Annotated in this window: 57 protein-coding genes, 1 pseudogene and 1 other annotated feature (1 of these 59 only partly in view); of the genes and pseudogenes, 12 read left to right on the forward strand and 46 right to left on the reverse strand. The window is 39.1% G+C overall.

Annotated elements, in window-relative coordinates; all coding sequences use genetic code 11:
* Positions 1 to 341 precede the first annotated feature (341 nt).
* Both rplL and rplJ read right to left on the reverse strand, forming a co-directional pair.
* A complete protein-coding gene (gene rplL, locus QM460_RS06045; RefSeq protein ID WP_001196968.1) occupies positions 342 to 707 on the reverse strand; it encodes a 50S ribosomal protein L7/L12 in 366 nt (121 codons plus the stop codon).
* 73 nt (positions 708 to 780) lie between these two features.
* Entirely contained in the window at positions 781 to 1,281 is a 501-nt protein-coding gene (rplJ, locus tag QM460_RS06050) for a 50S ribosomal protein L10 (protein ID WP_001287269.1), read from the reverse strand.
* 38 nt (positions 1,282 to 1,319) lie between these two features.
* Positions 1,320 to 1,455: a sequence feature (ribosomal protein L10 leader region), on the reverse strand.
* A 176-nt stretch (positions 1,456 to 1,631) separates the two neighbouring features.
* Here rplJ and QM460_RS06055 point away from each other — a divergent pair.
* Entirely contained in the window at positions 1,632 to 2,159 is a 528-nt protein-coding gene (locus QM460_RS06055; protein WP_153224740.1) for an ECF transporter S component, read from the forward strand.
* 18 nt (positions 2,160 to 2,177) lie between these two features.
* Positions 2,178 to 2,693 (forward strand): transcription repressor NadR, encoded by a 516-nt coding sequence (locus tag QM460_RS06060; protein ID WP_315639265.1) that lies wholly within the window; start codon positions 2,178 to 2,180, stop codon positions 2,691 to 2,693.
* Here the strand turns inward: QM460_RS06060 and QM460_RS06065 are convergent.
* The 4 genes from QM460_RS06065 to uvrB form a co-directional block, all read right to left on the reverse strand.
* Positions 2,690 to 3,157 (reverse strand): 8-oxo-dGTP diphosphatase, encoded by a 468-nt coding sequence (locus QM460_RS06065; RefSeq protein ID WP_045763320.1) that lies wholly within the window; start codon positions 3,155 to 3,157, stop codon positions 2,690 to 2,692. The genes QM460_RS06060 and QM460_RS06065 overlap by 4 nt on opposite strands.
* Before the next feature lie 22 nt (positions 3,158 to 3,179).
* On the reverse strand, positions 3,180 to 3,614 hold the full coding sequence (locus QM460_RS06070) for a hypothetical protein (RefSeq protein ID WP_414289539.1): 435 nt from the start codon (positions 3,612 to 3,614) through the stop codon (positions 3,180 to 3,182).
* Positions 3,615 to 4,165: 551 nt separating this feature from the next.
* Positions 4,166 to 5,980: a DUF2971 domain-containing protein gene (locus QM460_RS06075; protein WP_414289540.1), complete on the reverse strand. Its 1,815-nt coding sequence runs from the start codon at positions 5,978 to 5,980 to the stop codon at positions 4,166 to 4,168.
* An 18-nt stretch (positions 5,981 to 5,998) separates the two neighbouring features.
* A complete protein-coding gene (gene uvrB, locus QM460_RS06080; protein WP_414289541.1) occupies positions 5,999 to 7,987 on the reverse strand; it encodes an excinuclease ABC subunit UvrB in 1,989 nt (662 codons plus the stop codon).
* 180 nt (positions 7,988 to 8,167) lie between these two features.
* On the opposite strand from uvrB, the gene QM460_RS06085 reads away from it, so the two are divergent.
* The 3 genes from QM460_RS06085 to zwf all read left to right on the forward strand — a co-directional run bounded on the left by QM460_RS06085 (position 8,168) and on the right by zwf (position 13,021).
* Positions 8,168 to 10,342, forward strand: a complete 2,175-nt coding sequence (locus QM460_RS06085) for an ABC transporter substrate-binding protein/permease (RefSeq protein WP_414289542.1) — start codon at positions 8,168 to 8,170, stop codon at positions 10,340 to 10,342.
* On the forward strand, positions 10,342 to 11,082 hold the full coding sequence (locus QM460_RS06090) for an amino acid ABC transporter ATP-binding protein (RefSeq protein WP_049503260.1): 741 nt from the start codon (positions 10,342 to 10,344) through the stop codon (positions 11,080 to 11,082). The genes QM460_RS06085 and QM460_RS06090 overlap by 1 nt, the downstream gene beginning before the upstream one ends.
* A gap of 451 nt (positions 11,083 to 11,533) precedes the next feature.
* Complete coding sequence (zwf, locus tag QM460_RS06095) at positions 11,534 to 13,021, forward strand: glucose-6-phosphate dehydrogenase (RefSeq protein WP_414289543.1); 1,488 nt, start codon at positions 11,534 to 11,536, stop codon at positions 13,019 to 13,021.
* A 39-nt stretch (positions 13,022 to 13,060) separates the two neighbouring features.
* On the opposite strand, the gene ftsY is transcribed toward zwf, so the two are convergent.
* Genes ftsY through QM460_RS06110 form a run of 3 tightly spaced genes read right to left on the reverse strand, consistent with a single transcriptional unit; the run spans position 13,061 to position 16,122 of the window.
* The gene (gene ftsY, locus QM460_RS06100; RefSeq protein WP_414289544.1) at positions 13,061 to 14,509 is read right to left on the reverse strand and encodes a signal recognition particle-docking protein FtsY; all 1,449 of its coding nucleotides are present in this window, start codon (positions 14,507 to 14,509) and stop codon (positions 13,061 to 13,063) included.
* Positions 14,510 to 14,512: 3 nt separating this feature from the next.
* The gene (locus tag QM460_RS06105; RefSeq protein ID WP_414289545.1) at positions 14,513 to 15,331 is read right to left on the reverse strand and encodes a Cof-type HAD-IIB family hydrolase; all 819 of its coding nucleotides are present in this window, start codon (positions 15,329 to 15,331) and stop codon (positions 14,513 to 14,515) included.
* A complete protein-coding gene (locus tag QM460_RS06110) occupies positions 15,331 to 16,122 on the reverse strand; it encodes a Cof-type HAD-IIB family hydrolase (RefSeq protein ID WP_045763331.1) in 792 nt (263 codons plus the stop codon). Before QM460_RS06110 ends, QM460_RS06105 begins: the two co-directional genes overlap by 1 nt.
* Positions 16,123 to 16,453: 331 nt before the next feature.
* On the opposite strand from QM460_RS06110, the pseudogene QM460_RS06115 reads away from it, so the two are divergent.
* A pseudogene (locus tag QM460_RS06115) lies at positions 16,454 to 16,921 on the forward strand (8-oxo-dGTP diphosphatase).
* A gap of 322 nt (positions 16,922 to 17,243) precedes the next feature.
* On the opposite strand, the gene QM460_RS06120 reads toward QM460_RS06115, so the two are convergent.
* The 4 genes from QM460_RS06120 to rnc form a co-directional block, all read right to left on the reverse strand.
* The gene (locus tag QM460_RS06120; protein WP_414289546.1) at positions 17,244 to 17,822 is read right to left on the reverse strand and encodes an HD domain-containing protein; all 579 of its coding nucleotides are present in this window, start codon (positions 17,820 to 17,822) and stop codon (positions 17,244 to 17,246) included.
* A gap of 172 nt (positions 17,823 to 17,994) precedes the next feature.
* The gene (locus tag QM460_RS06125; protein WP_000344917.1) at positions 17,995 to 18,654 is read right to left on the reverse strand and encodes a trimeric intracellular cation channel family protein; all 660 of its coding nucleotides are present in this window, start codon (positions 18,652 to 18,654) and stop codon (positions 17,995 to 17,997) included.
* A gap of 86 nt (positions 18,655 to 18,740) precedes the next feature.
* Entirely contained in the window at positions 18,741 to 22,280 is a 3,540-nt protein-coding gene (gene smc / locus QM460_RS06130) for a chromosome segregation protein SMC (RefSeq protein WP_414289547.1), read from the reverse strand.
* Positions 22,271 to 22,969 (reverse strand): ribonuclease III, encoded by a 699-nt coding sequence (rnc, locus tag QM460_RS06135; RefSeq protein WP_373094750.1) that lies wholly within the window; start codon positions 22,967 to 22,969, stop codon positions 22,271 to 22,273. The genes smc and rnc overlap by 10 nt, the downstream gene beginning before the upstream one ends.
* A gap of 153 nt (positions 22,970 to 23,122) precedes the next feature.
* Between rnc and QM460_RS06140 the strand changes: the two genes are divergently transcribed.
* From QM460_RS06140 to ffh, 3 genes are read left to right on the forward strand one after another with little or no spacing between them, the layout of a single operon-like run.
* Positions 23,123 to 23,455, forward strand: coding sequence for a putative DNA-binding protein (locus tag QM460_RS06140; protein WP_000402065.1), 333 nt, complete (start codon positions 23,123 to 23,125; stop codon positions 23,453 to 23,455).
* Positions 23,456 to 23,457: 2 nt separating this feature from the next.
* On the forward strand, positions 23,458 to 23,673 hold the full coding sequence (locus QM460_RS06145; RefSeq protein WP_414289548.1) for a 2-oxoglutarate:acceptor oxidoreductase: 216 nt from the start codon (positions 23,458 to 23,460) through the stop codon (positions 23,671 to 23,673).
* Positions 23,674 to 23,690: 17 nt separating this feature from the next.
* Positions 23,691 to 25,256, forward strand: a complete 1,566-nt coding sequence (ffh, locus tag QM460_RS06150; RefSeq protein WP_045763336.1) for a signal recognition particle protein — start codon at positions 23,691 to 23,693, stop codon at positions 25,254 to 25,256.
* A 24-nt stretch (positions 25,257 to 25,280) separates the two neighbouring features.
* Here the strand turns inward: ffh and QM460_RS06155 are convergent, their stop codons facing one another.
* The 6 genes from QM460_RS06155 to QM460_RS06180 all read right to left on the reverse strand — a co-directional run bounded on the left by QM460_RS06155 (position 25,281) and on the right by QM460_RS06180 (position 30,465).
* Positions 25,281 to 26,171: an RluA family pseudouridine synthase gene (locus tag QM460_RS06155; RefSeq protein ID WP_371560347.1), complete on the reverse strand. Its 891-nt coding sequence runs from the start codon at positions 26,169 to 26,171 to the stop codon at positions 25,281 to 25,283.
* Positions 26,161 to 26,622 (reverse strand): signal peptidase II, encoded by a 462-nt coding sequence (lspA, locus tag QM460_RS06160; protein ID WP_414289549.1) that lies wholly within the window; start codon positions 26,620 to 26,622, stop codon positions 26,161 to 26,163. Before lspA ends, QM460_RS06155 begins: the two co-directional genes overlap by 11 nt.
* Positions 26,619 to 27,527 carry a LysR family transcriptional regulator gene (locus tag QM460_RS06165; RefSeq protein ID WP_049526940.1) on the reverse strand — a complete coding sequence of 303 codons (909 nt, stop codon included), beginning with the start codon at positions 27,525 to 27,527 and terminating at the stop codon, positions 26,619 to 26,621. Before QM460_RS06165 ends, lspA begins: the two co-directional genes overlap by 4 nt.
* 257 nt (positions 27,528 to 27,784) lie before the next feature.
* Positions 27,785 to 28,390, reverse strand: a complete 606-nt coding sequence (gene sodA / locus QM460_RS06170; RefSeq protein ID WP_126419845.1) for a superoxide dismutase SodA — start codon at positions 28,388 to 28,390, stop codon at positions 27,785 to 27,787.
* 69 nt (positions 28,391 to 28,459) lie between these two features.
* Entirely contained in the window at positions 28,460 to 29,497 is a 1,038-nt protein-coding gene (gene holA, locus QM460_RS06175) for a DNA polymerase III subunit delta (protein ID WP_414289566.1), read from the reverse strand.
* 32 nt (positions 29,498 to 29,529) lie between these two features.
* The gene (locus QM460_RS06180) at positions 29,530 to 30,465 is read right to left on the reverse strand and encodes a dihydroorotate oxidase (RefSeq protein ID WP_414289550.1); all 936 of its coding nucleotides are present in this window, start codon (positions 30,463 to 30,465) and stop codon (positions 29,530 to 29,532) included.
* A 229-nt stretch (positions 30,466 to 30,694) separates the two neighbouring features.
* On the opposite strand from QM460_RS06180, the gene gdhA reads away from it, so the two are divergent.
* Positions 30,695 to 32,041 (forward strand): NADP-specific glutamate dehydrogenase, encoded by a 1,347-nt coding sequence (gdhA, locus tag QM460_RS06185; RefSeq protein WP_375554891.1) that lies wholly within the window; start codon positions 30,695 to 30,697, stop codon positions 32,039 to 32,041.
* 100 nt (positions 32,042 to 32,141) lie between these two features.
* Here gdhA and QM460_RS06190 read toward each other — a convergent pair whose 3' ends face one another.
* The 12 genes from QM460_RS06190 to budA form a co-directional block, all read right to left on the reverse strand.
* The gene (locus QM460_RS06190; protein ID WP_049508853.1) at positions 32,142 to 32,786 is read right to left on the reverse strand and encodes a TetR/AcrR family transcriptional regulator; all 645 of its coding nucleotides are present in this window, start codon (positions 32,784 to 32,786) and stop codon (positions 32,142 to 32,144) included.
* Positions 32,787 to 32,801: 15 nt separating this feature from the next.
* On the reverse strand, positions 32,802 to 33,806 hold the full coding sequence (locus tag QM460_RS06195; protein ID WP_414289551.1) for an NADP-dependent oxidoreductase: 1,005 nt from the start codon (positions 33,804 to 33,806) through the stop codon (positions 32,802 to 32,804).
* A gap of 141 nt (positions 33,807 to 33,947) precedes the next feature.
* Complete coding sequence (gene alaS, locus QM460_RS06200; RefSeq protein WP_414289552.1) at positions 33,948 to 36,566, reverse strand: alanine--tRNA ligase; 2,619 nt, start codon at positions 36,564 to 36,566, stop codon at positions 33,948 to 33,950.
* A 16-nt stretch (positions 36,567 to 36,582) separates the two neighbouring features.
* On the reverse strand, positions 36,583 to 37,068 hold the full coding sequence (locus QM460_RS06205) for an LURP-one-related/scramblase family protein (RefSeq protein WP_045763344.1): 486 nt from the start codon (positions 37,066 to 37,068) through the stop codon (positions 36,583 to 36,585).
* Positions 37,069 to 37,341: 273 nt separating this feature from the next.
* A complete protein-coding gene (locus QM460_RS06210) occupies positions 37,342 to 37,593 on the reverse strand; it encodes a hypothetical protein (RefSeq protein WP_060955564.1) in 252 nt (83 codons plus the stop codon).
* Positions 37,594 to 37,735: 142 nt separating this feature from the next.
* Entirely contained in the window at positions 37,736 to 38,806 is a 1,071-nt protein-coding gene (locus QM460_RS06215) for an ABC transporter substrate-binding protein (protein WP_045763346.1), read from the reverse strand.
* Positions 38,803 to 39,576: an ABC transporter permease gene (locus tag QM460_RS06220; protein WP_045763347.1), complete on the reverse strand. Its 774-nt coding sequence runs from the start codon at positions 39,574 to 39,576 to the stop codon at positions 38,803 to 38,805. The genes QM460_RS06215 and QM460_RS06220 overlap by 4 nt, the downstream gene beginning before the upstream one ends.
* Entirely contained in the window at positions 39,573 to 40,379 is an 807-nt protein-coding gene (locus QM460_RS06225; protein ID WP_000754116.1) for an ABC transporter permease, read from the reverse strand. Before QM460_RS06225 ends, QM460_RS06220 begins: the two co-directional genes overlap by 4 nt.
* Entirely contained in the window at positions 40,360 to 41,517 is a 1,158-nt protein-coding gene (locus tag QM460_RS06230) for an ABC transporter ATP-binding protein (RefSeq protein WP_045763348.1), read from the reverse strand. Before QM460_RS06230 ends, QM460_RS06225 begins: the two co-directional genes overlap by 20 nt.
* 161 nt (positions 41,518 to 41,678) lie before the next feature.
* Positions 41,679 to 42,584, reverse strand: coding sequence for a UDP-N-acetylmuramate dehydrogenase (gene murB, locus QM460_RS06235; RefSeq protein ID WP_414289553.1), 906 nt, complete (start codon positions 42,582 to 42,584; stop codon positions 41,679 to 41,681).
* 117 nt (positions 42,585 to 42,701) lie between these two features.
* Positions 42,702 to 43,454, reverse strand: coding sequence for a YhfC family intramembrane metalloprotease (locus tag QM460_RS06240; protein WP_414289554.1), 753 nt, complete (start codon positions 43,452 to 43,454; stop codon positions 42,702 to 42,704).
* A 12-nt stretch (positions 43,455 to 43,466) separates the two neighbouring features.
* On the reverse strand, positions 43,467 to 44,195 hold the full coding sequence (gene budA / locus QM460_RS06245; protein ID WP_414289555.1) for an acetolactate decarboxylase: 729 nt from the start codon (positions 44,193 to 44,195) through the stop codon (positions 43,467 to 43,469).
* An 83-nt stretch (positions 44,196 to 44,278) separates the two neighbouring features.
* Here budA and QM460_RS06250 point away from each other — a divergent pair, with 83 nt between their 5' ends.
* Both QM460_RS06250 and QM460_RS06255 read left to right on the forward strand, forming a co-directional pair.
* On the forward strand, positions 44,279 to 44,629 hold the full coding sequence (locus QM460_RS06250) for a hypothetical protein (RefSeq protein WP_414289556.1): 351 nt from the start codon (positions 44,279 to 44,281) through the stop codon (positions 44,627 to 44,629).
* A 77-nt stretch (positions 44,630 to 44,706) separates the two neighbouring features.
* Positions 44,707 to 45,981, forward strand: coding sequence for a PLP-dependent aminotransferase family protein (locus tag QM460_RS06255; protein ID WP_414289557.1), 1,275 nt, complete (start codon positions 44,707 to 44,709; stop codon positions 45,979 to 45,981).
* Between the two features lie 18 nt (positions 45,982 to 45,999).
* On the opposite strand, the gene QM460_RS06260 is transcribed toward QM460_RS06255, so the two are convergent.
* From QM460_RS06260 to hemW, 15 genes are all read right to left on the reverse strand, one after another.
* A complete protein-coding gene (locus QM460_RS06260; RefSeq protein WP_049526966.1) occupies positions 46,000 to 46,815 on the reverse strand; it encodes an ABC transporter substrate-binding protein in 816 nt (271 codons plus the stop codon).
* Positions 46,816 to 46,972: 157 nt separating this feature from the next.
* Positions 46,973 to 47,626: a phosphate signaling complex protein PhoU gene (phoU, locus tag QM460_RS06265; protein ID WP_049526968.1), complete on the reverse strand. Its 654-nt coding sequence runs from the start codon at positions 47,624 to 47,626 to the stop codon at positions 46,973 to 46,975.
* A gap of 11 nt (positions 47,627 to 47,637) precedes the next feature.
* Positions 47,638 to 48,396 (reverse strand): phosphate ABC transporter ATP-binding protein PstB, encoded by a 759-nt coding sequence (gene pstB, locus QM460_RS06270; protein WP_223338828.1) that lies wholly within the window; start codon positions 48,394 to 48,396, stop codon positions 47,638 to 47,640.
* 12 nt (positions 48,397 to 48,408) lie between these two features.
* The gene (gene pstB, locus QM460_RS06275) at positions 48,409 to 49,212 is read right to left on the reverse strand and encodes a phosphate ABC transporter ATP-binding protein PstB (protein WP_000049858.1); all 804 of its coding nucleotides are present in this window, start codon (positions 49,210 to 49,212) and stop codon (positions 48,409 to 48,411) included.
* Between the two features lie 10 nt (positions 49,213 to 49,222).
* Positions 49,223 to 50,107: a phosphate ABC transporter permease PstA gene (pstA, locus tag QM460_RS06280; protein ID WP_000543058.1), complete on the reverse strand. Its 885-nt coding sequence runs from the start codon at positions 50,105 to 50,107 to the stop codon at positions 49,223 to 49,225.
* Complete coding sequence (gene pstC, locus QM460_RS06285) at positions 50,097 to 51,014, reverse strand: phosphate ABC transporter permease subunit PstC (protein WP_049509826.1); 918 nt, start codon at positions 51,012 to 51,014, stop codon at positions 50,097 to 50,099. Before pstC ends, pstA begins: the two co-directional genes overlap by 11 nt.
* A complete protein-coding gene (locus QM460_RS06290; RefSeq protein WP_414289558.1) occupies positions 51,014 to 51,892 on the reverse strand; it encodes a phosphate ABC transporter substrate-binding protein PstS in 879 nt (292 codons plus the stop codon). Before QM460_RS06290 ends, pstC begins: the two co-directional genes overlap by 1 nt.
* Positions 51,893 to 52,001: 109 nt before the next feature.
* Positions 52,002 to 53,315: an RsmF rRNA methyltransferase first C-terminal domain-containing protein gene (locus tag QM460_RS06295; protein ID WP_414289559.1), complete on the reverse strand. Its 1,314-nt coding sequence runs from the start codon at positions 53,313 to 53,315 to the stop codon at positions 52,002 to 52,004.
* Positions 53,316 to 53,321: 6 nt separating this feature from the next.
* Positions 53,322 to 54,089: an inositol monophosphatase family protein gene (locus QM460_RS06300; RefSeq protein ID WP_414289560.1), complete on the reverse strand. Its 768-nt coding sequence runs from the start codon at positions 54,087 to 54,089 to the stop codon at positions 53,322 to 53,324.
* A complete protein-coding gene (locus QM460_RS06305; protein WP_045763367.1) occupies positions 54,079 to 54,357 on the reverse strand; it encodes a UPF0223 family protein in 279 nt (92 codons plus the stop codon). The genes QM460_RS06300 and QM460_RS06305 overlap by 11 nt, the downstream gene beginning before the upstream one ends.
* Positions 54,358 to 54,759 (reverse strand): Spx/MgsR family RNA polymerase-binding regulatory protein, encoded by a 402-nt coding sequence (locus QM460_RS06310; RefSeq protein ID WP_045763368.1) that lies wholly within the window; start codon positions 54,757 to 54,759, stop codon positions 54,358 to 54,360.
* Positions 54,760 to 54,969: 210 nt separating this feature from the next.
* A complete protein-coding gene (locus QM460_RS06315) occupies positions 54,970 to 55,593 on the reverse strand; it encodes a TIGR01906 family membrane protein (protein WP_414289561.1) in 624 nt (207 codons plus the stop codon).
* The gene (locus QM460_RS06320; protein ID WP_414289562.1) at positions 55,583 to 56,356 is read right to left on the reverse strand and encodes a TIGR01457 family HAD-type hydrolase; all 774 of its coding nucleotides are present in this window, start codon (positions 56,354 to 56,356) and stop codon (positions 55,583 to 55,585) included. Before QM460_RS06320 ends, QM460_RS06315 begins: the two co-directional genes overlap by 11 nt.
* A gap of 10 nt (positions 56,357 to 56,366) precedes the next feature.
* Positions 56,367 to 57,104 (reverse strand): acyl-ACP thioesterase domain-containing protein, encoded by a 738-nt coding sequence (locus QM460_RS06325; RefSeq protein ID WP_414289563.1) that lies wholly within the window; start codon positions 57,102 to 57,104, stop codon positions 56,367 to 56,369.
* A gap of 4 nt (positions 57,105 to 57,108) precedes the next feature.
* Positions 57,109 to 57,671: the 3' end of a radical SAM family heme chaperone HemW gene (hemW, locus tag QM460_RS06330; protein ID WP_414289564.1), read on the reverse strand. Its footprint extends 568 nt past the window's final position; only the last 563 of its 1,131 coding nucleotides appear in the window; its start codon lies off the right edge, out of view; it ends in the stop codon at positions 57,109 to 57,111.

A 57,671-nucleotide genomic window follows, 5' to 3' on the forward strand; every position in this document is an offset into this window, starting at 1 on the left:
AAGTCAAGTGACCTAGGGGCGTCAGAAACGCGGTTCCACCCTAATTTATTACTTCATTATTTTTTTAAATTTACCAAAAGCGCCACACTCATCTCTCAATCACCTGACTCTCACTATCACAGGCTCGCTTGGGATTTACTGATAAGATATTCTTTCTTGTCGTCTATTATAACAAAAAGGAATGAAAAAGTAAAATTATTTTATCACTAGTTCTATATATATTTCTTAACCAAATTAATTTAACTGCCTCTTTTATGTCCCTTTTTGAACAAAAAGAAAAACCACTAATCCTAAGACTAGCGGTTTAATCATGTTTTTAAGCTACAAATGTAGTTGCTCTATTATTTAAGAGTAACTGAAGCTCCAGCTTCTTCCAATTTAGCTTTGATTTCTTCAGCTTCTGCAGCTGCAACGCCTTCTTTAATGACACCTGGTGCACCATCAACAAGTTCTTTAGCTTCTTTAAGACCAAGACCTGTGATTTCACGTACAACTTTGATAACGCCGACTTTCTTGTCACCAGCAGCTGTCAATTCAACGTCAAATGAATCTTTAGCAGCTTCTTCAGCACCACCAGCAGCAGCTACAGCTACAGGAGCAGCTGCAGTTACACCAAATTCTTCTTCGATAGCTTTTACAAGGTCGTTCAATTCAAGGATTGAAGCTTCTTTAATTTCAGCAATAATGTTTTCAATGTTCAATGCCATTGTTATTTCCTCCAAATAAGTTTATATTTTATGTTTATATTTTTGTAGCTAGGCTACGCTGCGTAGCTTAAGATTAAGCTGCGTCTTCTTTGTTGTCTGCAACCGCTTTGACTGCAAGAGCAACGTTGCGCACTGGCGCTTGAAGTACAGAAAGGAGCATAGAAAGAAGTCCTTCGCGGTTTGGAAGAGTTGCAAGAGCAACGATTTCTTCTTTTGATGCGACAGCGCCTTCGATTGCACCACCTTTGATTTCAAGTGCGTCAGCGTTTTTAGCAAAGTCGTTCAAGATTTTTGCTGGAGCGATAACATCTTCGTTAGAAAATGCTACAGCAGATGGTCCAACAAATACAGATGCAAGTTCTGCAAGGCCAGCTTTTTCAGCTGCACGACGTAAGATTGAGTTTTTAATAACTTTATACTCAACTTCGCTTCCACGAAGCTCACGACGAAGAACTGTATCTTGTTCAACTGTCAAACCACGAGCGTCTACAACGACGATTGATGCAGCAGCTTTCATTTTTTCAGCTACTACGTCAACTAGTTCCGCTTTTTTAGCAATAATTGCTTCACTCATTAGTGTGTTCACCTCCGTAATTATTTTGCTTGGGGAATTTTTCCAAAAGAAAAACGCGCCCAAACCTAGACACGAAAGTACAATACGCTTCTTTTTACATGATACGTTTTGTCCTCGGTAGGATATTTATGAGTCGAGCTCCCCTACTGTCTTAGGCAGTTTTTTCAAACCGTATATAAGTATACCATACTACTTTGTTTAGTGCAAGAGTTTTTTGCTTATTTTTAAAAAATTTTATTTATTTTTTAACCTTATTTCAAGATAATCTCATCAAAAATCAATTTTAGTTCTTGACTTGTTTGATTTTTTATTGTACTATACAACTGTATATACAGTTAAAAGGAGTTATTATGAATACACAAAAGAAAACACAATTCATGACCTTAACCGCATTGCTAACAGCTATCGCTATTTTGATTCCTTTGGTGATGCCCTTTAAAATTGTCATTCCTCCCGCTTCCTACACTTTAGGAAGTCACGTTGCTATTTTTATCGCTATGTTTCTCTCGCCATGGATGGCGATCTTTGTTATTATAGCTTCTAGTTTAGGATTTCTCATGGCTGGGTATCCGATTGTCATTGTACTTCGCGCCTTTTCCCACATATTCTTTGGAAGTCTGGGTGCTTTCTATCTTCAAAAACATCCTCAAACCTTGGACAATAAGAAATCTTCATTGATTTTTAACTTTGTACTTGGTTTGGTTCATGCTATTGCTGAAGTTTTGGCTTGTGTGATTTTTTATGCTAGTACTGGAACTGACTTAAAAAATATGTTCTATGTCTTGTTTGTATTAGTTGGATTTGGTACTATTATCCATAGTATGGTAGACTATTACTTAGCCTTGGCTGTTTATAAAGCATTGAGAAAACGCCGTTAAGCGTTAAGAGAGAAGAATATGACAAAAAATCGAAAAGAAGCCCTTCTACAACTCTTAGAAAAAGCTCAAAAACCTCTAAACGGAAAAAGCTTAGCAGAACATTTTCATGTCACTCGCCAGATTATCGTTCAGGACATTGCAGTTCTTCGTGCAGACGGTGCTCCTATCTTATCAACCAATCGTGGCTATATTTATAAAGAAAGCAAGACCAATCCGTATGTTCACAAACTGTTTAAAGTTAAGCACGAGATGGAAGAAATTGGTCAAGAACTTCTAGCTATCGTCGATAATGGGGGACGTGTTCAAAATACCTTGATTGATCATCCTGTCTACGGAGAAATTGAAACCTTGCTCAAACTCTCTTGTCGTCGTGACGTTCAGCATTTTTTAGAGCAAGTCGAAAGGTCTGACTTTAGACCACTTTCTGAATTAACAGATGGCGTCCATTATCACCTAGTCGAAGCTGAAAATGAACAAGACCTCCTCTATATCGAGAAGGCCTTGGATAAGTTAGGTTATTTAGTAAAGGATTAGAAGGTTTTCTTTTCCCATCCATCTTCTGTACGGTGACGGTAAAAAAATTCTGATTTATCAGGAGCTTCCATCATCTCCATCAAAGGTAACATATCATAGGCCAGATCCAAATTTGGAATCTGGTCTTTTTGTACCCAGGACACTTCTCCTTCATCCGAAGAACGAAGCCTTCCAGAAAACTCAGTCGCCTTATAACAAAAGACAATATAGCGTTCACCCGAATCTAAAGGCCAATTTTTAATGCCGACAAGTTGAGGATTTTGAATCGTCAGACCTGTTTCCTCGTAAATTTCACGAATAACAGATTCAGCGAATGCTTCTCCATTTTCAACATGACCTCCTGGAAAGGCATAGCCAGACCAGCGGTTGGTTTCAGGCGATCGATACTGCATAACCACGCGCTGATTTTCAAGGTCTTCTATTAGACAAATATTAGTTAGAATGGTTAATTGTGCTCGAGACATACATAGACTCACTTTCTAATGTTTAATTTTTTTCTACATACTTAACTTTAGACTTCATAATCAAAGGATTAACTAAGTCATGATATTCATGAATTTCATGGAGTAAGAATCCTCTGATGATTCTTATTTCATTTTTTTCCCTAATCACATAGTAGTCTAAATTGATAGGCATAGATGAATCTGGAACCATGGAAAAGAAGAAAAATGTCATGAACCAGATCAAGAGTGCAAAGAATCCACTGAGAGCCTGAAAAATCAGATGATGCCACTGAAAAATTCTCGTTTTATAAAAGATGGTCCATGGTTGGATAAATAAGGTCAAGCAAAGACCAAAGAACCAGAGATTCCACAAGACTGGTGTAAAGGCTAAATCAAAAAGCCCTAAGATAAAATGAATCAGTACAAATACCAGGAACATAAGGTAAATAACTCTAAATATAGTTAAATGTTTCAGCATGGTTAACTCCTTTTCTTTTCAATATATTTCATCGCTAGAGTTATAATAGATGCCAAACTGAAAAAGATCAGATAAGTTGCAATAGGAAACCAGATGTAACGGTGATCTAGGGACAAGAGAGAAGGCAAAATTCCTTTACTATTTTTCCCACCAATCCCAATAAAGAGATGAACTACTAAACCGATACTATTAAGATAGATAAATAAATCTGCATATCTTTTTATTGTCATCCTTGTCTTAGACAAGTCTAGGAACCAATAGTCAAATAATCGATACACTAGACAAAAAAGATTTATATATATTGGAAAACTATAGTTGATATCTCTGTATGGCGACGGAATAGGAAGACTTTCAAAAATTAGATTCAAACTTAGTCCTATTGCTAGGATAAGACCGAGGATCAAGAAGAATCCTAAAAATTTATGAGAATCTAGCCAAGATTTAAACTTTTCTAAACTGGATAAATCTTTTTTTCTACATGTTTTTATTTTACTCTTATTCATTGTTATACCAAAGAGTAGCATCACTCGTCTTTCATAAAAATTTTTTAATTAACGATAAGGAATCTTTGAATTTTCTATCTCTATATCAGGATTGGCAAGTTTGAGATATGGAGCAATATAGTCTGCATCCGTAACCTTTGGACCCAGAATTACTTTTGAGTATTTCAAAGGTAGTAGATTGATGTATACAAATAAAGCATATCTTCCTTCCTCTTTGGATTCTAAGTGAATATATTTCCTGAAATCATCATAACCAGATTCCTTATTTTCACTAAGCCCAATACCACCTGATAAACTTATGATTTCTTCTATTTTAATTCTATCATCTGTTAAGTGCTTCGGATTAAGTAGTCGCTCTATTTCCGAATCATCAAAGTTGATTAGTATACGAAACTCACTCTCATATTCATAATCAGACACTTTAAAAAGGTAAGATATTTTTGCTAAATTTTTAAAGATAGTTGTCATTATCAATTTGCTCTCTTTAGTATGTCTACCTTTTAATTCCTTAATTACCCTTTTTAATTCATTAAGTTTTTTAACAATATCAGAATCGTCTTCCCTTGTATTGTTTAAATAGAATATTCTCACAAATTCTAATGCTTCATGTTCAATTATTTTTTGTAAATACTTCTTATCGTACTGTAAAAATGCACCTCTAGATTCTTCTGCATATTCTTTCCACATTGGAAGACTATCTGATATAGTTGTCATTGAAGATAAGAAGACATTAGAATTCTGATAGCATTCCGATGAATCTTCTATTTCCAAGTAATCATAGACGGCTCTTCCTTCCATAGGATCATTTAATTGTTTAGAATTTGTTAATCTCAAATACGCAGGTTTACTTGCATCGCCAGATTTTATTGTTTTAATTAAATGATTCGTTAAAGTTTCAATTTTAGTATAATGACCAAATTCTTCACTATTTTCAAGGTCTTGAGCATTAATTGTCAAAAGTGAGCGAATTTTATCTATGAGAGTATTTGCAATTTCCCCCAATTCATCTACTTGAATTTCTTGTAAATTTCTTTCCTCTTCATCTTGTATTTCATTCTCTTTCTCTAATATCTTAAGAATTGCACTTTTCCAAATATCTGAGTCTTCATAACTCAATATAGTTTTAAGTGTTTCTATAGATTCTTTGATAATATCTGTATGTTTAGTCTCTAACCACATCAAATAAAATCTTACAGTATAATGATCAGGATTATTTTTATAAAACTGATTAATTATATCTAAATGTTCCGATTTAAAAAACTTTACGATTTTATCAAGATGAAAATATTGAAAAGCTATGGAACCAAATGGAAAATTTAAAAGAATTATATCACAAACAGATACTACATCTTGTTTTATTTTTTCTTTTACTATTTCAAAATCTTTACCTTTTTCAAAAATTGTCAGCATTATATTGAGTATGCCATAACAAATAAATTCATTAATACGATTTAAATCAAGATTTTTGATACATTTAATAATTAAAAAGAAAATGCTATCATCATACAAAAAGTCTTCTAAGTCTTCAACTATAATATTTTTTTCCAAATAGTTGTTCAAAGACCGAAAGTAATTATATAGAATATCAGCAGAAATAAACACTTCATAATTTTCTTTAATTAATGATTCTGCATCCAATAAAATATTCTTAAAAATTGTTTTATCGACAAGGTTACTAAATTCTAATAGTATATATAAAGTTGTTTCTAATTTTTCCCATTTTTCTTTTGGAGAAAATCGCAAAAAAGCTTCAGTTATATTCTTAATATTCTCTACTTTACTATCTAAGTTATCTAAAGACCGTATGGCAGTTTCTAATTCAAAATAGTAAGCATCATTTTTATAATCATCTAATATATCCATTTATTTTTTCTCCTTTCATTACCCCAACGCCTTGACTTCCAACATCATATCACGTATTTGCGCTGCCAACTCGAAATCAAGCACTTCGACGGCTTCTTGCATTTGTTTTTCTAGTTTCTTAACCAATTCTTTACGTTCTTGTTTGTTAAGTCTATTGATGTCGACTTCTTTATCTTCTTCCTTAGCCACAGTTTTTGTGACAGAGATAAGGTCTCGGATTTCCTTCTTAATAGTTTGTGGGACAATGCCATGTTCTTCATTATAGACCATCTGAATTTTACGACGACGAGCTGTTTCATCAATGGCTTTTTGCATAGACTGGGTCATAGTGTCAGCATACATAATGACATGCCCTTCACTATTACGAGCTGCACGTCCAATGGTTTGGATAAGACCACGTTCATTTCGGAGGAAGCCTTCCTTATCAGCATCAAGAATGGCAACCAAACTTACCTCTGGTACGTCAATTCCTTCACGAAGGAGATTAATTCCGACTAAGACATCGAAGACTCCCAATCGTAAATCTCGGATAATCTCTGTCCGCTCTAAAGTCTTGATATCCGAGTGCATGTACTTGACCTTGATCCCCATTTCCTTGAAGTAGTCTGTCAAGTCTTCTGCCATTTTCTTGGTTAAGGTTGTAATAAAGGTACGTTCATTCTTTTCAACACGGGCATTGATTTCCCCCAAGAGGTCATCAATCTGTCCCATGGTTGGACGCACTTCTACCTCAGGATCCAAAAGACCTGTTGGACGGATGATTTGTTCAATCACGGTGTCAGTTTGTTCCATCTCGTAATCACCAGGTGTCGCTGAAACGTAGACAATCTGGTGGACATGACTTTCAAACTCTTCACGACGAAGGGGACGGTTGTCCAAAGCAGACGGCAAACGGAACCCGTAGTTAACCAACATTTCCTTACGTGAACGGTCACCATTATACATTCCTTTGATCTGCCCCATAGTCATATGGCTCTCGTCAATCATAATCAGAAAATCATCAGGGAAAAAGTCAAGAAGGGTGTACGGAGGCTCCCCTTCGCTTCGTCCATCCATGTGACGTGAGTAGTTTTCGACACCATTGGTATAACCCATCTCACGTAGCATCTCGATATCGTACTCTGTCCGTTGTTTCAAGCGTTGCGCTTCGAGGAGCTTGCCTTCTTTTTCAAAGATACCTAACTGCTCCTCCAATTCAGCCTGAATCTTAGCAATTGCTACCTCCATGTGGTCATCATTGGTCACAAAGTGAGTGGCTGGGAAAATCGCCAAATGGTCCACTTCACCGAGGACTTGACCAGTTAGAGCTTCAACCTCCCGGATGCGATCAATCTCATCTCCGAAGAACTCAACACGGAAGGCATGCTCATCACGAGATGCTGGAAAAATCTCCACCACATCCCCACGAACACGAAATCTTCCACGCTGGAAATCAATGTCATTACGCTCAAATTGAATATCGACCAATTCATTAAGCAGTTTATCACGAGAAATCTCAAGACCTGGGCGCAGACTTACTACACTATCAGCGTATTCCTTAGGAGAACCCAAACCATAAATACAAGATACAGACGCTACAACGATGACATCGTTACGCTCCAAGAGCGCTGATGTAGCAGAGTGACGAAGTTTATCAATCTCATCGTTGACTGAACTATCTTTTTCGATGTAGGTATCGCTCGATGGCACATAAGCTTCAGGTTGATAGTAATCATAGTAGGATACGAAGTACTCGACCGCATTCTCTGGGAAAAATTCCTTGAACTCCCCATAAAGCTGGCCTGCAAGAGTTTTATTGTGGGCGATGACTAGGGTTGGTTTATTAACTTTTGAAATCACCTGACTCATGGTATAGGTCTTTCCTGTACCAGTCGCCCCCATCAAGATTTGAGCTTTTTCACCACCCTCGATGTTATCTACCAACTGTTCAATGGCCTGCGGTTGGTCGCCAGAAGGTTGGTATTTGGATACAAGTTTAAATTTGTTGTCTGTAATTCTATTGATCATAATTGCCTCATACACATTTTCTATACTTCTATTTTACCATAAAAAGGATCGACTTACTGATTCTCAATTTCTTGCCACTTATCACCTCATGTTACATCTTATGACATCAAAACACTAAATATTTGCCAACTTTTTTATTTTCTGCTATAATGGGTAAATATTCTAAAAAGGAGACTAAACATGAAGAAAAAAATCCTTGCATTTTTATTATTTTTATTTCCCTTATTCTCTTTAGGCTATGCTAATGCGGACACTATCAAGATTGTTAGTGATACAGCTTATGCACCCTTTGAGTTTAAAGATACAGACCAGACTTATAAAGGAATTGATGTTGACATCATCAATAAAGTCGCTGAGATAAAAGGATGGAATATCCAAATGTCTTATCCAGGCTTTGATGCTGCTGTCAATGCGGTTCAAGCAGGGCAAGCAGATGCGATCATGGCTGGTATGACAAAAACCAAAGAACGTGAAAACGTCTTTACCATGTCTGATACATACTATGATACAAAAGTTGTCATCGCAACAACTAAGTCTAACAAAATCACTAAGTATGAAGAACTCAGTGGTAAAACTGTTGGTGTTAAAAACGGTACTGCCGCACAACGTTTCCTAGAAAGTATCAAAGATAAATATGGTTTCACTATCAAAACCTTTGATACTGGTGATTTGATGAATAACAGTCTCAGTACAGGGGCTGTAAATGCCATCATGGATGACAAACCAGTCATCGAGTACGCTATTAACCAAGGGCAAGATCTCAGTATCAACATGGACGGAGAAGCCGTTGGAAGCTTTGCTTTTGGAGTTAAAAAAGGTAGCAAGTACGAATACCTAGTTACAGAATTTAACGAAGCTTTAGCTCAGATGAAAAAAGATGGTAGCTTGGAGAAAATTATCAATAAATGGACAAATTCTTCTAAAACTAGTTCACAAGTAACTTCTCTCACTTCAACTACAAGTGCAGGTCAAAAAGCTACTCCAGTCAAATCAAAATACGTTATCGCAAGTGATTCTTCATTTGCACCATTCGTTTTCCAAAACTCAAGCAACCAGTACACTGGTATTGATATGGACTTGATCAAGGCTATTGCCGAAGACCAAGGTTTTGAAATTGAAATCACCAACCCAGGTTTTGACGCTGCTATTAACGCGGTTCAATCTGGTCAAGCTGATGGTATGATTGCTGGTATGTCTGTTACAGACGCTCGTAAAGAGACCTTTGATTTCTCTGATTCTTACTATACAGCTAATACTATTCTTGGAGTTAAGGAATCAAGTACCATTTCTTCTTATGAAGATTTGAAGGGTAAAACCGTTGGTGTTAAAAACGGTACTGCTTCTCAAACCTTCCTAACTGAAAATCAAAGCAAATATGGTTATAAAATTAAAACCTTTGCAGACGGTTCATCTATGTATGACAGCTTGAACACAGGTTCAATTGACGCCGTGATGGATGACGAACCAGTTCTTAAATACTCTATTAGCCAAGGACAAAAATTAAAAACACCAATCGAAGGTACTCCAATCGGTGAAACTGCTTTTGCAGTTAAAAAGGGAAGCAATCCTGAATTGATTGAAATGTTCAACAACGGTCTTGCAAATCTTAAAGCAAGCGGTGAGTTCCAAAAGATTCTTGATAAATACCTGGCAACTGATTCAACAAGTGAATCATCAACTGTTGACGAAACTACTATCTTGGGCTTGTTGAAAAACAACTACAAACAACTCCTAAGTGGACTTGGAATTACCCTTTCTCTAGCTTTGATTTCCTTTGCAATTGCGATTGTTATCGGGATTATCTTTGGTATGTTTAGCGTTAGTCCTTATAAATCACTTCGTCTTATTTCAGAAATCTTTGTCGATGTGATTCGTGGTATTCCATTGATGATTCTTGCTGCCTTTATCTTCTGGGGAGTTCCTAACTTTATTGAATCTCTTACAGGCCAACAGAGTCCAATCAATGACTTTGTCGCTGGTACAATCGCACTCTCCCTAAACTCAGCCGCTTATATCGCTGAAATTGTACGTGGTGGTATTAAGGCTGTTCCTATCGGACAAATGGAAGCTAGTCGAAGCCTTGGTATCTCTTACAGTAAAACCATGCGTAAGATTGTCTTGCCACAAGCAACCAAACTTATGCTTCCAAACTTCGTCAACCAATTTGTTATCGCACTTAAAGATACAACTATCGTATCTGCAATCGGTTTGGTCGAACTCTTCCAGACTGGTAAGATTATCATTGCTCGTAACTACCAAAGTTTCAAAATGTATGCAATTCTCGCAGTCTTCTATCTTGTGATTATCACTCTTCTTACTAGACTTGCAAAACGCTTAGAAAAGAGGATTCAATAATGGCTAAATTAAAAATCGATGTCGATAATTTACATAAACAATATGGTAAAAATAAAGTCCTTAAAGGAATTTCAGCAAAATTCTATGAAGGAGATGTTGTTTGTATCATTGGACCTTCTGGTTCAGGTAAATCAACTTTCTTGCGTAGCTTGAATCTCCTTGAGGAAGGTACAAAAGGTCATATCACGGTTAATGGTTATGATTTGACGGATAAAGCAACCAACGTGGACCATGTTCGTGAAAATGTCGGAATGGTGTTCCAGCACTTCAATCTTTTCCCACACATGACGGTATTGGAAAATATCACTTTCGCACCAGTAGAGCATAAGTTGATGACTAAGGCCGAAGCTGAAAAATTGGGAATGGAACTCCTTGAAAAAGTTGGATTGGCTGATAAGGCTAATGCAAATCCTGAAAGCCTATCAGGTGGTCAAAAACAGCGTGTGGCTATCGCCCGCGGTCTAGCCATGAACCCTGATATCATGCTCTTTGACGAACCAACTTCTGCCCTTGACCCTGAGATGGTTGGCGACGTTCTTAACGTTATGAAGGAATTGGCCGAACAAGGCATGACTATGATCATCGTAACCCACGAAATGGGATTTGCTCGTAAGGTTGCCAATCGAGTTATCTTTACTGCAGATGGTGAATTCCTTGAGGACGGTACACCTGACCAAATCTTTGATAACCCACAACATCCTCGTCTTAAAGAATTTTTAGACAAGGTTCTAAACGCCTAGAAGAGGTTAGACAAAAAGTCTTTATAATCAAAAAACGCATTGTATCAGGTATAAAAAACTTGATATTATGCGTTTTATTGTGGGAAGATTTACTTCGTTTGCTCCTGATACTCAATGAAAATCAAAGAGCAAACTAGGAAGCTAGCCGCAGGTTGCTCAAAGCACTGCTTTGAGGTTGTAGATAGAACTGACGAAGTCAGCTCAAAACACTGTTTTGAGGTTGTAGATGGAACTGACGTAGTCAGTATCCTACAACATACGGTAAGGCGACGCTGACGTGGTTTGAAGAGATTTTCGAAGAGTATGAAATTAAATTTTTGCCCAGACTATTAATATAGACGTATTGGATTTTTGGATTTTTTAGAAAATTATGATAAAATAAAGGATATGAAAAATGGGGATTCCTCATGCCTAGTCTAACTAGGAAACAAAATAGAAATTAGGTAGCTAGATGTCATCAAAAGTTATTGTTACAATTTTCGGTGCAAGTGGGGATTTGGCCAAACGTAAGCTCTACCCTTCACTTTTTAGACTTTATAAATCAGGTAATCTTTCTGATCATTTTGCTGTTATTGGAACTGCTCGTAGACCTTGGAGTAAGGAGTATTTCGAATCTGTCGTTGTCGAATCTATTTTAGACTTGGCAGACAGTGTGGAAGAAGCTCAAGCATTTGCGAGTCATTTTTACTATCAAAGTCACGATGTTAATGATACTGAGCACTACATCGAACTACGCAAACTTCAGGCTGAATTAAACGAAAAATATCAGACTGAGCACAACAAACTCTTCTTCCTCTCAATGGCACCTCAGTTCTTTGGTACCATTGCTAAACACCTCAAATCAGAGCAAATTGTTGATGGTAAAGGCTTTGAACGTTTGATCGTTGAGAAACCTTTTGGAACAGACTATGAGACTGCAAGCAAACTTAACGAAGAACTCCTAGCTACTTTTAACGAAGAGCAAATCTATCGTATTGACCACTATCTCGGTAAAGAAATGATTCAAAGTATTTTTGCCATTCGCTTTGCCAATATGATTTTTGAAAATGTTTGGAATCGTGAACACATCGATAACGTTCAGATTACCTTTGCAGAGCGTCTAGGTGTTGAAGAACGTGGTGGCTACTATGATGAATCTGGTGCCCTTCGAGACATGGTTCAAAACCACACTCTCCAACTTCTTTCACTCCTTGCTATGGACAAGCCAGCAAGCTTTACCAAGGATGACATTCGCGCAGAGAAAATCAAGGTCTTCAAGAACCTTTACCACCCTACAGATGAGGAACTTAAAGAGCAATTCATCCGTGGTCAATATCGTTCTGGTAAAGTTGATGGCATGAAATACATCTCTTACCGTAGTGAACCAAATGTTAACCCTGAATCTATGACAGAAACCTTTGCTTCAGGTGCTTTCTTTGTTGACACTGATCGTTTCCGTGATGTCCCTTTCTTCTTCCGTACAGGGAAACGCCTAACCGAAAAAGGAACACACGTAAACATTGTCTTCAAGCAAATGGATTCCATTTTCGGAGAGCCTCTAGCACCAAACGTGCTTACCATCTATATCCAACCAACTGAAGGTTTCTCTCTCAGTCTTAACGGTAAAAAGGTAGGGGAAGAGTTTAGCCTTGCGCCAAATTCTCTTGACTATCGAACAGATGCGACTGCTACAGGTGCTTCACCAGATCCATATGAAAAACTGATCTATGATGTTTTGAACAATAACTCAACCAACTTTAGCCACTGGGATGAAGTAAGTGCCTCATGGAAATTGATTGACCGTATTGAAAATCTTTGGGCTGAAAACAGTGCTCCACTCCATGACTACAAGGCTGGTAGCATGGGACCTCAAGCTAGCTTTGATTTACTTGAAAAATACGGTGCTGAGTGGACATGGCAACCAGATATCGCCTATCGTAAAGATGGTCGTTTAGAATAATCAAAAACAATCCTGCAAGAATTCTTGCAGGATTTTCTTTTATATCAAACCTTCTAGAAGGCCCTTCATAAAGTTTTCAGAGTTAAACTCACCGATATCATCGATTTTTTCACCAAATCCAATCAACTTAACAGGAATATTGAGTTCTTCACGGATAGCCAGAACAACACCACCTCGGGCAGTTCCATCAATCTTGGTTAAGACTATTCCTGTAACAGGCGTAATTTTTGAAAACTCTTTGGCTTGTACAAGAGCGTTTTGTCCTGTTGAGGCATCCAGAGCTAGGAAGGTTTCATGCGGAGCTTCTGGAACGACACGTTTGATGATACGACCAATCTTTTCCAACTCAGCCATTAAGTTTTCCTTGTTCTGTAAACGGCCAGCTGTATCAATCATGAGAATGTCAACACCTTCTGCTACTGCTCGTTCCATCCCATCAAAGACCACACTGGCAGGATCAGCTTTTTCAGGCCCAGTAACCACAGGAACATCTACACGGCGACCCCATTCCGCTAACTGAGCAACTGCACCAGCACGGAAGGTATCTGCAGCAACCAGCATGACTTTCTTGCCAGCTTGTTTGTAACGGTGAGCAAGCTTACCAATAGATGTTGTTTTTCCGACACCATTAACACCTACAAAGAGCATAACTGTCAAACCATCTTGGAAGTTAATGCTTTCATTGTATTGTCCATCTTTTTCGTAAAGCTCTACCAATTTTTCGATGATGACACGACGGAGGGCATCAGGTTTCTTAGCATTTTCAAGCTTGGCTTCATAGCGCAATTCTTCAGTAAGATTTGAAGCTACCTGTACACCAACGTCACTCATGATTAAGAGTTCTTCTAGTTCTTCGAAGAATTCTTCATCAACAGAGCGGAAGTTAGCAAAGAAGGCATTCAAACGAGCACCAAATCCCGTACGAGTTTTCTTGAGACTACGGTCATACTTTTCCTGTACAGTCTCTTGAACTTGAGGAGTTTCTTCGCTTACTAGATCTTCTTCCACTTCTTCATAAGTATCTGACTCCGTCTCGTCTGATTGAACTTGATCAGCTTCTTCCTCGTCACTATCACTTGAAGCTACTTCTTCGACTGGTGACTCAGGTTCTTCTGCAACAAACTCTGCTACATCTTGAACTCTTTCTTCAGTTTCTTCAACTTTTGTTGACTCTTCCTGACAACAATGGCATTCAGTTTCCTCTTCAAACTGAGTCTCTTCTTCCTGAGGAGTTGCTTTTGGTTCAACTGTTTCTGTAGTAGTTTCTGCTACTGGTTCTTCCGACTCACTAGCTTCTTTAGAATAAGTTTCCTCAAATTCTGAACTTTGGTCGATTTCTTCAGTATTTTTCACTTCAACTTCTTCAGTTCCAAGTGCTTCAACTTCGTCGCCAGGTTCTGTCAGATCCAAGTTTTCCAAAGCTTCTTTAACGACTTCTTCGATTTTTGGTTCTTCTTTTCTACCAAATAAACGGTCAAATAATCCCATACTTTAGTTCTCCTTCAGTACATATTTTTCAATGGCCCAGGCAACAGCTTCCTCGTCATTGGTCATTGGAGTCACGACATTCGCAACTTCCTTGACCTCAGGCACAGCATTTTGCATGGCAACGCCGAGTCCTGCCCACTCAATCATAGAAAGGTCATTGGCCTCATCTCCACAAGCCATCACCTGACTTCGGTCAATTCCTAGGTGGTCAATCAATTTAGCTAATCCAGTAGCCTTATGAACGTTCTTTGGTGACCATTCCAAAAGCATGTCGCGAGATTTAAAAATTTCATAATTGTTAAACAAGTCTGATGAAATGTTAGCAATTGCTGCATCCAGCGGTTCTTGGGCAAAGGCTGTCACACATTTATTATAAGTCATTTGACTAGACAAATCTTCAAAGTCAATTGGAACAAAAGTCAGAGCAGGATTAAATTTAGCATACAGACTCTCTTGATCCGATTGGATTTGGTAAACGGTTCCTTCTGAAATGGCATCTAAAGGAATACCTAGCTTTTCAGTTTCCTCGTAAATACGTGTCACATCATCAATCGAAAAGACTGTTTTATCGAGAATCTCACCTGTATTTTTCTGAACCAATCCTCCATTAAAGGTAATGGTATATTCATCATCATGACCGTCTGTTCCGAGCTCTTTGAGGAAGAAATCCATGGCCTTGAGGGGACGTCCAGTTGTCAGTACCACTTTGACTCCCTGATCACGCGCAGCCTTCAACGTCGACTTGGTACGTTCAGTCAATTTCTTGTCTGTTGTCAGCAAGGTTCCATCTAAGTCCAAAGCAATTAATTTAATATCTACCATTACAATTCCTCCATATAAGCAATAACTGATTGGTCCTTGTGGTGTCCAATAATTGTTTCAGCAAGTTCTAAAATCTCTGGACGTGCATTTTCAGGTGCGACTGGGTGCCCAACCACTTGCATCATGTGAAGATCATTTAGATTATCACCAAAGGCCATCACTTGATCCATATCCAGATTTAATTTCTTAGCCAATTCGACAATAGCAACTCCCTTGTCAACATGGTCTAAAACGATGTCAATGGATTCAAAGCCTGTCGTCATAGCCTTGACCCCAGGAACATGTTCATTGACCCAAGATTCTCCAGCGTCCACCGTTTCTTCAGTGAAGTTAGTTGTGAATTTGAAAATCTCATCGGTAATATCTTCAAGACTGGCTACTTTTTTGATATTTTCATTATAATGATGACTAAACATGAGATAGGTTTCATCTACTGTGTCTAAGACATAGCAAGCCTCTTTACCAGTCAAAAGCATCTTCTTCTCATCAAAATATGGTGAAGTCTTTAGCTTTTCAAATGTTGATAGGTAAAAATCACGAGGCATGGTTGCTTCATAGAGGTCCTCTCCATGGAAACGAACGAGACTCCCATTTTCAGCAATGAAAATAATCTCATCTTTAACATCCGCAAAATGCTTTTCAAGAGATAAAAGCCCACGGCCAGAAGCTACAGCAAAGTAGATTCCTTTTTCTTGATAAGAATGGAGCAACTTTTTCAGACGCTCCATATCAAATTGACCGGCACCATCCAAAAAAGTACCGTCCATATCCGTTGCTACTAATTTAATCATAAGTTCTTCATACTCCAATTAATAAATCTACCTTCTATTATACCATAGAAGAAGCAAAAAAAGACGTGCCGAATTGACACTCCCTTAGCTTCTATAAATCAATCCATATGCCATTTTGAAGGCCAGGCTGATTTTCTTACTTTCTTTTATATCCAGCCTCTCAACTCTTTTCTGCCAAAGTTCTTTATTAAAGTCTATTCTGAGAGTTAATCAGCTATTGCGTACAAATCATCAATCTTTGGCTGAGATACATTTGTCACAATCATAAATAGCATATAGTTCTTGACATATAATCTTGCATATGAAAAAATACTTGTTGGAGGTTGATCATATGACTGAAAAAATCAAAAACTGGGTTAATATTTGCGTTTTGAAAAATCAAGAAATTTTATTACTTAATAGACAGCACGATAATTTTCCTGGCTGGATTCCACCGGGGGGAAAAGTTGAATTCCCTGAAAGTTTTTTTGAAGCTGCATTACGGGAACTTAAGGAAGAGACTGGACTCACTGCATTAAATCTTGAATTAAAAGGAATTTCAGGCTTTACTAATTCAATTGGTAATGAGAGATTTGTCTTCTATGACTTTTTATGTACTCAGTTTACTGGTGAACTAAGCACATCAGCTGAAGGTGAGCCAAAATGGTGAAATCTAAAAGATATTGATAAAATACCAATGCAAGATGAAATAAGAAAAAGGCTACCGCTTTATTTAAGAAAAGGAAGCTTTGAAAGTATTAACTATTGGGATGATAATAAGAAATGCATTAGTGAAAACAAAACAATTTTATTTGACTAATATTCTCTACAGTATAATCAAATGCAAAAGTCTTAATCTGTTAGTAATTTTTGCATAATTCAATACTCAACACAATCTGTCTTAAACAACATATAGTGTAACGTTATACAAAACAAGGGTATCTAATAAAAATCATCTACTCTAGCAATTCTCCCCTTGTATCTATAGATAGCTAAAAAGCCTTGGAAACTGCTTATTCCAAGGCTTTCTCTATATATTCTATTGTATCAATTTCTTTATTCAGATTTCTGTTGCTACTAATTTAATCATATATGTTTCCATTCTCCAGTTAAAAATCTATCTTCTATTGGGCCAATTGTTATTAAAAATATAAGCCCTTCTCCACACTTTCCTGAATTAACTCTTCTGTCAGTTTCCATAATTCTTCTGATTCACTTTTTATGAACTTTTTCTTTTCTAATACCATGTCTGCACTGATATTATCAGGATTATAATTGAATTCTGACACTTCCAAGTGATTTATCAGCGGTAGCAAGGCGTCGATCACTCTTGCATATCTTGCTTCAGAACTCTGCCCTTTTTCAAATTCCAACCACGAATTTTTCATTTGTAAATATTTTTCTTCTGGAAGAATATTCATTGTTTTTTCTATAGATGCTAGTTCTCTGTCATGAGAATGAAGCTTTTTTTCATCATCAAAAACCCAAGTATCACCGGCATAAATCTCACCTAAATCATGAATCAATAACATAGAAGTGACTTTTTCCATATCCAATTTTTCAGGATAATAATCTTGAAGAACCATCGCAGCTATGGCACCCTGCCAGGAATGCTCGGCACTATTTTCAAATCTGCCATCAAGAGTTCTATTAAATCTTGTGACTGCCTTTAATTTCTCTATTTCTTTAATAAAATCAACTGAATGTTTCAAATTACTCATTGCTATTCCTACCTTATTCGAAATTACAAATATAATAGCAAAAATTAATCTTTACATCATTAATTTCCCGTATTTGCAAAAAAATAACGCCTAATCCACATGAGATTAGACGCTGATAAAATGACTATTTTAAACTTATTTACGGGTTTAGAATCAAACCTTCAGCCATTCATCAATTCAAAGTTCTCTTATCCATATTTGGCAAAGAGAGCTTGAACTTAATAATACAAAGTCGAATCACAAAGCCAACTATAGAGAGAATGATAAAGGCAGTAATTCTTGGAAAGTGAAGGACAAATGCTAGCCAGTAATAAATAACTCCAATTACGAAAGATAGAAGGGCATAGATATCTTCTTTTAGAACACTTGGAACTTCATTTATAAGGAGATCTCGGATAATACCTCCACCGGCTCCTGTTAGACAAGCCAAAATCCCTGCAGACATTAGATTTAGCTTACTATCCACCAAGGCTGTCGCTCCAATCAAGGAGAAGATAATCAACCCAATGGAGTCAAAGATGAGATAGGCTTCTCTCAACCACTTATAGAACTTTTTATCATGACTGGCATTGGCCTGTTTTGAAGTCACAAAGACATACATGATAACAGCTACTAGGATAGAGACATAAATGGGGCTAGGATCTGCTAGAGAAGCTGGAAAGCGACTAATAATGGAATCTCTTAGGATTCCTCCGCCTACTGCAGTTACAATTGCCAATAAACTGATTCCAAAAATATCTAAACGTTTACCAAATCCTTTGATGGCTCCTGAAGCAGCAAAGGCTATAGTTCCAATATAATTACAGATCATTAGGAATAGATCAAAATCCATATAAGCTCCTCAAATTATTTTGTAACCCTTCCGACTTCTTGAAGGTCATTTAAATGCTTAGATTAAAAATTTGTAATGAGCACTAACTAAGCATCCATATTCTCTAAGTCTTTTAGTTTAACCGAAACAATCTTAGAGACACCAGATTCTTGCATGGTCACCCCATAGATAGAGTCTGCGGCCGCCATAGTTCCCTTACGGTGGGTAACGACGATAAACTGGCTATCCTTGTCAAATCGGTTGAGATAATCCCCAAAGCGTTTAACGTTTGCTTCATCGAGTGCAGCTTCTACTTCATCCAAGATAACAAATGGAATGGTCTTAACCCGAATGATTGAGAAGAGCAAAGCCAGAGCTGATAAGGCTTTCTCTCCACCACTCATAAGATTGAGAGACTGGATTTTCTTACCTGGTGGTTGAACAGAGATTTCAACACCAGCTGTCAATAAATCACCTTCTGTCAGAATTAGGTCTGCTTGGCCACCACCAAACATCTGCTTGAAGGTCACTTTAAAGGATTCACGAATAGCTTCAAACGTAGACTTGAAGCGTTCTTTCACTTCATCATTCATCTCTGTAATGGTTTCAAGAAGCAAATTCTTAGCAGAAAGAATATCGTCGCGCTGACTATTCAAGAATTCCAAGCGTTCGTGTACTTCGTCAAACTGTTCAATGGCATCCAAATTGACCGGACCAAGTGAACGAATGGATTTTACCAAATCCTTAACCTTTTGTTCAGCGACAGCCAAGTCTTCCAATTGGTTGGCTTGTTCTAACGCTTCTGTATAACTAATCTGGTATTCTTCAGTCAGTTGACCTTGAAGATAGCGAAGGCGGTCTGTAATCTTCTCTTTAGTCGCTTCTGCTCGTGTTTGCTTTCGAATCCATTCTTCATTTTGCTGACGAGCTTGTTCTAAATGACTAGCAATATCATCCAATTGACCTTCAATATCATCTAGTTCAAACTGCTTACGAATGAGTCCTTGTTGAATTTCTTCCTTTTGACTCTTAGCTTCTGCTTCCTGCTTGGCTAAAAGTTCAGTATCAACTTTTTCAAGATTGTCTACTTTTTCTTGCAAAAGGCGTTCAATTTCTTCTTGTTCGATATTGAGGTTCTCAAGTTCTTTGTTGATCCGTTCAATATCAGCAACTTCATATCGCTTCTGTCCAAGCATTTCTGTTTTGAGCAGACGCTCTTGAGAAAGTTTTTCCTGTAAGTTTTGATAGCGTTCCTGAATAGCATTTTTATTGGACTTGATTTCTTCAATCTCAGACTCCAGCTTTTGCTTTTCAGTTGCAATGAGTGCAAGTCGTTCTTGGCATTTTTCTTTTTCAGCTTGCCAATCTCCACCTCTGAGATTAGTTAATTCTTGCTCCTGAAGTTTTAAGAGTGTTTCGAGTTCTTCGACTTGCTGGCTAGTTTGTTGATAAGCTAGGTACAAGCCTTGTTCTTCTATACGAGCTTGCTCTCCTTGGGACTTAATGGTCTCCAAAGTCTGAGTGAGGGTAGCTAAGTTTTCTTGAACTGACTTCAGATTTTCTTCCTCTTGACGAAGAAGCTTTTCTTCTTGAGCAATTTCTTTTTGCAATTGCTCCAATTCAGGCTTGATGAAAATACTGTTATTTTGACGATTGGCCCCACCAGCATAAGAACCACCTGTTCGTAGTTCTGTACCATCTAAGGTTACCATACGAACTTGATAGCGCACCTTACGAGCAGCATCACGCGCATGCTCAACTGTATCAAAAATTGCTGTAGTAGCTAGCAAGTTTTTAAAGATGGCTTCAAGCTTGGTATCAAAGGTAACCAGTTCATCTGCCATGCCAAGAAAACCTGGACTTGAGGCAATCACATCTTGGTTTTGACCTGAAATGCTACGAGCCTTAATGGTTGTCAAGGGTAGGAAGGTAGCACGGCCTGATCGGTTTCTCTTAAGGAAATCAATGGCCTTGGTTGCTGCCTGTTCGTCTTCAACTATGATGTGTTGGCTACTTGCACCGAGAGCAATCTCAAGGGCTGTTTGATAATGAACGTCAAAGGTTAAATGTTCACTAACAGCTCCAACAATACCACCTAGGCGGTTTTTCTCTTGTAAGACACTCTTAACACCTGCATAAAAATTGCTATGGTTTTTAAGAATGTTTTCCAAACTTTGTGCCTTGGCCTGCTTGTTTTTCAAACTATCTAAACGGTCAAAGAGTTGATTTTGCTGACTTTGATAAGCCTGCTTTTGTTCTTCTTCTTGCTTGGCATTGGTCTGGTATTCAGCAAGTAAGCTTTGTACTTCTTCTTTAGCTGATTTAAGAGCAACTTCTTGCTCACTAGCCTTGGACTTGGCAGAAGCCAATTGTTCCTTCAAGGATTCTAATTGTTCTTCTTGCTTTTGAGTTTGTTGGCGACTATTTTCAAGGTCGTTTTCAATCCGTGTCAATTGGTTGGACACATCCGCTTCTTCCTGCAGAAAGGCAACGAAACGTTCACGCAATTGCTCAATCATTTGGTCTGGATCATCAGAAAAAGCTAATAACTCAGCTTCTAGCTGATTGAGTTCCTTGGTATTGACCTCTAAATTTTCTTCTAACTGACTGAGATTTGCTTCTTTTTCTTCCTTCTCTTGAATGAGGGCATTTCTCTTTTCATCTAAACCAGCCAAACGAGCCTGAGCTTCTTGTTGATTAAGGGCAACTTGCTCAGTTTCTAGTTTTGATAAAGCTAACTTACGCTCTAAATCACTGATTAAACTAGTCAAATCCATCAAGCTTGACTGATCTTTTGCCATCTCAGCCTGCAAATCATGACGTTTCTTTTTGAGAGCTTGATTTTCTTCTTCTAGCTCTTGTCGCTTTTGGTAATAGCTAGTTAGAAGTTCCTGAACTTGATTTAATTCTCCTTCTGTCACATCCAATTCAGCCTTATTGGCTTGAATTTGTGCAACCAAAACGTCCAAGTAGATCGCTTTACGCTGACCGTCCAACTCCATAAATTTACGAGCTGTAGCTGCTTGCTTCTCCAAAGGCTTGATTTGATTGTCCAGCTCATAGATGATGTCTTCTAAACGGTCTAGATTGTCCTGAGTTTGTTGAAGCTTGCTTTCTGTCTCTTTTCGACGGGTTTTATACTTCAAAACTCCGGCAGCTTCTTCAAAAATAGCGCGACGTTCCTCAGGCTTAGAGTTAAAAATCTCTTCGACTTTCCCTTGGGAAATGATGGAGAAAGAATCACGTCCGAGTCCAGTATCTAAGAAGAGGTCATGGATATCACGGAGACGAACTTTTTTCCCGTCAATCTTGTACTCACTATCTCCACTCCGATAGATATGACGTTCAACTTTGATTTCCTGGCCTGCATCCTTGATAAAGCCATCTTGGTTATCCAAAGTAACAATAACAGAAGCGTAGTTTAGAGGCTTCCGACTTTCTGTTCCTGCAAAGATGACATCAGGCATCTTCCCACCACGCAGACTCTTGACACTAGATTCACCAAGTGCCCAACGGAGGCTTTCAGTGATATTTGATTTCCCAGAGCCATTTGGTCCTACAACTGCCGTCACCCCTTGGTCAAAAACAACCTTGGTCTTGTCAGCAAAGGACTTAAACCCTTGGATCTCAATTTCCTTTAAATACATGAATCCAGCCCTTTCTCAACTGCATTTTTAGCGGCTTCCTGCTCGGCCAATTTTTTAGAGCGTCCTTTACCTGAACCTAGACTTTGCCCCTCAACAAGGACTTCAACCTCAAACATCTTATCATGGGCTGGCCCAATCTCTGAAATCACCTGATAACGAATATCAACATCTCCATTAACTTGGAGCAATTCTTGCAGGTGAGTCTTATAATCCTTGATCATCTCAAAATCGCCAGCTTCAACCTTTGGAATCATGACTTGGTAGATAAAGGTTTTAACAGTTTTTATATCCTTATCTAAAAGCAGGGCACCCAAAAAGGCTTCGAAGGCATCCCCCAAGATCGTATCTCGGTTACGGCCTCCCGATTTTTCCTCACCCTTACCAAGCTTGATAAACTGGTCAAACTGACAATCACGGGCAAAACCAGCCAAACTCTCCTCACGGACAATCATAGCTCGGAGTTTTGACAAGTCCCCTTCTGGTTTTTTAGGGTATTTTTTAAACAAATATTCTGAAATCAATAATTGCAGAACAGCGTCTCCTAAAAATTCCAAGCGTTCATTGTGTGAAATTTTTAAGAGGCGGTGCTCATTGGCATAACTGGTATGGGTAAAAGCTGTTTCAAGTAAGCTTTTATCTGTAAAAACAAGATCAAAACGGTCTTGTAACACTGATTCTAATTCTTTCATGATTACCTCTTTCTAAATCATTATAATCCTATCCATTATATCAAAAAAAGCCTTCATAGTCAGAAAAGAACAGTGAAAAGCTTATTTTCTAACTTCTAGCTAAAATCAGCCCCCAGCTAGCGGATTGGGCTTTTTTTTGGTATAATAAATCTTATGGAAATTGAAAAAACCAATCGAATGAATGCTCTGTTTGAATTTTATGCAGCCCTTTTGACTGATAAGCAGATGAACTATATCGAACTCTACTATGCAGACGACTATAGTTTGGCTGAAATTGCTGAAGAATTTGGTGTTAGTCGTCAGGCTGTTTATGACAATATCAAACGAACTGAAAAGATTCTGGAAGACTATGAGATGAAACTCCATATGTACTCTGACTACATTGTTCGCAGTCAGATTTTTGATCAGATTTTGGAGCGTTATCCAGAGGATACTTTTCTGCAAGAGCAAATTGAGATTTTGACCAGTATTGATAATAGGGAGTAATCATGGAAAATCTTGTCGTCTATAAAGGAATACCCTGTAAATTATTAGCTGCAGAGGAACCATTTCCTAGACGACTACAGATTATCTCGCCCGATGATATCTCCAAAGCTATGCAAATAGGTTTTAGCTGTTGGGGATATCCAAATGAAATCATGAAAGAAGTCACACCTGAAGAACTAGAATGTTTGCAACATTTCGGACGAATTCCACTGAATTGAAAAAATAGGAGAAAAACATGGCATTTGAAAATTTAACAGAACGTTTGCAGAACGTCTTTAAAAACCTACGTAAAAAAGGAAAAATTACAGAGAGCGATATCCAAGAAGCAACCAAAGAAATCCGTCTAGCTCTTTTAGAAGCCGACGTTGCTCTACCAGTTGTCAAGGATTTTATCAAGAAGGTTCGTGAACGTGCGATCGGGCATGAAGTCATTGATACCCTCAATCCAGCCCAACAAATCATCAAGATTGTTAATGAAGAATTAACAGAAATTCTTGGTTCAGACACAGCTGAGATTATCAAGTCACCAAAAATCCCAACCATTATCATGATGGTTGGTTTGCAGGGGGCTGGTAAAACAACTTTTGCAGGTAAACTTGCTAATAAACTCAAAAAGGAAGAGGATGCTCGTCCTTTAATGATTGCAGCCGATATCTATCGTCCTGCTGCTATTGACCAGTTGAAAACACTGGGACAACAAATTGATGTTCCCGTCTTTGCTCTTGGTACAGAAGTTCCTGCAGTTGAGATTGTTCGCCAAGGTCTGGAGCAAGCCAAAGCCAACCATAACGACTATGTCTTGATTGATACGGCCGGTCGTTTGCAAATTGACGAACTTCTCATGAATGAGCTTCGTGACGTTAAAGCCCTCGCTCAACCAAATGAGATTCTCTTGGTCATCGATGCCATGATTGGTCAGGAAGCTGCCAACGTTGCTCGTGAATTTAACGCTCAGTTGGAAGTCACTGGTGTCATCCTTACAAAGATTGACGGTGATACTCGTGGTGGTGCTGCCCTTTCTGTTCGTCACATCACTGGAAAACCAATCAAGTTCACTGGTACTGGTGAAAAGATTACCGACATTGAAACCTTCCACCCTGATCGTATGGCTAGCCGTATTCTCGGTATGGGGGATATGCTGACTCTGATTGAGAAAGCTTCCCAAGAATACGATGAGCAAAAAGCCATTGAAATGGCTGAAAAGATGCGAGAAAACACCTTTGATTTCAACGATTTCATCGATCAGTTGGATCAGGTGCAAAATATGGGACCAATGGAAGATTTGCTCAAGATGATTCCAGGTATGGCCAACAATCCTGCCCTTCAAAATATGAAGGTGGATGAAAAACAAATTGCTCGCAAACGTGCCATCGTCTCTTCTATGACTCCTGAAGAACGTGAAAACCCAGACTTGCTTACTCCAAGTCGCCGTCGTCGTATCGCTGCTGGTTCTGGTAATACCTTTATCGAAGTCAACAAGTTCATCAAGGACTTCAACCAAGCTAAACAACTCATGCAAGGTGTCATGTCTGGTGACATGAACAAGATGATGAAACAGATGGGCATCAACCCTAACAACCTTCCTAAAAATATGCCTGGTGGTATGGATATGTCAGCCCTTGAAGGTATGATGGGACAAGGTGGTATGCCTGACTTGTCAGCTCTTGGAGGAGCAGGAATGCCTGATATGAGCCAAATGTTCGGTGGAGGTCTCAAGGGTAAAATCGGTGAATTTGCCATGAAACAATCCATGAAACGCATGGCTAATAAAATGAAAAAAGCCAAGAAAAAACGCAAATAAAAGGGACTCGCTTGAGTCCTTTTTTTAGTTATTTCGAAGTTTTTCCAAAGTCTCTTTAAAGATATCTGGGATTTCTGAAGTAAATTCCATAGTTTCCCCTGTTCTTGGATGGGTAAATCCAAGTGTCTTGGCATGGAGAAATTGCCCATGTCCTTTCAAGGTTTTACGAGGGCCATAGACCTCATCGCCAGCGACTGGATGACCGATATAAGCCATATGTACACGGATTTGGTGAGTTCGTCCTGTTTCCAATTGCAATTCCAGCAAAGTATAATCACCAAAGCGTTCCAAGACTTGGAAACGTGTCACTGCTGGTTTCCCTTTTGCAGTCACAGCTTGTTTCTTACGATCTTTTTCGCTACGTCCGATTGGTGCTTCAATCACACCACGGTCATTTGGAAGATTTCCATGAACAATAGCCCAATATTTGCGAAGAGACTTCTTATCCTTCAATTCTTGAGCCAGTGCTAAATGGGCATCATCGTTTTTAGCAATCATCAAGAGTCCAGATGTATCTTTATCAATACGATGGACAATCCCTGGACGCAAGACACCATTGATGCCTGATAGGTCCTTGATGTGGTACATAAGGGCGTTAACCAAGGTACCACTGGTATGTCCAGCACTTGGATGAACAACCATCCCTTGAGGTTTATTGACTACTGCTACATCCTCATCTTGATAAATGATTTCTAGAGGAATATCTTCAGCTACATACTCCAAAACTTCTGGTTCTGGCACCTGATAAGTAACGACATCGCCCTCTTGAACCGTATACTTGGCTTTTTTGACCTGACCATTAACCAAGACTTGACCTGATTTGATTTGTTCATTGGCGAGACTTCGCGACAATTCTGTCAAATCTGACAAAGCCTTATCTAAGCGTAGTCCACCTGTTTCAATTTTAATTTCCATTCATTTCCTCTTTTAGCATTGCAAGCAATAACACAACTACTCCTACTGTCAGATAACTATCAGCTACATTGAATATGGCAAAATTAACAAAGTCTAAGTGAAACATATCCACGACAAATCCTTGACTGATACGATCGATAAAGTTTCCTAGACCACCTGCAATAATCAAAACCAGTCCAAAGACAGTCCAGAAAGAATCCTCTATATGCTTATGCAAATACCAGATAGCTCCTACCATGACCACTAAGGTAATCACTGCAAAAAACCACTGTTGATCTTGAAGCATAGAAAAGGCTGCACCCCTATTTTGCAGATAGGTTAAACTAACTAGATTTGGGATCCATGACTTGATTTCACCAAGAGCAATATTTTGAACGACGTACGCCTTTACAAATTGATCTAAGACAATCAAGGCTGCTATAATCCCTGCAATTATTCCTCTTTTTTTCATGCTTTCCTCTTCTGATCAAAATACTCTTGCATAACCTCTACAAATAAAGTCCCTGCTTGGCTCAAGTCTACTTCCTCACGTTTCACATAAACCATGCGATTATTGAGATTATCATTTAGCGGAATAACGGTGATCCCGTTCACACTGTCGCTATCTAAGAATCCAGAACCAGTCGCATAAGCATTTGTTCTTTCAAGAATCCCATTTAAGGTAGCGCGGTCAGTTACGTTAAACATTTGAGAGCTAGCACTTGTATCTACAAAGTTCTCTGAGTAATAAAGATACTCATCCTTTTCCTGTGTGAATCGAACTGTTGGTAAATCAGCCAAATCCTCCATAACCAACTCTTTTTTCTTGGCTAAAGGATGCCCTTCACGCAGATAGATATGGGTTTGGAAAGGAATCAACTCAATCACTTCAAGTCCTAACTTTTCAACCCGTTGCATAATTCCCTTTTGGTTTTGATTGTTGAGATAAATAATCCCAATCTCACTATGTCCTTGGGCTACTTCATCCAAAATCTGAACAGTTGTTGATTCAAAAATACGGAAATTCTTATAGTCAGGATATTGTTGCGAAAAAGCTGTAATGGTTGGTGGCAAGAAATCATAGTGCTGGCTGGCTATTGAAAACTCATCCTTCTCCTCTTCAGGATTGGCATACTGATTTTGGAAAACATCAAATCCTTTAACCAACTCTTGTGCCTTTTCATAAAATTCCATCCCACGACGTGTAAGAAAAGTTCCTGAACTGGTTCTGCGGAAAATCTTAAAGCCAAGCTCTTTTTCCAAGTCTCTTACAGAAATAGATAGACTCGGCTGGCTAACGTACATTTTCTCAGCCGCTTCACGAAAAGTACCACTATTAGCAATAGCTACAACGTAGCGTAATTGTTGAATATTCATGATTTCTCCTTCGATTTCTATCTTATCATTATACCATAAATCAAGCCTATCTAACAAAGGAAAATCATAAGACAGTTATACTCTTCGAAAATCAAATTCAAACCGCGTCAACGTCGCCTTGCCGTACTCAAGTACAGCCTGCGGCTAGTTTCCTAGTTTGCTCTTTGATTTTCATTGAGTATTACTTCTAAGAAAAGCAAACAAAAAACACCTTTCAAGTTAGATGAAATTCTAACCCAAAGGTGTCGTTATTAAGATTATTTAGCTGCTGCGTAGAGTTCGTCTACTTTATTCCAGTTGATAACTGAGAAGAAAGCTTTGATGTAGTCAGGACGAACGTTACGGTATTTCACGTAGTAAGCATGTTCCCAAACATCCAAGCCCAAGATTGGTTTTTTACCTTCTGAGATTGGTGTGTCTTGGTTTGCAGTTGAAGTTACTTCAAGTTTACCTTCTTGGTTAACAACCAACCATGCCCATCCAGAACCGAAACGAGTAGTTGCTGCTGCAGTGAATGCTGCTTGGAATTCTTCGAATGAACCGAAAGTTTCATCGATTGCTGCTGCAAGTTCTGCAGATGGAGCTGTTTTTTCAGGAGTCATCAATTCCCAGAAAAGAGCGTGGTTCAAGTGTCCACCACCATTGTTGATAAGCGCTTGACGGATATCAGCTGGAATAGATTCTACGTCAGCAAGCAAAGCTTCAAGGTCTTCACCGATTTCAGGGTGTTTTTCAAGAGCTGCATTTGCATTGTTAACGTAAGTTTGGTGATGTTTGTCATGGTGCAAGTGCATTGTTTCAGCATCGATGTATGGTTCCAATGCATCGTAAGCGTATGGAAGATCTGGTAAGATAATAGCCATCTGTAATACCTCTTTTTCTTTCTATATAAAGATGATAACGCAATCATCCTATTTTTTCAAGTTATTTGCTCAATTTGACTGGATGGCAATCTGCAATAGAGCCTTCTCAAACAGGTAACCTTTCTCATAAACTCCTGTCTTAATTTGGTAATCAGCTTGGATGAGATGACGAATAGAATTCTGGAGAAAATCAAGGGATAGTCTTCGAGAATCACGAAGGGCAAATTTGATTTGGTAGGGATTCGGATTGCGACCAAGATAGTGACCTAAACTGCTGACCATCTGGGACTCTGTCTGACCTGACTCTTGCAAAATTTTCACTTGTGTATAGAGTCTGAACTGCCCCAACATAATGGCAATCAGTTTAATCTCATCTTCTCCCTGCAAAGTCAAATCTTTTACTAAATCACGTGCCTGATCAATCTTCTTAGTCAATATTAACTGAGTTAAATCAAAGATATTATCCTGCAAAGTCTTTGGTATGGCCTCAACAATGTCTTCTTCGGTAATTCGGTCATCATCCTTATAAGACTGTAAGAAGAGTAGGTTTTTCTGAATTTCACTGAATTGAAAACCTGATTTGATAAGTAACTGTTCAAAGGATTTTCCATCAAAGGTAAGTCCTTGTTCCTGAGCCCACTTTTGAAAATAAGCACGCATCTCTTGCTCTTTTGGTTCAAGAGCTTCAAAAATCTTGGCATCCCTCTTGAGTAATTTGACTAAACGTCTCTTGCTGTCTAGCTTCCCTTCCGCAAAAATGACTAATTTACTCGTCGGAGATGGATTTTCCAAATATTCTTCAAAAGCCTTAAGCTCATCATCAGATAGATAGCGTTTTTTAGCTGTTGTTATATCAAGAAAATGATCTAAAATAACAATTTTTTCATCCGCAAAGAAAGGAAGACTGACCAGCTCTAGTTCCAAGCTTTTGTAGTCTACTTCTTTCATGTCAAAATAAGCAAAGTTCAAATCAGCAGAATCGTAGCCGATTTGCTTTAGTACCTGAGTTTTCATGACTTCATACTGTCCTTGATCAGCGCCTGTAAACAAGGTCAAACTAGGTAAATTTGATAAAGATAGCTTTTGGCTTTCTTCTATTGCTAGCATCATTTCTCCTTTCTTTTTAGTTTCTCTTTTATTTAATCAATATAATTCAATTTACCACGGAAATCTTCAAGGCTTTCATAACCTTTTTCCGTCATAATTTCTTTGAGTTCCTTTGTAATACGTTCAAAAGAACCTACTCCTTCTTTATGAAGAGTAGTTCCTACCTGCACCATGCTGGCACCACATAGGATATGTTCAAAAGCATCACGTCCTGTTAATACTCCACCAGTTCCGATGATTTGAATTTCTGAATTCAAGCGTTGATAAAAAGCATGGACATTGGCAAGGGCAGTTGGTTTGATGTATTCTCCACCAATCCCACCAAAGCCATTTTTAGGACGGATTACAACAGACTCATCTTCTATATAAAGACCATTTCCGATAGAGTTAACACAGTTGACAAACTTGAGCGGATATTTGTTAAAGATCGCTGCCGCTTGATCAAAATGAACAATATCAAAATAAGGTGGAAGCTTAATTCCTAATGGTTTTGTAAAATACTCAAAGACTTCTGATAAGATACGATCTGTAGTTTCAAAGTCATAGGCAATCTGAGGTTTACCTGGAACATTTGGACATGAGAGATTGAGCTCAGTCAACCCACGAAAATCACTCTCTTGAACCTTTTTCAAAATGGTGTGAGTTTCCTCTGGAGACATTCCAACTAATGATAAAAAGAAGGTACGATTTGGTTCCTTTTCTTGTAACTCTAAAAGATAGTTTAAGTAATAATCTAAACCATTATTTGGTAGCCCCATGGAGTTGATAGAGCCAAGTGGAACATCTTGATAACGTGGTTCAGGATTTCCCTGACGAAATTCCAAGGTTGCTGTTTTAGTGACAAAGGTTCCTGCTGCTGAGTTTTTAACACCTTCCAACTCCTCAACTGTCATACAAGCAACTCCTGCCGCATTCATCAAGCAATTGTCAAACTCAAAACCAGCAATCTGTGTTTTAGTTGATACCATGATTCTGTTCCTCCAGATTCCTTTTTATGTTTAATATTATACCATACTTTGACTTTTGCTTTTCAATAAAACCATTTCCATAGAAAATGTTCGTTTTTTAGCAAGTTTTGAATCAGTTGTATCAAATTGAAAGAATTTTTAGAAAATTTGTGTTTTTTTCTTTACACTGAAAAAATTTTCTGCTATAATGACTCATGTAATAAAATATGACAACAAAAAGGAGAACGATATGACATCTGCTAAAGAATATATCCAAAGCGTGTTTGAAACTGTAAAAGCTCGTAACGGGCATGAGGCTGAATTTCTCCAGGCGGTTGAAGAATTCTTCAGCACTTTGGAGCCTGTCTTTGAAAAACACCCTGAGTATATTGAAGAAAATATCTTGGCACGTATCACTGAGCCAGAACGCGTAATTTCTTTCCGTGTTCCTTGGGTTGATCGTGATGGAAAAGTTCAAGTTAACCGTGGTTACCGTGTTCAATTCAACTCAGCTGTTGGACCTTATAAAGGCGGACTTCGTTTCCACCCAACTGTTAACCAAGGGATCTTGAAATTCCTCGGTTTCGAACAAATCTTTAAAAACGTTTTGACTGGACTTCCAATCGGTGGTGGTAAAGGTGGATCAGACTTCGATCCTAAAGGCAAAACTGATGCTGAAGTGATGCGCTTCTGCCAAAGCTTCATGACTGAATTGCAAAAATACATCGGACCATCTCTTGACGTACCTGCTGGTGATATCGGTGTTGGTGGACGTGAGATTGGTTACCTTTACGGTCAATACAAACGCCTTAACCAGTTTGATGCTGGTGTCTTGACTGGTAAACCTCTTGGATTTGGTGGTAGCTTGATTCGTCCAGAAGCAACTGGTTACGGTTTGGTTTACTACACTGAAGAAATGCTTAAAGCTAACGGCAACAGCTTTGCTGGTAAGAAAGTTGTGATTTCAGGTTCTGGTAACGTAGCTCAATACGCTCTTCAAAAAGCAACTGAACTTGGTGCAACTGTTATCTCTGTATCTGACTCAAATGGTTATGTCATCGATGAAAATGGTATCGACTTTGACCTTCTTACAGACGTTAAAGAAAAACGCCGTGCTCGTTTGACTGAGTACGCTGCTGAAAAACCAACTGCTACTTACTATGAAGGTTCTGTATGGACTTACACTGGAAACTACGATATCGCTCTTCCATGTGCTACTCAAAATGAGATCAATGGTGAAGCTGCTAAACGCTTGGTTGCTCAAGGAATTATCTGTGTATCTGAAGGAGCTAACATGCCTAGCGACCTTGAAGCTATCAAAGTCTACAAGGAAAATGGAATCCTTTACGGACCTGCAAAAGCTGCCAATGCTGGTGGTGTAGCTGTATCAGCTCTTGAAATGAGCCAAAACAGCCTTCGCCTTTCATGGACACGTGAAGAAGTGGACGGTCGTCTCAAAGATATCATGACTAACATCTTCAACACTGCTAAAACAACAGCAGAAACTTACGGTCTTGGAACTGACTACCTTGCAGGTGCAAATATTGCAGCCTTTGAAAACGTAGCAAACGCTATGATCGCTCAAGGGATTGTTTAAGATAAATCAACACAAAAATCCTCAATCACTTCGATTGGGGATTTTTATTTTGGTTTTAAAAAGAGCTCTCTTAATTTTTTAGTGAACTTAAAATTAATAGTTATTTTACGATAACTAAGGAAAAAGAAAGACATTCGACAATTTCATTTGTTACTTTATCAATGTTTATATCTTCTTTGTCATTTATAATCATAGGAACAATATAAGAAAGACTTAAAGCTAAAATATAGCGAACGATCCTTTCATTTGACCAATCTCGGATAACACCATTTTCTTTAAATTGATTCAAAACAGGACTAATCGGATTAATGATAGAGTGTACAATGATATTCCCTAACTCTTCAGAAATAGTTTTATCAATAAGTGAACGACTCAAAAGAATTTTAACTTGCATTTTATTGTTATGAATAAAAATTAACCTATCCCGAACGATGCTTCTTAGAAAAAGTGAAAAAGATTTTTGCTCTATTGTAAATCTCTTATCTGAAAAATCAGCAATTACCTCTGGAATAACTTGTTCTAGAAATCTAGATAAAATAGCATCTAGTATACCTTCCTTGGTTTTAAAATAACTAAAAACGGTTCCTTCTGAGACGCCAGCATGTTCAGCAATAAGATTAGATGTTGTGTTTTCAAATCCAATATCTGAAAATAATTTTAAACTTGACATTAATACTTGACGTTGTTTTAAACTTAATTCACTGCTTTTTAATGTCTCAGCAAATTTATATTCTATACTTTCCATTGCTCCCCCCTCTATCTACTCTCTTATTTTAATAATTCTTTTACCACGAGTATGTCCCAATTTCAGACTACGATATGCCTCTCTAACAGACTCCAGAGAAAAACTATACTCTTTCTCAATATTTAGCTGAACTTTTCCATCTGAAACCATCTCCTCTAGAATTCTTAAATCATCATATGTAGAATGTCTTGGCCCAGTGAACTGAGCCCCTTTTATCATAACAAATGGTGAAGGTACTAAAGTTCCAATATCAGTTCCGTTCAATCCAAGATGGAAAGCTAATTTAACGTAATCACCACCATAGCAATCCAAGAATTTTGTAATAGGTTTTGGAGCTACTGATAAAAGAGACTTTTGGACATCCTCTTCATAAGTTACTGGTATAGCTCCTAAAGACTCTAAATATTTTGCATTATTCTTGCTCGCAATACCAATAACAGTTGCGCCCTTAGCAACCGCATACTGTACTGCAATGCTACCAATGCCACCTGAAGCTGCTGAAACAACTACAACATCTTTTGAATTTAAATGAATTCTTCTAAAAGCACCACCGACTGTTAAAGAGGCCACCCCCATAGTAGCAGCATAATACATATCAATATTGTCTGGTTTCAATGCAATTTCTGATTCGTAAACACAAATTTCTGTTGCTAACGCACCCCTCTTAGTACCAAGTCCAGGATCACTTATTATTGTTCCAAAAACCTTGTCACCTACTGAAAAACGGCTCACTCCTTCACCAATCTCTGTTATAACACCAGCAAAATCCCTAGCGACACCTCTTGGAAATAAAGATGATTTTGATTCAAACCAACGACTTGGTTGTTTTAATTTTGTTAAGAAAGTCAAAAAACGAAGTGGCTTTGCCCCCTCGAAAGTTTTATAATCAATAGGATTTAAACCAACAGCAAATACTGCTACCCTAACTTGATTCATTTTTAATGGTTCAGATGTAATATTTACTAAATCTAGAACTTTCTCATCACCAAAACGATTATACTGTATTGCTTTAATAACCATTATCTAATTCTCCTGATCCCTAACGAATTGAGTGAGTACTCGATTAATTTTTATATATTATACGCTTATTCTTCAAAGAAATCAACTGCTCTATGATTTTTAAACAAAAAGACCTATCCGAATGGATAGATCTTTATTTTCTTACAATTTACCTGCTACTGCATCCAACAATTCTTGGATTTTCGCTTGGTTGCTTCCTCCTGCCATGGCCATGTCTGGTTTACCACCACCACGTCCATCGACGATTGGAGCTAATTCTTTGATAACATTACCTGCATGTACCTCTTTTGTCTTGCTTGCAACAAGGACATTGACCTTGTCACCGATAGCTGCGACAAGAACAAGGACATCAGAGTAATCTTTTTGTTTCCAGTTATCCGCAAAGGTACGAAGGGCACCTGCATCTGATACTGAAACTTGGCTGGCAATGTAACGGTGGCCATTTGCTTCTTGAACATTCTTGAAGACATCGCCTGCTGCAGCTGCTGCCGCTTTTTCCTTCAATTCTGCATTTTCTTTTTGCAATTGACGGAGTTGTTCTTGAAGGCCTTCCACCTTATGAGGAACTTCCTTGAGTTGAGGTGCTTTCAAGGTTGCTGCTACTGCTTTCAGTGCATCTTCTTGTTCACGGTATGCTTCGAAGGCTTCCTTACCAGTCACTGCCAAGATACGACGAGTTCCTGATCCGATACCTTCTTCTTTAACAATCTTGAAGAGACCGATTTCAGAAGTATTGCCAACGTGGGTACCACCACAAAGCTCTACTGAGTAGTCACCGATAGTGACAACGCGAACTTCCTTACCGTATTTCTCACCAAAGAGGGCCATAGCTCCCATTTCTTTAGCTGTGTCAATATCAGTCTCAACTGTTTCCACTGCAATGGCTTCCCAAATCTTCTCATTGACTTGTTGCTCAATAGCACGCAATTCTTCAGGAGTGACAGCTTGGAAGTGAGTGAAGTCAAAACGAAGGAATTCTACTTCATTAAGTGATCCTGCTTGAGTAGCATGGTGGCCAAGAATATTGTGAAGAGCCGCATGGAGCAAGTGAGTGGCTGTGTGGTTCTTCATGACACGATGACGACGATTGCTATCGATGGCCAAAGTGTATTCTTGGTTCAGAGCAAGAGGAGCAAGAACTTCAACGGTGTGCAATGCTTGTCCGTTTGGTGCTTTTTGAACGTCTGTTACTGTAGCTACAACATTTCCTGCAGCATCCAAGATTTGACCATGGTCCGCAACTTGTCCACCCATTTCAGCGTAGAAAGGTGTCTCTGCAAAGATAAGTGACGCAGTTCCTTCGGATACAGATTCTACTTCAGCATTGTCAGCTACGATAGCCACCAACTTAGAAGACAATTGGCTAGCATTGTAGTTGAAGACACTTTCTACAGTGATGTTTTGAAGGGTTTCATTTTGCATACCCATAGATCCACCTTTGACAGCAGATGCACGCGCACGTTCTTGTTGTTCCTTCATGGCTGCTTCGAAACCTTCACGGTCTACAGTCATACCAGCTTCTTCAGCGATTTCTTCTGTCAACTCTACTGGGAATCCGTATGTATCATAGAGTTTAAAGACATCTTGACCGGCGATGACAGATTGACCTTTTTCTTTCAAGTCTGCTACGATACCTTGGGCAAAGTGTTGACCTGAGTGAAGAGTACGAGCAAATGACTCTTCTTCGCTCTTAACGATTTTCTCAATAAAGTCACGTTTTTCAAGCACTTCTGGGTAGTAGCTTTCCATGATTTTTCCAACAGTTGGAACGAGTTTGTAAAGGAAAGGCTCATTGATACCCAATTTTTGACCATGCATAGAGGCACGACGAAGAAGACGACGAAGGACATAACCACGGCCTTCATTTCCAGGAAGCGCACCATCACCGATAGCGAATGAAAGAGAGCGGATATGGTCTGCAATAACCTTGAAGCTCATGTTGTCGCCATCTTGGTCGTAAACCTTACCAGATAATTTCTCAACTTCACGAATGATCGGCATGAAGAGGTCTGTTTCAAAGTTGGTCTTAGCACCTTGGATCACTGCTACCAAACGCTCTAAACCAGCCCCCGTATCAATGTTTTTGTGTGGCAATTCTTTGTACTCGCTACGAGGGACTGCTGGGTCAGCGTTAAATTGTGATAATACAATGTTCCAGATTTCGATATAACGGTCGTTTTCGATATCTTCTGCAAGAAGACGAAGACCGATGTTTTCAGGGTCAAAGGCTTCTCCACGGTCGAAGAAGATTTCTGTGTCAGGTCCAGAAGGTCCAGCACCGATTTCCCAGAAGTTGTCTTCGATTGGAATCAAATGACTTGGATCTACTCCCACTTCAATCCAGCGGTTGTATGAATCCTTGTCATCTGGATAATAAGTCATGTAAAGTTTGTCTTTAGGGAAGTCAAACCACTCAGGGCTTGTCAAAAGCTCATATGCCCATGTAATTGCTTCGTCACGGAAGTAATCCCCGATTGAGAAGTTCCCCAACATTTCAAACATAGTATGGTGACGAGCAGTCTTCCCTACGTTTTCGATATCGTTGGTACGGATTGCCTTTTGAGCATTGGTAATACGTGGGTTTTCAGGAATGATGGTTCCATCAAAGTATTTTTTAAGAGTGGCAACCCCTGAGTTGATCCACAAAAGTGTTGGGTCGTTTACTGGAACCAAGCTAACGGATGGTTCTACTGAGTGGCCTTTTGTAGCCCAGAAATCAAGCCACATTTGGCGGACTTGTGCACTAGATAATTGTTTCATATGTATCTCCTTTTTACTAATTTGATTGGCTTTCTAGCATTTCCACATAGTCGATAGCGACACAGAGGGAAATGACTAGGTCTGCATAAGATTCGTCATAGACGGTTACGGTATAGGTAGAGGTTAAATGGAAGAGTTCCTTGGTAATCTCAGCAATCACTTGGTCACGGTCGTCCAGCAATTTAAAATTCAAATCCCAGACATTTCCTTCGATACGAAGGCCGAGATTGTCAAACTCATACTTATCCTTCCAGAAAGTCAACTTCTTCCGAATATAAAAATGATCGCCATTACTCAGTTGAATTTCAAAACGAGGTAGGAAAGTTAAGACTTCTTTACTAATCTCACTGACCTGTTCACCAGCAACATCATAGATGGTAAAAGTTTTAGGAATCTTAAAAAATGAACCTTCAACCTGATAGGCGACATTGCCCATTTCATCCTTGATATCAAAGCGTTCACCACCTAGGCGAAATTTTTGTTTGACAAGAAATGTTCTCATAAACACCTCCAAAAATAAAAGACAAATCCATATCACGAAGGGCGAAAAACCGCGGTACCACCTTCATTCAATGAACTTGTCATTCTTTGATTCTTATGCAATTGTTAGATTGAGTAGCATGATTTTCTATCTTAGATGGCTCGCAGCACCGCCAATTCTCTGAACTAAGATGGAGAGAAAATCAATTCTCAACTTTCTTATTATATCGTTTTTTTAAGTCTGCGTCAACTGGAAATAATCCTCATTTAAATAACCAACTCCCTATATCTCTGGTTACTTTTTCAGTATATATTTTTTCTTACTGCCATTTTTCTTTTTATCCCAACTTTTATTCCAAGTTTTCGAATTGCTATACATAAATACAAAAATATTTGCAAATATAAAGTAACCTATCACCAAATGTATGGAATCAGTTGTTAGGTATTGTCGATCCAAGCCATCCTTTAAATGGAATAGTATAATTGTTTCGTTAACAATCAAAAAGGTTGGCCAATAACTTTTTTTGAAAAAAGTAGACATTTTCATGATTTGTTACCGCTTTCTATTATTATAAACTTAGTATACTACTAGGCTATAAAATAAGCAAATAGGATAGTAAAAATATAAAGCTATACAACTATTCAAAAAACGAACCAGATTGACTGATTCGTTTCGTGACTGCTAACTTCTACTTTCGATACATCTTAAATTGTAGGAAGAGGTCGCTGTAGATTCCTGTCCATTTATGGTCAAATTTCTCATAGACCTCTAGGTGTTTCATAGTGTCTGCATCAGGATAGAAGGACTTGTCTTCTTTGGTCTCCTCAGGGAGCATTTCCTTAGCAGGATTGTTTGGTGTTGAATAGCCGACATACTCTGCATTTTTAAGAGCATTTTCGGGTTTCAACATGAAGTTGATGAAGGCATAGGCTGCATCCTGGTTCTTGACTGTTTTGGGAATAACCATATTGTCAAACCAAAGGTTGCTGGCCTCTGTCGGAACGACATAGCGAAGATTTTCATTTTTCTCTAGCATCTGACTAGCTTCACCAGAGAAGGTCACACCGATGGCAGCATTATTCTGAATCATGTAACCCTTCATCTCATCGGCAACAATAGCCTTGATATTCGGTGTTAGCTTATAGAGCTTATCTACCGTTTCTTCCAACTGCTGTGGATCTTTAGAGTTGAGGCTATAGCCTAGTGAGTTAAGACCTAAACCAAGTACTTCACGCGCCCCATCAAAAAGCATAATGGAGTTCTTATACTCTGGCTTCCAAAGGTCGTCCCAATGTTCAGGCGCTTCTTCCACCATAGTTTCATTGTAGACAATTCCCAAGGTCCCCCAGAAGTATGGGATAGAGTACTGGTTGTTGGGATCAAAGGACTGATTGAGAAACTCTGGACCGATATTCTCAATGCCCTCAATCTTACTATAATCCAGTGGAACTAGAAGGTCTTCGTCCTTCATTTTGTTAATCATGTACTCACTTGGGATGGCAATATCATAAGTCGTTCCACCCTGCTTGATTTTCGTGTACATGGCTTCGTTGGAGTCAAAGGTCTCATACTGGACTTGGATTCCTGTTTCTTCTGTAAATTTTTCCAGAAGTTCAGGGGCGATATAGTCTCCCCAGTTGTAGATAACCAATTTTTGACTATCACGGCTATTGATTTTACTGTCAAGATGATAAGAAATTCCCCATAAGACAAGGATAATCGCTAAAATTCCTGCTAAAAATGAATAGAGTCGTTTCATGCTTGCTCCTCCTTCTCACGTGAAATGAAGTAATATCCGACAACCAGGATAATACTAAAGAGGAAGACCAAGGCTGAAAGAGCATTGATTTCCAGCGAAATTCCCTTACGAGCTCGAGAGTAGATCTCAACTGAGAGAGTTGAAAAACCATTCCCTGTTACAAAGAAGGTCACAGCAAAGTCATCTAATGAATAAGTGAATGCCATGAAGTATCCTGCAATGATAGACGGTGTTAGGTAAGGAAGCATAATTTCCTTAAACATCTGGAACTGGCTAGCTCCAAGGTCATAGGCCGCATGGATCATATCCCCATTCATCTCTTTCAATCGAGGCAAAACCATAAGCACTACGATTGGAATGGAGAAGGCCACATGACTAGACAGAACCGTCAGAAAACCAAGTGAAAACTTGAGTTGGGTAAAGAGAATCAAGAAGCTGGCACCAATCATAACGTCTGGTGCAACCATCAAAATGTTATTGAGTGATAGGAAGGCTTCTTGATATTTTTTGCGTGATTGGTAGATGTAAATGGCACCAAAAGTCCCAATGACAGTCGCAATCAAGGCTGATAGGAAGGCTAGTAAAAAGGTCTGAACCAAAATCAGCATGAGTCTCCCATCGCCAAACATGGTTTCAAAGTGAGACAAACTAAAGCCTGTAAAGCTATTCATATCATCCCCAGCATTGAAGGCATAACCAATCAAGTAAAAGATTGGCAGATAGAGGACGATAAAGACAAAGGCTAGGTAGAGATTTGATAATTTTTTCATCGTTCTCTCCTTTCCTTAGTCACCCACATGGTGATAAACATGGTCAGTATAAGAACAACACCGATAGTTGAACCCATACCGTAATTGTCGTTTGTCAGGAAGTTCTGCTCGATAGCAGTCCCCAAGGTGATCACTCGGTTCCCCCCAATCAAACGTGTCAGCATGAAGAGACTTAAACTCGGGATAAAGACAGATTGGACACCACTTCGCACTCCATTCATTGACAGAGGGAAGATAACATGACGGAAAGTTTCCCATTTGGTCGCACCGAGGTCATAGCTGGCATTAATGAGATTGTTATCCATATCATCCAAAACGTTGAAGATAGGCAAAATCATAAATGGAAGCTCGATATAGCTTGCAACAAAGATAAATGAGAAATCCGTAAAAAGCAACTGCTGCGAACCGATTCCGATAAATTCGAGGAATTGGTTGATAGAGCCATTTTGCCCAAAAATCCCGATAAAGGCATAGGCCTTGAGGAGAAGGTTGATCCATGTTGGCAAAATAATCAGCATGAGCCAGAGTTGACGGTGTTTGAGACGAGTCAAAAAGAGGGCTGTTGGATAGCTGATAAGAAGCGTCACTAGAGTTACAATCCCAGCATAGAGAACTGAGTTAAAACTCATTTTGAGATAGGTTAAATTTTGTGACGCAAAATAGGATTTATAGTTTTCTAAACTGAACTGGCCTTCAATGTTGAAAAAGGATTGTCCAAAAATCAAGACCAAAGGTGCCAATACAAAGAGTGCAATCCAAAGCATGTAGGGCACTACAAAGAGTTTAGAGGTTGTTTTCTTCATCTCTTTCCTCCTCGATCGCGTTAATCAGACCTGCTTCTTGCTCTTCGATTTCTACGTACTCTTCGATACGAGCATCGAACTCTTCTTCGGTTTCGTTGAGACGCATGATGTGGATATCTTCAGGTTCAAAGTCAAGACCGATTTCCTCACCAACAATGGCCTTACGTGTTGAATGAATCATCCATTCATTGCCCAGTTCATCATAAGCGATAATCTCATAGTGAACCCCACGGAAAAGCTGGGTATCAACTTTAACTTGGAGCTTGCCTTCTTCTGGAAGTGTTATGCGCAAGTCTTCTGGGCGAATCACCACTTCAACCGGTTCATTTGGCTTCATACCACCATCGACCGCTTCAAAGCGTTTGCCGTTGAACTCGACCAAGTAGTCCTCAATCATGGTTCCTGGCAAGATGTTTGATTCACCGATAAAGGTTGCAACAAAGTGGTTGATTGGCTCATCGTAGATGTCAACTGGTGTTCCTGACTGAACAATTTCACCGTCATTCATAACGAAGATCCAGTCACTCATGGCCAAGGCTTCTTCTTGATCGTGGGTAACAAAGACAAAGGTAATGCCCAATCGCTGTTGCAGTTCACGCAGTTCGTACTGCATATCTGTTCGCAACTTCAAGTCCAAGGCTGACAAAGGTTCATCCAAGAGTACCACACGAGGCTGGTTGATAATCGCACGCGCAATAGCTACACGCTGGCGTTGTCCTCCAGAAAGCTTACGAATAGAACGTTTTTCGAAACCTTCCAACTGTACCATCTTGAGAACTTCTAATACACGTTGTTCGATTTCTTTTTTATCGACCTTACGCAAACGCAATGGAAAGGCAACATTTTCAAAGACATTCATATGCGGAAACAAGGCATAAGATTGGAAGACTGTATGAACATCGCGCTTATTAGTTGGGATATCATTGATTCGCACGCCATCCAGTAAAATATCTCCAGTCGTTGCGTCTAGCAAACCTGCAATGATATTGAGGATGGTTGATTTTCCTGAACCAGATGCTCCTAGCAGTGTATAAAATTTCCCTTCTTCCAACTCAAAATTAATATCTTTGAGAACCTTAGTGTTGCTATCTTCAAAAACTTTAGAAACGTTTTTGAATTCGATAATTGGTTTTTTCAATTGTCATAAATTCCTTCTTTTTCATAGATTAACAGATCAGGGCTCTGTCAGGCCGTCACTACCTCTTGCAGGGAGTTAGACCTCCTGCATGCATCTTCGCTACCGCTAGGCTTTCACACCCACTACATTCTAGTTAGTAGCAGCTAAGCTATTTCTAGTATTTACTCATGTTCACCCAAGATACGAACTTCTCGCTCAAGAGTAACACCTGAGTGTTCTTTAACTTTTTCAATGACAGACTCAATCAAGTCTTCATAATCTCTGGCAGTTCCATCAGCAATATTGACCATAAAGCCTGCATGCTTTTCTGAAACTTCTACGCCACCAATACGATATCCCTTTAAACCAGCTTCTGCAATCAATTGCCCAGCAAAATGACCCACTGGACGTTTAAAGACTGAACCACAAGAAGGATACTCTAAAGGTTGTTTGAGTTCACGAAGGTGGGTCAAGCGGTCCATTTCTTGTTTGATAGTCTCATAATTTCCTGGCGATAGTGCAAATTTAGCTGATAAGACTACTGAACCAGATTCTTGAATGGCTGAATGACGGTAACCAAAAGCTAAGTCCTTAGCAGACAAGGTTTCGATTTCACCTTCCTTAGTCAAAATCTGACAAGACTGGAGAACATGAGCAATCTCTCCACCATAGGCACCAGCATTCATAAAGACTGCACCACCGACGCTTCCTGGAATACCACAAGCAAACTCAAAACCAGTCAAGCTATGACGGAGGGCAATACGTGTAGTCTCAATCAAGTTTGCTCCAGCTTCAGCCTCAATGGTATAGCCATCAACAGAAACATTATTAAGCTTGTCACACATGATTACAAAACCACGTACTCCACCCTCACGAACGATAATGTTACTTGCATTTCCAAGAACCATCCAAGGAATGTTTTCCTGATTGGCAAATTTTACCACACGAGCCATCTCATAGCGATTGCGTGGAAAAACTAAATAATCTGCCTTCCCTCCAACTTTGGTATAGGTATAAGTTTTTAACGGTTCATCGAATCGAATATCGATTCCTTCTAAGGTTTCTTTTAGTTTATCTAATACGGTCATTTTTCTAATCCTTTTATAAAATTCATTCCATTATACCATTTTTAGCTCTATTTTTCGATGATTTGGTTAGCTTTTTCAAAAGCTCAAACTAAAAAGAGGATGAACCTCTTTTTTGTATTATTGCTTTTTATAAAAGATTGTTTTTGTAAAGTAAATAAAAATAATAACTTCTGCTGCCAACAATCCTTCTACGAGAAGTGGATTTGACAACCAACCAACTTGAGATAGGCTCGGAGCCAAATCAAATAGGGCGTGTAAACCATAAGCCGCTACTAGGTAAATCCATTTCTTTTGGCGAACTGCTTGATAAACCCAGAAGGTCAAACCGACTTGAAGAAGCAAGGCTAAGATTCTCTCTAGTCCCAAAAGGTAAATCTGCCATGCTGCTAGATTGTTAATCGTAGCAAGCGTGCTTTCAGGCAAGAGTTGCATGATGGCTGGATTTTGCGATTCTACTGCTGAAAAGAGGATGAAGAGATTGAGTAAACTTGCAATCCCGATATAAATCAACTCTAAACCACCATGCCCCAATCCATAAGCAAGAGCATCTGAATCTTCCAAAGTTCTTTTCTTCTCCAACCATTTAAAGAAAATAAGTCGAGCTGTTTCTTCAAAGATAGCAGCCATAGAAATGCCATAAATCACATAGAGAAGAGGATTTCCCGTCATGAGTGGAACTGTCCCATCCTTTTGTGGGTGGAGAACCAAGAGATGAACGATTTTCTCCAAGACTTGAGAAGAGGCAAAAAATGCAACTGCCCCAAGGCCCAAAACTGCAAAATTAATCTTGTATTGCTTTCTTGCATACCAAACTGCTGCAATGAGAAAGGCGAATAAAGCCAGCATCGTTATTATTACATGAATTTTCATATTTGACTCCTTTTATTCTGCCTGTTCGATATCTTTTTTCATCTCGTCAACATTAAACTTAGCAAATAGATACTGACGGTCCTGAACAGGAAAACGTTGATCCAACTGGTCAACAGCTCCCACCTCTACAATCCCTTCATTGATAACGAAGTCCATAACGTGGCCACCAAAGGTTAGGTCATCTGAGATAAAGTGTAGATGGTAACCAGCAACACTAACTCCATGGAAAATTTCAGGTGTCCAGAAACCAACGATAGTTCCTGAGACATTGTCACAGCTATATTCAGGCTGATGAGTCGCAACCTCAGCAAACTTCGTTTCACTTGTTGATTTTGGAATCATACGAACATGCATATGCTTAAAATCACCATGAATCTTAATCGAACGAAATAGATTTTCTCCATCATAATAGGACTCAATACGTTTTTCAAGTTCCTGATCAGTCATTTCAAAACGCTGACGGAAAATAACTTCTGCCTGGTGGGGTACAACTGCTGCATAGGGGATCAAGGCATCTGGTGAAACTTCAACGATTTCAGGTTTCTCACCTGAACCCTTAGCCTGATATGCTTTCCCATCTAAGACAATCAATTCTCCATCGATAGAATCCAGGGTTCCTAATCCTAAATCACCATGTTCAAGCAATTCACCAACGGTCATGGTTCCACCGTAAAGTCCCGCCATCAAGGCTCCCAAAGTATTGTATTGGAATAATTTAACTGGTTCTTGCACCTTTATCATCTCACTCTTCTTTGAAAATTTTACTTACTAAGTATATCACATTTCTGATTAGAATTGAATGCTAGACTGCCTTTTAATACTCAATGAAAATCAAAGAGCAAACTAGGAAAATAGCCGCAGGTTGCTCAAAGCACTGCTTTGAGATTGTGGATGGAACTGACGTAGTCAGCTCAAAACACTGTTTTGAGGCTGTAGATGGAACTGACGTAGTCAGCTCAAAGCACTGCTTTGAGGTTGTAGATGGAACTGACGTAGTCAGCTCAAAACACTGTTTTGAGGTTGTGGATAGGACTGACGAAGTCAGCTCAAAACACTGTTTTGAGGTTGTGGATAGAACTGACGTAGTCAGCTCAAAGCACTGCTTTGAGGTTGTAGATGGAACTGACGAAGTCAGTATCCTACGTATACGGCAAGGCGACGTCGACGCGGTTTGAAGAGATTTTCGAAGAGTATAACATTGCCAAACTTCTAAAAAAAAGGTACAATGTAACAAAATCATGAGAGGTCTGGGATGAAGCAAGAAAGCAAATATGAACAAGTCGTTCACTATCTAAAAAATGAGATAGAATCAGGTAGATTTCCCACTGGAAGTCGCCTACCATCTATCCGAAAACTCAGTCAAGATTTTCACTGTAGTAAAGACACCATACAGCGCGCACTCTTAGAACTCCGATACCAGAAATATATCTACTCCAAACCTCAAAGTGGTTATTATGTATTGGAGCAACAAACCAGTCATGAAGATCTAATTATCTCAGTCAATGATGAACACGCAGCTGCCTATGATGATTTTCGTCTGTGTGTCAATGAGAGCTTGATTGGGCGAGAAAATTATCTCTACAACTACTATGAACATCAAGAAGGTTTAGAAGAATTACGTCAGTCTGTACAGACATTGCTCTTTGATCAAGCCATTTATAGTAAGGCAGACCAGTTGGTCGTGACGTCTGGAACCCAACAAGCACTGTTTATTCTTTCTCAGATCGATTTTCCAGGTCAAGCTCAGGAAATACTGGTCGAACAACCGACCTATCATCGAATGAACCAGCTGCTACTAGCTCAAAATCTTCCCTTTCAAACCATTGAACGTCGAGTGGACGGCATTGACCTGAAAGAACTTGAGGAACAGTTTAAAAGCGGAAAGATTAAGTTCTTCTATACCATTCCACGTTTCCACTATCCTCTGGGCCATTCTTATTCTGAAGAGGAAAAACTTGCTATCCTTGACTTAGCTGCAAAATATCAGATTTATATCGTTGAGGATGACTACCTGGGTGACTTGGATCCTAAAATGGGTCAAACCTTTCATTATTTGGACCAGCATGATTTGGTCATCTATATCAAGTCCTTTTCTACGAGTCTATTTCCTGCCCTTCGGATTACTGCCCTTCTTCTTCCAAACACTATCAAGGAAGCTTTTGTAACCTATAAAAACATTCTCGACTATGACAATAACCTTATCATGCAAAAGGCTCTATCACTCTATATTGATAGTCAACTCTTTGAGAAAAACAGACTCGCAAGATTAGCACTTCAGGAAAAAAGTCAGGAGCACATCCAAAAACTTTTAAATAACTATCCCATTTCCTTGCCAATCTATTCTCTCCATGATGGAGTCTTACTTGATCTTAGAGATTATCCTAAGATTGCAAGTATCAAGCACAGTCCTTTAAATCTCGACTTTTTCGAATCATCCTACATAGGGACTTGTCCCTATCGCTTTGCAAAAGTTCCCCTAGAAAATATTGAAGAAACATTAAGCTATTTAAAAACAGAGCTGGACTGAGTCCAACTCTGTTATTTTTTATTGTTCTACTTCTGTTAGCTTAGCAGCTTTTTCAAGATAAGTTTGGTAAGTTCCGTCATCTTTCAGTTTTTGGATGACCTTATCAACTACTTCTTTCAAATCTGAGTTACCTTTTTTGATAGCTACGGCATTTGCTTCGCCTTCTTTCATAGTCAAGCTTACTGTAGCTACAGCCAAATCTGAGTTCTTAGCAGCATAGCTTAGTGCTACTGGCTCATCCATATGAACGGCATCAACCTTACCTGATTGAAGCTCATTGACTGCCTCACCCATGTTTGTCAAAGATGTCAACTGTGCCTTTGGAAGTTGCTCTTTGACCATGGATTCAGGAACAGTTCCTTTTTGAGCTGCAATATTAGCACTTGCTAGAGAGTCCAAATCCTTGTATTTTTCAAGATCTGACTTTCTGATAAGGAAGCTAATTTTATTTTCATAGTAAGGAATTGAGAAATCAAAGACTTCTTGTCTTTCTTCAGTTGCACTGATTCCCGCAATGGCCAAATCAGCCTTACCTGTCTGAAGACTAGTCAAGACATTATCAAAACTCATGCTTGAAACTTCCAATTTCACTCCAAGTTCATCAGCAATTGCTTGCGCCATGTCAATATCAGCACCTACGACTTGGTTCTTACCATCTACAAGGGATTGAAACTCAAAGGGAGCATAGTCTGGACTAGTTGCAACCACTAATTTTCCTTTTTGTTTGATAGCCTCCACTGCAGACTGTGAGCTTGAGCTAGACGATTGGCAAGCTACTAAAAAGAAGCTTGCAAGAAAACTACATAAAACAAATATCCATTTTTTAAAATTCATAAATAAACAACCTCTCTGTTAATTTTGTATAATTATAACTCTATAAACTTTGTTTGTCAAGCATATTCTAAATTTTTATGAAAGATTTTCAATTTTTCTTTCAAAAAAGGAGCTTCTACTTACTAATAAGCTCCTTTTTTTGCATAATTAATCAATCTTACAATTCAACAATCTTACCTGTTTCAAAGTAAACAACCCATTCACAGATATTTTTTGCATAGTCACCAATGCGTTCCAAGTAAGAAATAACTTGGAAATAATCACGACCTGTGATGATTGCTTCAGGATGTTTCTTGATTTCCTCTGTAGCAAGGTCTCGAATATTATCAAAGTAATGGTTGATATTTTCATCCATAGTTGCAACTTCATAGGCTTGATCCACAGAACCATTCAAATAAAGTTCTAAAGCAGCCTCAACAAAGTTTTTTACTTCACGACCCATTTTTTTAATTTCTTCTTCAACTGCAGGGATACGTTGCTCACCCTTCATACGAATAGTTGCTTTTGCGATAGATACTGCATGGTCTCCCATACGTTCTAGGTCTGAAACAGCTTTTAAAACTGTCAAAACTGTTCGCAAGTCCTGTGAAACTGGCTGTTGTAGGGCAATCATTTCAAATGATTTCTTTTCAAGTTTCACTTCGTATTCGTTTACTTCTGCATCTTCCTCTATGACTTCTTTAGCCAAGTCACGGTCATGGGTGACAAAAGCACGTACAGTACGATTGATTTGGGAAAGAACTTCCTGTCCCATGGCATAAAACTGATTATGCAATTTCTCTAAATCTTCTTCAAATTGAGATCGTAACATCTTCTCACTCCTTATCCAAATTTACCTGAAATGTAGTCCTCTGTCTCCTTATGTTGAGGATAGAGGAACATTTCCTTGGTATCGTTAAATTCAATCAAATCTCCATTGAGGAAAAATCCTGTCTTATCAGAGATTCGAGATGCCTGCTGCATAGAACGAGTGACCAAGAGCATGGTGTATTTGTCTTTTAGACCATACAAGGTTTCCTCAATCTTACCAGCAGAAATAGGGTCCAAGGCTGAAGTTGGTTCATCCAAAAGGATGATTTTAGGACTAGTCGCCAATACGCGTGCTACACAAACACGTTGTTGTTGACCACCTGAAAGACCAATAGCAGAGTCATGCAAACGGTCTTTGACTTCATCCCAGATTGAAGCACGCTGTAAAGCCTTCTCCACTGCTTCATCTAAGACCTGCTTATCCTTTTCTCCATTTATGCGGAGGCCATAAACGACATTTTCATAGATAGACATAGGGAAAGGATTGGGTTGTTGGAATACCATTCCAATTTCCTTACGCAATTCAACTGTATCGGTACGAGGGCTATAGATGTTGTGACCGTTATAAACCACTGATCCAGTTGTCGTCACTTCAGGATTAAGGTCACCCATTCGGTTAATAGCCTTTAGAAGTGTTGATTTCCCAGATCCAGACGGACCGATAAGGGCCGTAATTTCCTTGGGTTGGAATGATAAGGAAACACTATTCAAGGCCTTCTTTTTATTGTAATAGACTGACAGGTCTGAAACCTGTAAAATCGGTTCTGTCATACTGTTCCCTTTCTAACCAAAGTGTCCAGTTACATAGTCATTGGTAGACTGTAGCTTCGCATTTTGGAAAATATTTGCAGTTTTATCATACTCAATCAAGTCACCCAGGTAGAAGAATCCTGTGTAATCACTAGCACGCGCAGCCTGTTGCATACTGTGGGTCACGATAATAATGGTAAAGTCCTTCTTCAACTCCAACATGGTTTCTTCAAGTTGAGCTGTCGCAATCGGATCCAAGGCTGATGCTGGCTCATCCATCAAGAGGATATCTGGTTTCACAGAGATGGCGCGAGCGATACAGAGACGCTGTTGTTGACCTCCTGAAAGAGTTAAGGCTGACTTATGAAGGTCGTCTTTAACCTGATCCCAGAGGGCGGCTTGACGAAGAGAGGTTTCTACAATTTCATCAAGGACCTTCTTGTCCTTAACTCCTGCACGTTCATGTGCAAAGGTGATGTTGCGGTAAATTGATTTAGCAAATGGATTTGGACGTTGGAAAACCATTCCGATGTGTTTACGCATTTCATAAACATTGATTTCAGGACGGTTAACGTCAATTCCTTGATAGAGAATTTGTCCAGTCACCTTTGCAATATCAATGGTATCATTCATACGGTTGAGACTGCGTAGGTAGGTTGATTTCCCAGATCCTGATGGACCAATCAAGGCCGTAATTTTATTTTTTTCGAATTGCATATCCACGCCCTTGATGGATTCATTTTTACCGTAGTAAACATGTAAATCCTTAGTAGAGAGGGCCACTTTTTCTTCTGGAAAAGTAATAATATGCCTTTCATCCCAATTATATTTCGACATGGCTTCTCCTTTAGGCAGCGGTTAATTTCTTATGTAGATAGCTTCCGAGTTTACGTGCTCCAAAGTTAAAGATTAAGATAAAGATTAGGAGCACCGCTGCAGAACCTGCTGAAACCAAAGTTCCATCAGGAATAGTTCCTTCACTATTGACTTTCCAGATATGAACAGCCAAGGTTTCTGCTTGACGGAAGATTGAGATTGGACTGGTTACACTGAGAACATTCCAGTTTGACCAGTCAAGAGCTGGCGCAGATTGTCCTGCAGTATAGATAAGAGCCGCAGCTTCACCAAAAATACGACCTGAGGCAAGCACAATACCTGTTACAATACCAGGTAGGGCTTCGGGGATAACGACATGAAGAACTGTTTCCCAACGAGAAAGCCCAAGCGCCAAACCAGCCTCACGTTGCGTATGGTGAACGTGTTTCAAACTGTCTTCAACATTACGCGTCATCTGTGGAAGGTTAAAGACAGTCAAAGCCAAGGCACCAGAAATAATGGAAAATCCATACTCGAACTGAACTACAAAGATGAGGTAACCAAAGAGACCGACTACGACTGATGGCAGTGAAGACAAAATTTCAATACAGGTACGAACGAAGTTGGTAACACGACCTTTTTTTGCATATTCAGCCAAGTAAATCCCAGCTCCCATTGATAGAGGTACAGAGATGAATAAGGTAATGACCAAAAGGAAGAAGGAATTATAAAGCTGGATTCCAATACCACCACCTGCTTGGTAAGAAGATGATTTTCCAGTCAAGAAGGACCAAGAAACATGAGGTAAGCCTCGAACCAAGATATAGAGAATCAAGGAAGCAAGGATGGTCACAATGATTCCTGCGATGGTATAGAGGACAGCTGTAGCAAGTTTATCTAATTTCTTAGCGTGCATAGTTTTTCTTTCCTCTTTCTTTCGTAATCAATTTAATCACACTGTTAAAGGCCAAGCTCATCAAAAGCAATACTAAGGCCAGTGACCAAAGAACATTGTTATCAACAGTTCCCATAACGGTATTACCGATTCCCATGGTCAAAACAGATGTTAAAGTCGCTGCTGGTGTTGTCAATGAAGTTGGAACAACTGCTGAGTTACCAACAACCATCTGAATCGCAAGAGCTTCACCGAAAGCACGCGCCATCCCAAAGACTACAGCCGTAAAAATACCTGAACGAGCAGCCTTCAAAGTAACACGCCAGATTGTTTGCCAACGAGTTGCTCCCATAGCTAAACTAGCTTCACGGTAGTGACGAGGAACTGCCCTTAAGCTATCAGTTGTCATAAAGGTTACAGTCGGCAAGATCATAACAAAGAGAACGAAAATTCCCGATAAAATACCAAAACCTGTTCCACCAAAGACACTACGTACAAATGGTACGACGACCTGCAATCCGATAAATCCATAAACTACTGAAGGAATCCCAACTAGGAGTTCAATAGCAGGTTGCAAAATCTTTGCCCCTTTTGGTGATACTTCTGTCATAAAGACTGCAGCCCCAATGGCAAATGGTGTTGCAATAAGAGCTGATAGGATGGTAACAATAAAGGAACCTAAAATCATCGGAAGAGCACCAAATTGTTTCCCTGAAGGATTCCAAGTCTGTCCAAATAAAAATTCAAAAATGTTAACACCATTGACGAAGAAGGTAGATAACCCTTTCTGAGCCACGAAAATCAAAATCATAGCCACAATAATAACAATTAAAGAGAGACAGGCAAAAGTTAGCCCTTTTCCTAATTTCTCAAGACGAGAGTTCTTTGACGGAGAGAGCAATTTTTTAGATAATTCTTCTTGATTCATTATTGACTCCCTTCTAGCGCTGTTAAAGTCCCTGCAGCATCTTTTTCAACCTTCATTTCCTTAACAGAAATATAGCCCATTCCTTTAACGATTCCGTTCTGAGCTTCGTCTGAAAGAACAAAGTTTAAGAATTCGGCAACCAATTCATTTGGCTCACCAAGTGTATACATATGTTCATAAGACCACAAAGGCCAATTATTCGTGGTTACATTCTCTGAAATTGGTTCATAACCATTGAGTTTGATTGTCCCAACAGAATCATCAACATAAGCAAATGCTAGGTAGGAAATAGCTCCAGGGGTTTGAGAAACGATTGATTTGACCATCCCGTTTGAATCTTGTTCCTGACTTTGCATTGCTGATTGACCATTCATGATCACACTATCAAAGGTTGCACGAGAACCTGAACTAGCTGCACGGTTGATAATAGAAATGGCTAAATCTTTACCACCGACTTCTTTCCAGTTGGTAATTTCTCCTGTGAAGATTTGTCGGAGCTGATCCGTCGTTAGATTATCAACATCTACTTCTTTATTGATGATAACAGCCAAACCTGCAACAGCTACCTTATGGTCGACCAATGCTGAGGCATCAATACCGTCTTTTTCCTCCGCAAATACGTCGGAGTTGCCGACATCTACTGCTCCTGACTGAACCTGCGACAGTCCTGTACCAGAACCACCACCTTGAACATTGACTGTTTTTCCGATGTGAGCTGATGCAAATTCATCTGCAGCCGCCTCGACTAAAGGTTGGAGAGCAGTTGAACCAACAGCAGTCATAGACTCCCCACGATCAATCCAACTTGCACATCCTACTAACGAACCAGCAAGTAAAAGAGTCGCAAGAGAGAGTGTGAGTTTTTTAAATTTTTTCACTATTTGTCTCCTTGAAAATAATGATGAATAGCTTGGAATTCCGCCCTATTTTTCTATGTTTTATGCAAAAAATCCATACTTCCACTATAACATAGAATACTGATTTTGACTAGTTTTTCACCTTAAACCTCAAGCCCTTAGGGAAATAATTCTTCAATGTATTTCCTGTCACTTTTGCAAAACCTAAACCATTTCCAGCAGCCAAAACTTGGTACCAGCCATTTGGCAAAGTTTCAGATAATTGAACTGTTTCACCAGCTACATATTTGACAAAGTCCTCTTGATGAATTTCAATTCCTTGATTGATTAGACTTGGTTTCAAAGCTAGGCCAAGTGCAAAACTTGGTTCAAAACGTTTTTTCTTAAAGGTTCCAAGATGAAGTCCGTTTCGTGCAATTCTTAGTTTTCCTAAATCTGGTAGACCTTCTGGCAATAAATACAGTTGGTCTCCAAAAACCTGTAGGACTCCAGCCAGTTTCTCTTTTAAATGTTTCTTCTCAAAATCCTGCCATAAGGAAATCTGTTCTCGAGAGAGGTTGGATTTAGAAGGCTTGAACTTAGAGACTTTATTTTCCCCTCGAAATTGTAAATGGGCAACAAACTGTCCTTCTCCCTTAAAGTGATGTGGATACATTCTAGCGGCTTCAGGTAAGTCAATCCCAGGAACCATTCCATTGATATGTTGAACTGGGATCAATTCAAAATCATAGCTATCCAGTAACCATTGGACAATTTCTTCATTTTCTTCTGGAGCCCAGGTACAGGTAGAATAGACCAAACGACCACCATCAGCCAACATGGTGACCGCATCCTCTAGAATTTCACGCTGCAAGTCAGCACATTGGCTTGGATATTCTACACTCCAATAATCCATAGCATCTGGCTGTTTTCGGAACATTCCTTCTCCAGAACATGGAGCATCTAGAACAATTAGGTCAAAATATCCCTTAAACACTTTAGCCAAACGATCTGCAGATTCATTGGTTACAACAACATTTGTTGCACCAAAACGCTCCATATTTTCAACCAAAATCTTTGCTCGCTTGCTAGAAATTTCATTGGAAACAAGAAGACCTTCGCCTGCAAGATAGGCTGCCAGTTGAGTGGATTTACCACCGGGAGCCGCTGCCAAGTCCAAGACCTTCATACCAGCCTTTGGTTGAGCTACTTGTGCAACCATTTGTGCAGCAGGTTCTTGGGAATAGACCAAGCCTGTTACATGCTCAGGTGATTTCCCTGAAACCTTGCCATAATAGCCCCAGGGTGTATTTTGAATAGCATCTGAAAAAGAAACTTGGCTTTCTTTTAAGGGATTGATGCGAAAGGCGGAAACTGCCTCATCATCAAAAGAGGCAAGAAAAGCTCTTGCCTCATCTCCCAATATTGCTTCATATTTTTTTACAAATCCTTCTGGAAATTGCATGTAAGTTTATTTCCTTTCATAGATATAGGATTGGATTTCTGCCAACTTGTCTGTAGGAACCATCATAATTGGTTGTCGTGTCTGAAAATCCACCGGCTCTCCAGTTAAGGTTACAATCTGATAACCTAAACTTTTTCCAATGATACCAGCTGCAGCATAGTCCCAAGGTTGGAGATAGGTGATATAGGTCAATAGCTGACCAGATAATATTTTTGAAAAGCTGATAGCTGCACTTCCATAGATACGTACACCAAGTGAAGCATTAGCCAATTCTGCGACACCCCAGGCATTTGTTTCCAACATGCCAGCATTACTCGCAATTAGAAAATCTCGCAAGGGCTTATCCTTAAAACTAGGCAAGGGTTCTTCATTGAGACAGGCATGAAAAGCACCTCCTCCATGATAACAATGACCTTTCATGACATCATAAATGATCCCAAACTGGCCCACACCGTTTTCAAAATACGCTACCATAATGGCAAAATCATCACCTTGTGCGACAAAGTTGTTGGTACCATCAATGGGATCAATGACCCAAACAGATCCATGTCCAACTGAAGCACGTAAACATCCCTCTTCTGCACAAAATTGGTCATCCGGAAAATGCGAACGAATCTTATCAATCAAAAAATTCTGAACTTCCTTGTCCAAATGAGTCACCAAGTCTGTAGGGGATGATTTTCTCTCAATATGCAATTCTTCCTGCATATGAGCTAGAATATAGTCTCCTGCTTCCTTGACAATCTCTTTGGCAAACATAAATTTATTTTCCAAGCGAAATCTTCCCTTCCCCTTGTTCTTTGGCCAATTGGACAGCTCGATAGAAGGAGTAACCACTCGCAGTTTCAAATTCACGGCCCAAGCGTTTTTCTTCACTCTTGCTTGGAACAACCGCTTTGAATCCCTTATAGGAATCTAGTAGTTTTTTTGCCTCTACCTTAGTCTCATAGGCTGCTTCAACATCATTAAAAAAAGAAAGCACTGAAGCAAGTTCTTCAGTGCTCCACGACAAATCTAGTGGGTAACTATACTGTTTATTCATCTAATTAATACCAGCTCTCAATGTAGCTTCTTTCAGTTCTTGTTTACGGTAACTACGAGGGAGAAAAGCACGAATCTCATCTTCATTAAAACCGATTTGCATTCGCTTTGCATCAATAATAATCGGGCGACGCAAAAGACTCGGATACTGCTCAATTAAATGAAGCAACTCCGATACTGAGATACTCTCTACATCAATATTCAATTTTTGAAAAATCTTTGAACGAGTCGAGATGATGTCATCAGTACCATTTTCGGTCAAGGAAAGAATGTGTTGCAGTTCTTTTCTCGTTAAAGGGCTGGTCATAATATTATGCTCTTGGAAGGGCACTTTATGATTCTCGAGCCAGGCCTTTGCTTTACGACATGATGTACAACTCGGTGATAAAAATAGTGTAATCATGCTTTCCTCTTCTTTACATACTTTTCTATTCCTATTATACAAAAAAATAAAGCGCTTGACTAGTTATTTCCGTAAAAAAACCTACTTTTTCAAGAAAAATAGGTTTTTGGGAATCAAATGTGAATGTTTTGCTTAAATGTAGAAATATTCATGTTACAAACGATAGTTTTTTCCTACATTTTATTTGGAATCAGTAATACTTTTCTTCACTTATCTATTTGTTTTTCTACTCTGTAGGTACATAAATCCAAAAATCAATTCATACAAGCAGAAAAATAGAAGAAAGGCATGGAGGAAAAAGTCCTCTGGTAGGATAAGAATGACTGGATCCTTTGCCGGATCAAATAGCCAGGTATCATCACCTACAAAAAGAATTTGATGAAACAAAGTAAAGAACTGCTCAAATCCAATGAAAACTCCAATTAAACCAAGAACCAAAGGTAGCGAGAGCATGATTAAGAGACCTCTACGGTAGAGAGATAGAAATCCTTTCTGAATGACCTGCTTCCAAAAAAGATAGAATATCGGTAGAGTTACTAGTGCTACTCCTTGAGCCAGATGGAACAAACCCTTGACAACTGCAAAATGATGGATTCCAGATGCAGATGAAGGAAAATCTGGCATTGCTAATACTTGACTCAACGGATTGGTCAAATAATCCATCAAAACATTAAAGTTATGCTGGATTATCTGAGGTTGCAGATGAACACGATTTGTCAAGTTTAACCAAGAAATTTCCTGAGGATAAATCAGCCATGCCAGGTAAATGGTCAATAAAATAGCAAGCGAGAGGAGAAAGAGAATACTTCCTACAAAAGTAAACTTAGTTTTCATCGAAATTCCACTCCGCTAGACTTGAAAGGACATGAGTTGGTGCAATTGGCAAGTCTGCTACTTCTTCAGGTTTTGTAAACCCTGTCGTCACCAAAAGACTAGGAATGCCATTGTCAATACCAGCTCGAATATCAGTCAGGTAATTATCGCCCACCATGACAATTTCTTCTCGCTCAAGTCCTAGGTGTTCAACAGCTTTGTCCATAATAATCGCATTAGGTTTTCCAATATAAACTGGTTTTACGCGAGTTGCTGCTTCTAGAAGAGTAATTAGTGAACCAGCACCAGGCAAAAGTCCACGTTCAGTTGGAATGTTCAAATCAGGGTTGGTACCGATAAAGTGAGCACCTTTATGGATAGCTAGGGTTGCAGTAGCAAATTTTTCATAGTCTACTTGCCAGTCCAAACCAACAACCACATAGGCTGGATTTTCTTTATCTTCCACATACCCTGCTTCTTGAATCGCTTCCTTGAGCCCTGCTTCTCCAATCACATAGACTGTCTTTTCAAGCCCTAAATCATTCATGTAATCAATAGTTGCTAAGGTTGCAGTATAGATTGTCGATACAGGTGTGTCGATGTTGAAGTGATTAGCCAACATCTCTTGGACACTCTCAGGTGTACGAGTGGTGTTGTTTGTGACAAAGAGGTAGGGAATATTTCTCTTTTGTAACTCATGAACAAAAGCTTCTCCTGCTGGGATTCTATCTTTCCCCCTATAGATTGTTCCGTCTAAATCAATTAAATATCCTTTATAAGTCATATCTTTCTTTCTAATCTTTATTAATTTCTTGCCAAGTTATCTTTGCTTGAGCATTGATATCGCCATCACTTGAGACTTGGTGATTACTTTCTAGTTCATTCAATTCATAACTAGAAGTAATCATTCCTCCTGGTCGAACTTCCTTGACATATTTGAGGTTGATTTTTTTAGGGATATGATTAGTAAGGAAATCGGCTCCCATGACCTCAAAAATCCAGTCTAGGTATTTGCTGTTATTGACGTGACCATTCATATCTAAGTCATAGAAACGAACATGGTAGTCCTTGCTTATCGCTTCTTCCAGCTCTGTATATTTTGGCCCACGGACCAGTTTCTTAGAAAACTCAGATTGATAAGGAGCGACAATTTCTGGTACTACAGGATGAACCTTTCGACTCTCACGATCCATAAGGACAAATGTAGCTACCATATGAATGATTTCTTGACCATCTTCATCATGAATCGTAAATCGGCGGTAACAAAAGAGACGATTATAGGTCAAAGCTTCTGTTTCAATGGTGATTTCCTCAGCAAAACGAGGCAAACGAACCACGTCAATATCATAATCTGTGATAATCCAGACCAGATTATACTGTTCTAAAACATCCTTGTCACTCACTCCCAGTTCAATTGACTGCATACCAGATACCTGGAGGGACAACAAGATCACATCTGGTAGCTTGATATGGCCATTCATGTCAGCCATATCAAAAGGAATTTTCATCTTCATTTGATAAGTTAAGCCCATACTTTTACTCCAATATAAATCGTTCTGCTACTGTATCTCCTAAAAAGAGACCTCTCTTAGTCATACGAACACGATCACCCTCAACCTGCATAAGACCTTGTTGAATCAAGTCTTTAACAATATCACCATAAAGTTCCTGGAAAGACCGTTCGAATTTTTCTTCAAAGCGTGCCATGGAAACTCCTGACTTCTTGCGAAGGCCGAGAAACATCTCTTCTTCCATTTGCTCCCTTTGACTCAAGTGTTCTTCATTGATACGAGCACTTCCCTCTTCTACCGCCTTTAAATAATGGCGGATCGGCCCATGATTTTTATAGCGAACACCGTCTACATAGCCAGACGCACCAGCACCAATTCCATAATACTCAGCATTATCCCAGTACATAAGATTATGACGACTCTCAAAGCCTGGTTTAGAAAAGTTAGAAATCTCATAGTGCTCAAAGCCAGCTCTTTCTAGTTCTGCAATGATATACTCAAACATCTCTGCTTCTAATTCTTCCTTTGGAAGTGGTAATTTCCCTCGTCTCATACGATTCATAAAGACCGTATGATTTTCTAAAATTA

The organism is Streptococcus infantis (assembly GCF_047464415.1).
GTDB lineage: Bacteria > Bacillota > Bacilli > Lactobacillales > Streptococcaceae > Streptococcus > Streptococcus infantis_AE.

Bases quoted from the DNA above. Each gene is read 5' to 3' on its own strand.
- QM460_RS06325 (WP_414289563.1), bottom strand. From the start codon at position 57,104: ATGGGCTTAACTTATCAAATGAAGATGAAAATTCCTTTTGATATGGCT.
- QM460_RS06090 (WP_049503260.1), top strand. From the start codon at position 10,342: ATGGCTAAATTAAAAATCGATGTCGATAATTTACATAAACAATATGGT.
- ftsY (WP_414289544.1), bottom strand. From the start codon at position 14,509: ATGGGATTATTTGACCGTTTATTTGGTAGAAAAGAAGAACCAAAAATC.
- QM460_RS06125 (WP_000344917.1), bottom strand. From the start codon at position 18,654: ATGGATTTTGATCTATTCCTAATGATCTGTAATTATATTGGAACTATA.
- QM460_RS06085 (WP_414289542.1), top strand. From the start codon at position 8,168: ATGAAGAAAAAAATCCTTGCATTTTTATTATTTTTATTTCCCTTATTC.
- QM460_RS06155 (WP_371560347.1), bottom strand. From the start codon at position 26,171: ATGGAAATTAAAATTGAAACAGGTGGACTACGCTTAGATAAGGCTTTG.
- gdhA (WP_375554891.1), top strand. From the start codon at position 30,695: ATGACATCTGCTAAAGAATATATCCAAAGCGTGTTTGAAACTGTAAAA.
- QM460_RS06210 (WP_060955564.1), bottom strand. From the start codon at position 37,593: ATGAAAATGTCTACTTTTTTCAAAAAAAGTTATTGGCCAACCTTTTTG.
- QM460_RS06190 (WP_049508853.1), bottom strand. From the start codon at position 32,786: ATGGAAAGTATAGAATATAAATTTGCTGAGACATTAAAAAGCAGTGAA.
- QM460_RS06140 (WP_000402065.1), top strand. From the start codon at position 23,123: ATGGAAATTGAAAAAACCAATCGAATGAATGCTCTGTTTGAATTTTAT.
- QM460_RS06065 (WP_045763320.1), bottom strand. From the start codon at position 3,157: ATGTCTCGAGCACAATTAACCATTCTAACTAATATTTGTCTAATAGAA.
- QM460_RS06260 (WP_049526966.1), bottom strand. From the start codon at position 46,815: ATGAATTTTAAAAAATGGATATTTGTTTTATGTAGTTTTCTTGCAAGC.
- pstB (WP_223338828.1), bottom strand. From the start codon at position 48,396: ATGACAGAACCGATTTTACAGGTTTCAGACCTGTCAGTCTATTACAAT.
- pstA (WP_000543058.1), bottom strand. From the start codon at position 50,107: ATGCACGCTAAGAAATTAGATAAACTTGCTACAGCTGTCCTCTATACC.
- holA (WP_414289566.1), bottom strand. From the start codon at position 29,497: ATGCTAGCAATAGAAGAAAGCCAAAAGCTATCTTTATCAAATTTACCT.
- QM460_RS06305 (WP_045763367.1), bottom strand. From the start codon at position 54,357: ATGAATAAACAGTATAGTTACCCACTAGATTTGTCGTGGAGCACTGAA.
- QM460_RS06310 (WP_045763368.1), bottom strand. From the start codon at position 54,759: ATGATTACACTATTTTTATCACCGAGTTGTACATCATGTCGTAAAGCA.
- QM460_RS06255 (WP_414289557.1), top strand. From the start codon at position 44,707: ATGAAGCAAGAAAGCAAATATGAACAAGTCGTTCACTATCTAAAAAAT.
- QM460_RS06315 (WP_414289561.1), bottom strand. From the start codon at position 55,593: ATGAAAACTAAGTTTACTTTTGTAGGAAGTATTCTCTTTCTCCTCTCG.
- zwf (WP_414289543.1), top strand. From the start codon at position 11,534: ATGTCATCAAAAGTTATTGTTACAATTTTCGGTGCAAGTGGGGATTTG.
- QM460_RS06225 (WP_000754116.1), bottom strand. From the start codon at position 40,379: ATGAAGAAAACAACCTCTAAACTCTTTGTAGTGCCCTACATGCTTTGG.
- QM460_RS06215 (WP_045763346.1), bottom strand. From the start codon at position 38,806: ATGAAACGACTCTATTCATTTTTAGCAGGAATTTTAGCGATTATCCTT.
- QM460_RS06220 (WP_045763347.1), bottom strand. From the start codon at position 39,576: ATGAAAAAATTATCAAATCTCTACCTAGCCTTTGTCTTTATCGTCCTC.
- sodA (WP_126419845.1), bottom strand. From the start codon at position 28,390: ATGGCTATTATCTTACCAGATCTTCCATACGCTTACGATGCATTGGAA.
- QM460_RS06120 (WP_414289546.1), bottom strand. From the start codon at position 17,822: ATGAGTAATTTGAAACATTCAGTTGATTTTATTAAAGAAATAGAGAAA.
- uvrB (WP_414289541.1), bottom strand. From the start codon at position 7,987: ATGATCAATAGAATTACAGACAACAAATTTAAACTTGTATCCAAATAC.
- smc (WP_414289547.1), bottom strand. From the start codon at position 22,280: ATGTATTTAAAGGAAATTGAGATCCAAGGGTTTAAGTCCTTTGCTGAC.
- QM460_RS06105 (WP_414289545.1), bottom strand. From the start codon at position 15,331: ATGGTAGATATTAAATTAATTGCTTTGGACTTAGATGGAACCTTGCTG.
- murB (WP_414289553.1), bottom strand. From the start codon at position 42,584: ATGACCGTATTAGATAAACTAAAAGAAACCTTAGAAGGAATCGATATT.
- pstB (WP_000049858.1), bottom strand. From the start codon at position 49,212: ATGTCGAAATATAATTGGGATGAAAGGCATATTATTACTTTTCCAGAA.
- QM460_RS06055 (WP_153224740.1), top strand. From the start codon at position 1,632: ATGAATACACAAAAGAAAACACAATTCATGACCTTAACCGCATTGCTA.
- QM460_RS06250 (WP_414289556.1), top strand. From the start codon at position 44,279: ATGAAAATCAAAGAGCAAACTAGGAAAATAGCCGCAGGTTGCTCAAAG.
- phoU (WP_049526968.1), bottom strand. From the start codon at position 47,626: ATGTTACGATCTCAATTTGAAGAAGATTTAGAGAAATTGCATAATCAG.
- QM460_RS06195 (WP_414289551.1), bottom strand. From the start codon at position 33,806: ATGGTTATTAAAGCAATACAGTATAATCGTTTTGGTGATGAGAAAGTT.
- QM460_RS06070 (WP_414289539.1), bottom strand. From the start codon at position 3,614: ATGCTGAAACATTTAACTATATTTAGAGTTATTTACCTTATGTTCCTG.
- rplJ (WP_001287269.1), bottom strand. From the start codon at position 1,281: ATGAGTGAAGCAATTATTGCTAAAAAAGCGGAACTAGTTGACGTAGTA.
- rplL (WP_001196968.1), bottom strand. From the start codon at position 707: ATGGCATTGAACATTGAAAACATTATTGCTGAAATTAAAGAAGCTTCA.
- QM460_RS06180 (WP_414289550.1), bottom strand. From the start codon at position 30,465: ATGGTATCAACTAAAACACAGATTGCTGGTTTTGAGTTTGACAATTGC.
- lspA (WP_414289549.1), bottom strand. From the start codon at position 26,622: ATGAAAAAAAGAGGAATAATTGCAGGGATTATAGCAGCCTTGATTGTC.
- budA (WP_414289555.1), bottom strand. From the start codon at position 44,195: ATGATAAAGGTGCAAGAACCAGTTAAATTATTCCAATACAATACTTTG.
- ffh (WP_045763336.1), top strand. From the start codon at position 23,691: ATGGCATTTGAAAATTTAACAGAACGTTTGCAGAACGTCTTTAAAAAC.
- QM460_RS06240 (WP_414289554.1), bottom strand. From the start codon at position 43,454: ATGAAAATTCATGTAATAATAACGATGCTGGCTTTATTCGCCTTTCTC.
- QM460_RS06145 (WP_414289548.1), top strand. From the start codon at position 23,458: ATGGAAAATCTTGTCGTCTATAAAGGAATACCCTGTAAATTATTAGCT.
- QM460_RS06110 (WP_045763331.1), bottom strand. From the start codon at position 16,122: ATGATTAAATTAGTAGCAACGGATATGGACGGTACTTTTTTGGATGGT.
- QM460_RS06060 (WP_315639265.1), top strand. From the start codon at position 2,178: ATGACAAAAAATCGAAAAGAAGCCCTTCTACAACTCTTAGAAAAAGCT.
- QM460_RS06075 (WP_414289540.1), bottom strand. From the start codon at position 5,980: ATGGATATATTAGATGATTATAAAAATGATGCTTACTATTTTGAATTA.
- QM460_RS06165 (WP_049526940.1), bottom strand. From the start codon at position 27,527: ATGAATATTCAACAATTACGCTACGTTGTAGCTATTGCTAATAGTGGT.
- QM460_RS06295 (WP_414289559.1), bottom strand. From the start codon at position 53,315: ATGCAATTTCCAGAAGGATTTGTAAAAAAATATGAAGCAATATTGGGA.
- rnc (WP_373094750.1), bottom strand. From the start codon at position 22,969: ATGAAAGAATTAGAATCAGTGTTACAAGACCGTTTTGATCTTGTTTTT.
- QM460_RS06320 (WP_414289562.1), bottom strand. From the start codon at position 56,356: ATGACTTATAAAGGATATTTAATTGATTTAGACGGAACAATCTATAGG.
- QM460_RS06205 (WP_045763344.1), bottom strand. From the start codon at position 37,068: ATGAGAACATTTCTTGTCAAACAAAAATTTCGCCTAGGTGGTGAACGC.
- pstC (WP_049509826.1), bottom strand. From the start codon at position 51,014: ATGAATCAAGAAGAATTATCTAAAAAATTGCTCTCTCCGTCAAAGAAC.
- alaS (WP_414289552.1), bottom strand. From the start codon at position 36,566: ATGAAACAATTATCTAGTGCACAAGTCCGCCAAATGTGGCTTGATTTC.